Source organism: Microbacterium paraoxydans, from assembly GCF_018224615.1.
In the GTDB taxonomy this organism is placed as follows: Bacteria; Actinomycetota; Actinomycetes; order Actinomycetales; family Microbacteriaceae; genus Microbacterium; species Microbacterium paraoxydans_B.
On record NZ_JAGTUK010000001.1, the window covers coordinates 226,513 to 282,671 of the forward strand.

54 protein-coding genes (2 of these 54 only partly in view) are annotated in these 56,159 nt (G+C 71.6%); 28 read left to right on the plus strand and 26 right to left on the minus strand.

Annotated features, from left to right (window positions below):
* On the minus strand, positions 1-774 hold the 5' portion of the coding sequence (locus tag KE274_RS01075) for an anaerobic C4-dicarboxylate transporter family protein (protein ID WP_211540124.1). Its footprint begins 582 nt before the window's first position; the window shows 774 of its 1,356 coding nt (coding positions 1-774); the start codon lies at positions 772-774; its stop codon lies beyond the left edge, outside the window.
* A 13-nt stretch (positions 775-787) separates the two neighbouring features.
* Positions 788-1,528 carry a peptidase E gene (locus KE274_RS01080; protein WP_211540127.1) on the minus strand — a complete coding sequence of 247 codons (741 nt, stop codon included), beginning with the start codon at positions 1,526-1,528 and terminating at the stop codon, positions 788-790.
* 156 nt (positions 1,529-1,684) lie between these two features.
* Between KE274_RS01080 and KE274_RS01085 the strand changes: the two genes are divergently transcribed.
* Entirely contained in the window at positions 1,685-2,701 is a 1,017-nt protein-coding gene (locus KE274_RS01085; RefSeq protein ID WP_211540129.1) for a lactonase family protein, read from the plus strand.
* Here the strand turns inward: KE274_RS01085 and KE274_RS01090 are convergent.
* Positions 2,691-3,422 (minus strand): SGNH/GDSL hydrolase family protein, encoded by a 732-nt coding sequence (locus tag KE274_RS01090; RefSeq protein WP_211540131.1) that lies wholly within the window; start codon positions 3,420-3,422, stop codon positions 2,691-2,693. The genes KE274_RS01085 and KE274_RS01090 overlap by 11 nt on opposite strands.
* Before the next feature lie 54 nt (positions 3,423-3,476).
* Here KE274_RS01090 and KE274_RS01095 point away from each other — a divergent pair, with 54 nt between their 5' ends.
* A complete protein-coding gene (locus KE274_RS01095; protein WP_211540133.1) occupies positions 3,477-4,004 on the plus strand; it encodes a cytochrome C5 in 528 nt (175 codons plus the stop codon).
* A gap of 86 nt (positions 4,005-4,090) precedes the next feature.
* On the opposite strand, the gene KE274_RS01100 is transcribed toward KE274_RS01095, so the two are convergent.
* From KE274_RS01100 to KE274_RS01120, 5 genes are all read right to left on the minus strand, one after another.
* Positions 4,091-5,095 carry a magnesium and cobalt transport protein CorA gene (locus KE274_RS01100; RefSeq protein ID WP_136030501.1) on the minus strand — a complete coding sequence of 335 codons (1,005 nt, stop codon included), beginning with the start codon at positions 5,093-5,095 and terminating at the stop codon, positions 4,091-4,093.
* A gap of 324 nt (positions 5,096-5,419) precedes the next feature.
* Positions 5,420-6,214 carry an SDR family NAD(P)-dependent oxidoreductase gene (locus KE274_RS01105; RefSeq protein ID WP_211540135.1) on the minus strand — a complete coding sequence of 265 codons (795 nt, stop codon included), beginning with the start codon at positions 6,212-6,214 and terminating at the stop codon, positions 5,420-5,422.
* Between the two features lie 64 nt (positions 6,215-6,278).
* Positions 6,279-7,304, minus strand: coding sequence for a Gfo/Idh/MocA family protein (locus KE274_RS01110; RefSeq protein WP_211540142.1), 1,026 nt, complete (start codon positions 7,302-7,304; stop codon positions 6,279-6,281).
* A complete protein-coding gene (locus tag KE274_RS01115; protein ID WP_211540144.1) occupies positions 7,301-8,332 on the minus strand; it encodes a Gfo/Idh/MocA family protein in 1,032 nt (343 codons plus the stop codon). Before KE274_RS01115 ends, KE274_RS01110 begins: the two co-directional genes overlap by 4 nt.
* Positions 8,329-9,498 (minus strand): ROK family protein, encoded by a 1,170-nt coding sequence (locus tag KE274_RS01120; RefSeq protein WP_211540152.1) that lies wholly within the window; start codon positions 9,496-9,498, stop codon positions 8,329-8,331. The genes KE274_RS01115 and KE274_RS01120 overlap by 4 nt, the downstream gene beginning before the upstream one ends.
* Positions 9,499-9,686: 188 nt before the next feature.
* Between KE274_RS01120 and KE274_RS01125 the strand changes: the two genes are divergently transcribed.
* The 8 genes from KE274_RS01125 (at position 9,687) to KE274_RS01160 (ending at position 20,229) form a co-directional block, all read left to right on the plus strand.
* Positions 9,687-10,928 carry an ABC transporter substrate-binding protein gene (locus KE274_RS01125; RefSeq protein ID WP_211540154.1) on the plus strand — a complete coding sequence of 414 codons (1,242 nt, stop codon included), beginning with the start codon at positions 9,687-9,689 and terminating at the stop codon, positions 10,926-10,928.
* Positions 10,929-10,996: 68 nt separating this feature from the next.
* On the plus strand, positions 10,997-11,902 hold the full coding sequence (locus KE274_RS01130; protein WP_211540156.1) for a carbohydrate ABC transporter permease: 906 nt from the start codon (positions 10,997-10,999) through the stop codon (positions 11,900-11,902).
* Positions 11,899-12,804, plus strand: a complete 906-nt coding sequence (locus tag KE274_RS01135; protein WP_211540157.1) for a carbohydrate ABC transporter permease — start codon at positions 11,899-11,901, stop codon at positions 12,802-12,804. Before KE274_RS01130 ends, KE274_RS01135 begins: the two co-directional genes overlap by 4 nt.
* 20 nt (positions 12,805-12,824) lie before the next feature.
* Positions 12,825-13,859, plus strand: a complete 1,035-nt coding sequence (locus KE274_RS01140) for an NAD-dependent epimerase/dehydratase family protein (protein ID WP_211540159.1) — start codon at positions 12,825-12,827, stop codon at positions 13,857-13,859.
* The gene (locus KE274_RS01145) at positions 13,859-14,941 is read left to right on the plus strand and encodes a dihydrodipicolinate synthase family protein (protein WP_249185804.1); all 1,083 of its coding nucleotides are present in this window, start codon (positions 13,859-13,861) and stop codon (positions 14,939-14,941) included. The genes KE274_RS01140 and KE274_RS01145 overlap by 1 nt, the downstream gene beginning before the upstream one ends.
* The gene (locus KE274_RS01150) at positions 14,938-15,954 is read left to right on the plus strand and encodes a hydroxyacid dehydrogenase (RefSeq protein WP_211540161.1); all 1,017 of its coding nucleotides are present in this window, start codon (positions 14,938-14,940) and stop codon (positions 15,952-15,954) included. The genes KE274_RS01145 and KE274_RS01150 overlap by 4 nt, the downstream gene beginning before the upstream one ends.
* Positions 15,955-16,113: 159 nt before the next feature.
* The gene (locus tag KE274_RS01155) at positions 16,114-18,255 is read left to right on the plus strand and encodes a peptidase C14 (protein ID WP_211540168.1); all 2,142 of its coding nucleotides are present in this window, start codon (positions 16,114-16,116) and stop codon (positions 18,253-18,255) included.
* A gap of 213 nt (positions 18,256-18,468) precedes the next feature.
* On the plus strand, positions 18,469-20,229 hold the full coding sequence (locus KE274_RS01160; RefSeq protein ID WP_211540170.1) for a glycoside hydrolase family 26 protein: 1,761 nt from the start codon (positions 18,469-18,471) through the stop codon (positions 20,227-20,229).
* A gap of 109 nt (positions 20,230-20,338) precedes the next feature.
* On the opposite strand, the gene KE274_RS01165 is transcribed toward KE274_RS01160, so the two are convergent.
* Positions 20,339-21,184: an SDR family NAD(P)-dependent oxidoreductase gene (locus tag KE274_RS01165; RefSeq protein ID WP_211541661.1), complete on the minus strand. Its 846-nt coding sequence runs from the start codon at positions 21,182-21,184 to the stop codon at positions 20,339-20,341.
* 2 nt (positions 21,185-21,186) lie between these two features.
* Positions 21,187-21,867, minus strand: coding sequence for a GntR family transcriptional regulator (locus KE274_RS01170; protein WP_211540173.1), 681 nt, complete (start codon positions 21,865-21,867; stop codon positions 21,187-21,189).
* Between the two features lie 149 nt (positions 21,868-22,016).
* Here KE274_RS01170 and KE274_RS01175 point away from each other — a divergent pair, with 149 nt between their 5' ends.
* The 11 genes from KE274_RS01175 (at position 22,017) to dinB (ending at position 36,236) form a co-directional block, all read left to right on the plus strand.
* Positions 22,017-23,378 carry an MFS transporter gene (locus KE274_RS01175; protein WP_211540175.1) on the plus strand — a complete coding sequence of 454 codons (1,362 nt, stop codon included), beginning with the start codon at positions 22,017-22,019 and terminating at the stop codon, positions 23,376-23,378.
* Between the two features lie 145 nt (positions 23,379-23,523).
* The gene (locus KE274_RS01180; protein WP_211540182.1) at positions 23,524-25,059 is read left to right on the plus strand and encodes an ABC transporter substrate-binding protein; all 1,536 of its coding nucleotides are present in this window, start codon (positions 23,524-23,526) and stop codon (positions 25,057-25,059) included.
* Position 25,060: 1 nt separating this feature from the next.
* Positions 25,061-26,023: an ABC transporter permease gene (locus KE274_RS01185; RefSeq protein WP_211540184.1), complete on the plus strand. Its 963-nt coding sequence runs from the start codon at positions 25,061-25,063 to the stop codon at positions 26,021-26,023.
* Positions 26,016-26,864, plus strand: coding sequence for an ABC transporter permease (locus tag KE274_RS16405; RefSeq protein WP_211540186.1), 849 nt, complete (start codon positions 26,016-26,018; stop codon positions 26,862-26,864). The genes KE274_RS01185 and KE274_RS16405 overlap by 8 nt, the downstream gene beginning before the upstream one ends.
* Positions 26,861-28,591, plus strand: a complete 1,731-nt coding sequence (locus KE274_RS01195) for a dipeptide ABC transporter ATP-binding protein (RefSeq protein ID WP_211540188.1) — start codon at positions 26,861-26,863, stop codon at positions 28,589-28,591. The genes KE274_RS16405 and KE274_RS01195 overlap by 4 nt, the downstream gene beginning before the upstream one ends.
* A 41-nt stretch (positions 28,592-28,632) precedes the next feature.
* Positions 28,633-30,825: a DUF4148 domain-containing protein gene (locus tag KE274_RS01200; RefSeq protein ID WP_249185805.1), complete on the plus strand. Its 2,193-nt coding sequence runs from the start codon at positions 28,633-28,635 to the stop codon at positions 30,823-30,825.
* A 34-nt stretch (positions 30,826-30,859) separates the two neighbouring features.
* A complete protein-coding gene (locus tag KE274_RS01205) occupies positions 30,860-32,251 on the plus strand; it encodes a hypothetical protein (protein WP_211540190.1) in 1,392 nt (463 codons plus the stop codon).
* 49 nt (positions 32,252-32,300) lie between these two features.
* Positions 32,301-33,059, plus strand: coding sequence for an SDR family NAD(P)-dependent oxidoreductase (locus tag KE274_RS01210; protein WP_211540192.1), 759 nt, complete (start codon positions 32,301-32,303; stop codon positions 33,057-33,059).
* On the plus strand, positions 33,056-34,132 hold the full coding sequence (locus KE274_RS01215; protein ID WP_211540195.1) for an enolase C-terminal domain-like protein: 1,077 nt from the start codon (positions 33,056-33,058) through the stop codon (positions 34,130-34,132). The genes KE274_RS01210 and KE274_RS01215 overlap by 4 nt, the downstream gene beginning before the upstream one ends.
* A gap of 1 nt (position 34,133) precedes the next feature.
* Positions 34,134-34,937, plus strand: a complete 804-nt coding sequence (locus tag KE274_RS01220) for an SDR family NAD(P)-dependent oxidoreductase (protein ID WP_211540197.1) — start codon at positions 34,134-34,136, stop codon at positions 34,935-34,937.
* Between the two features lie 102 nt (positions 34,938-35,039).
* Positions 35,040-36,236 carry a DNA polymerase IV gene (gene dinB, locus KE274_RS01225; protein ID WP_211540205.1) on the plus strand — a complete coding sequence of 399 codons (1,197 nt, stop codon included), beginning with the start codon at positions 35,040-35,042 and terminating at the stop codon, positions 36,234-36,236.
* Positions 36,237-36,323: 87 nt separating this feature from the next.
* On the opposite strand, the gene KE274_RS01230 is transcribed toward dinB, so the two are convergent.
* The gene (locus KE274_RS01230) at positions 36,324-36,674 is read right to left on the minus strand and encodes a nuclear transport factor 2 family protein (RefSeq protein ID WP_211540207.1); all 351 of its coding nucleotides are present in this window, start codon (positions 36,672-36,674) and stop codon (positions 36,324-36,326) included.
* Positions 36,667-37,416 carry an SDR family NAD(P)-dependent oxidoreductase gene (locus KE274_RS01235; RefSeq protein ID WP_211540210.1) on the minus strand — a complete coding sequence of 250 codons (750 nt, stop codon included), beginning with the start codon at positions 37,414-37,416 and terminating at the stop codon, positions 36,667-36,669. The genes KE274_RS01230 and KE274_RS01235 overlap by 8 nt, the downstream gene beginning before the upstream one ends.
* A 75-nt stretch (positions 37,417-37,491) precedes the next feature.
* Between KE274_RS01235 and KE274_RS01240 the strand changes: the two genes are divergently transcribed.
* Entirely contained in the window at positions 37,492-38,466 is a 975-nt protein-coding gene (locus KE274_RS01240; RefSeq protein ID WP_211540212.1) for a C-terminal binding protein, read from the plus strand.
* Between the two features lie 13 nt (positions 38,467-38,479).
* Entirely contained in the window at positions 38,480-39,337 is an 858-nt protein-coding gene (locus KE274_RS01245; RefSeq protein ID WP_211540214.1) for a fumarylacetoacetate hydrolase family protein, read from the plus strand.
* A gap of 106 nt (positions 39,338-39,443) precedes the next feature.
* Here the strand turns inward: KE274_RS01245 and KE274_RS01250 are convergent, their stop codons facing one another.
* The gene (locus KE274_RS01250) at positions 39,444-40,310 is read right to left on the minus strand and encodes a hypothetical protein (protein ID WP_211540216.1); all 867 of its coding nucleotides are present in this window, start codon (positions 40,308-40,310) and stop codon (positions 39,444-39,446) included.
* Positions 40,311-40,451: 141 nt separating this feature from the next.
* Between KE274_RS01250 and KE274_RS01255 the strand changes: the two genes are divergently transcribed.
* The 3 genes from KE274_RS01255 to KE274_RS01265 are packed head-to-tail and all read left to right on the plus strand — an operon-like array spanning position 40,452 to position 41,882.
* Positions 40,452-41,306 (plus strand): Gfo/Idh/MocA family protein, encoded by an 855-nt coding sequence (locus KE274_RS01255; protein ID WP_211540218.1) that lies wholly within the window; start codon positions 40,452-40,454, stop codon positions 41,304-41,306.
* A 52-nt stretch (positions 41,307-41,358) separates the two neighbouring features.
* On the plus strand, positions 41,359-41,619 hold the full coding sequence (locus KE274_RS01260) for a type II toxin-antitoxin system prevent-host-death family antitoxin (RefSeq protein ID WP_211540220.1): 261 nt from the start codon (positions 41,359-41,361) through the stop codon (positions 41,617-41,619).
* Positions 41,616-41,882 carry a type II toxin-antitoxin system RelE family toxin gene (locus tag KE274_RS01265; protein ID WP_211540222.1) on the plus strand — a complete coding sequence of 89 codons (267 nt, stop codon included), beginning with the start codon at positions 41,616-41,618 and terminating at the stop codon, positions 41,880-41,882. The genes KE274_RS01260 and KE274_RS01265 overlap by 4 nt, the downstream gene beginning before the upstream one ends.
* 18 nt (positions 41,883-41,900) lie before the next feature.
* Here KE274_RS01265 and KE274_RS01270 read toward each other — a convergent pair whose 3' ends face one another.
* Positions 41,901-42,251, minus strand: coding sequence for a TraR/DksA family transcriptional regulator (locus KE274_RS01270; RefSeq protein WP_211540224.1), 351 nt, complete (start codon positions 42,249-42,251; stop codon positions 41,901-41,903).
* A 65-nt stretch (positions 42,252-42,316) separates the two neighbouring features.
* On the minus strand, positions 42,317-44,851 hold the full coding sequence (locus KE274_RS01275; RefSeq protein WP_211540226.1) for an MMPL family transporter: 2,535 nt from the start codon (positions 44,849-44,851) through the stop codon (positions 42,317-42,319).
* 67 nt (positions 44,852-44,918) lie between these two features.
* Here KE274_RS01275 and KE274_RS01280 point away from each other — a divergent pair, with 67 nt between their 5' ends.
* Entirely contained in the window at positions 44,919-45,491 is a 573-nt protein-coding gene (locus KE274_RS01280; protein ID WP_211540228.1) for a TetR/AcrR family transcriptional regulator, read from the plus strand.
* 7 nt (positions 45,492-45,498) lie between these two features.
* Here the strand turns inward: KE274_RS01280 and KE274_RS01285 are convergent, their stop codons facing one another.
* From KE274_RS01285 to KE274_RS01305, 5 genes are all read right to left on the minus strand, one after another.
* Positions 45,499-45,639 carry a hypothetical protein gene (locus KE274_RS01285; protein WP_168387183.1) on the minus strand — a complete coding sequence of 47 codons (141 nt, stop codon included), beginning with the start codon at positions 45,637-45,639 and terminating at the stop codon, positions 45,499-45,501.
* A complete protein-coding gene (gene purL / locus KE274_RS01290) occupies positions 45,636-47,966 on the minus strand; it encodes a phosphoribosylformylglycinamidine synthase subunit PurL (protein ID WP_211540230.1) in 2,331 nt (776 codons plus the stop codon). Before purL ends, KE274_RS01285 begins: the two co-directional genes overlap by 4 nt.
* A gap of 39 nt (positions 47,967-48,005) precedes the next feature.
* Entirely contained in the window at positions 48,006-48,398 is a 393-nt protein-coding gene (locus tag KE274_RS01295) for a type II toxin-antitoxin system RelE/ParE family toxin (protein WP_211540232.1), read from the minus strand.
* Complete coding sequence (locus tag KE274_RS01300) at positions 48,395-48,637, minus strand: ribbon-helix-helix domain-containing protein (RefSeq protein ID WP_211540234.1); 243 nt, start codon at positions 48,635-48,637, stop codon at positions 48,395-48,397. Before KE274_RS01300 ends, KE274_RS01295 begins: the two co-directional genes overlap by 4 nt.
* Positions 48,638-48,744: 107 nt before the next feature.
* Positions 48,745-49,716, minus strand: a complete 972-nt coding sequence (locus KE274_RS01305) for a helix-turn-helix transcriptional regulator (protein ID WP_211540236.1) — start codon at positions 49,714-49,716, stop codon at positions 48,745-48,747.
* Between the two features lie 103 nt (positions 49,717-49,819).
* On the opposite strand from KE274_RS01305, the gene KE274_RS01310 reads away from it, so the two are divergent.
* The gene (locus KE274_RS01310) at positions 49,820-50,269 is read left to right on the plus strand and encodes a VOC family protein (RefSeq protein WP_211540238.1); all 450 of its coding nucleotides are present in this window, start codon (positions 49,820-49,822) and stop codon (positions 50,267-50,269) included.
* A 6-nt stretch (positions 50,270-50,275) separates the two neighbouring features.
* Here the strand turns inward: KE274_RS01310 and KE274_RS01315 are convergent, their stop codons facing one another.
* The 6 genes in view from KE274_RS01315 to KE274_RS01340 are tightly spaced (at most 40 nt apart) and all read right to left on the minus strand, a layout consistent with a single transcriptional unit that may run on beyond the window.
* On the minus strand, positions 50,276-51,007 hold the full coding sequence (locus KE274_RS01315) for an SGNH/GDSL hydrolase family protein (protein WP_211540240.1): 732 nt from the start codon (positions 51,005-51,007) through the stop codon (positions 50,276-50,278).
* On the minus strand, positions 51,004-52,173 hold the full coding sequence (locus tag KE274_RS01320; RefSeq protein WP_249185809.1) for a DUF4185 domain-containing protein: 1,170 nt from the start codon (positions 52,171-52,173) through the stop codon (positions 51,004-51,006). The genes KE274_RS01315 and KE274_RS01320 overlap by 4 nt, the downstream gene beginning before the upstream one ends.
* 40 nt (positions 52,174-52,213) lie before the next feature.
* Complete coding sequence (locus KE274_RS01325) at positions 52,214-54,334, minus strand: hypothetical protein (protein WP_211540244.1); 2,121 nt, start codon at positions 54,332-54,334, stop codon at positions 52,214-52,216.
* 23 nt (positions 54,335-54,357) lie between these two features.
* Positions 54,358-55,170, minus strand: a complete 813-nt coding sequence (locus tag KE274_RS01330; protein ID WP_211540246.1) for a carbohydrate ABC transporter permease — start codon at positions 55,168-55,170, stop codon at positions 54,358-54,360.
* A complete protein-coding gene (locus KE274_RS01335) occupies positions 55,170-56,045 on the minus strand; it encodes a carbohydrate ABC transporter permease (RefSeq protein WP_211540248.1) in 876 nt (291 codons plus the stop codon). The genes KE274_RS01330 and KE274_RS01335 overlap by 1 nt, the downstream gene beginning before the upstream one ends.
* A gap of 8 nt (positions 56,046-56,053) precedes the next feature.
* Positions 56,054-56,159 carry the 3' portion of an ABC transporter substrate-binding protein gene (locus KE274_RS01340; protein ID WP_211540250.1) on the minus strand. 1,166 nt of this gene lie beyond the right edge of the window, so the window shows 106 of its 1,272 coding nt (coding positions 1,167-1,272); the start codon falls outside the window, past its right edge — the gene reads right to left on this strand; the stop codon is at positions 56,054-56,056.

The window sequence follows — 56,159 nt, forward strand, 5'->3', positions numbered from 1 at the left end:
GATCACGGGGCGCAGGTTCTCGAACAGGCCGAAGAACACGATCACCGCGACGCCCGCGAGGAACAGCGACGCCGACAGCACCGCGGTCGTGGGCAGCTTCTTCTCGTGCGCGTCGACGACCGGCGGCTTGATCTGCCCGTCCGCCAGGCGCTTCTGGTACTCCGGGTCGTCCTCCAGGTCCTTGCCGTGGCGCATCATGACGAGCGCGGCCACCAGGAGTCCCGCGATCGACGCCGGCCACATGATGAGCAGCAGCCCGCCCAGGTCGACGCCCTGCGGGGCGAGCAGCACCACCATCGATGCGGTCGCGGCCGACACGGGCGAGCACAGGATGCCCACCTGGGAGGCCACGGCCGAGACGGACAGCGCCCGCTCGGGACGGATCTTCTGCTGGTACGACACGTCGTAGATCACGGGCAGCAGCGGATAGAAGATGTTGCCCGTTCCCGCGCCGACCGTGAACAGGAACGACATCGCCGGGGCGAGGAAGACCACCGACTTGGGGCGTTTGCGGATGACCTTCGCCGCGACCGACACCATCCAGTCGATACCGCCGGCGGCCTGCATGGTGGAGGCGGCCGTGATCACGGTGATGACGATGAAGACCGCGTCGACGGGGGCGTTGCCCGGCGCCTCGCCGAACACGAACACGAGCACCGCGACGCCGACGAGGCCCCACACGCCGAGGCCGATCCCGCTGGTGCGGGTGCCCATGAAGATCGCCAGGACGACGACGATCAGCTGGGCGATGAGGAGGAAGACGTTGTCGTTCATGAGCGCGCTCCGTTCAGGAGGAGGGACCGGCGACGACGGGCGAGGTGCCGGTGAGCACCTGCACGGGCAGCTCCGTCTCGACGATCTTCCCGTCGACCGCCTCCACCCGCAGGGCCAGCGGTTTCTCGACCGGGCTCACGGCGGTCACGAACTCGGAGTTCTCGAAGTGCAGCGACTGGAGGTTGCCCACGGCGTAGCCGGTGGACAGCTCGCCGCTGAGCAGGGCGGCGTGGAACAGCGGCCGACGCTGGTCCTCGGCGTCGTAGTGCGGGCAGAAGCTGCCGTGCAGGAACCCGAGGCCCTCGGGCAGCACCTGGAGGGTGGGGCCGTAGCTGTCGGTCGTGCCGCCCTCGAACCAGCAGATGCCGCCGGCGCTGCCGCCCGTGAACACCACGTTCGAGTTCGGGTCCTCCCACATCTCGCGCATGATCTCGTCGAGCCCCTGCCGCTTCCACACGTCGAGCATGTTGGCGGTGTTGCCGCCGCCCACGTGGATCACGTCGAAGCCCTTCACGAACCCGGCGAGGTCGTCCACCGCGCGGTGGAACAGCGGCAGGTGGTGCGGTGCGCACCGATCGGAGTCGTAGGTGGAGTAGAAGCTGACGATGTAGGCGGTGTCGTCGCCCGTGGCGGTGCCGACGAAGAGCACGCGCGGTCTCTCCTTGCCGGTGAGCTTCAGGATGTAGTCGTGCGTCGGATCGTTCCGGCGCTCCATCATGGCCTTTCCGGCTCCGGTTGCGACAACGTGCGACATCGGTGACCCCCCGGTTCGACGACTGCTTTCTGGCGTCAACATACTGGTGTGCGACCGCGCGCGTCCAGCACCTCTCACCCGCTCGGCGTGAGGAGCGGCGCCGCCGCCGCACGCCATAGTGGAGGGGACGGATCGAGCAGCGGCGGAAGGGGCGGCATGACCGGATCGCGCGAGTTCGCGGTGTGCGCCATGGCGGAGCACCCCGCGGTGTGGACGCTGTCGTGGCACCCCGAGGCCGGGCGGTGGGACGCGCACCCGTCCGCGGTCGCGCTCGACCGGGCGTTCGCGCTGGCCGCCCACCCGTCCGGATCGCTCTATGTGGCCTCGCTCACCCCGCACGGCGCGGTGCACCGGCTGACGCGCGACCCCGGCGAGCCGCGGGAGTGGCGTCGCGCGGAGTCGCTGGCGCTGCCGGGCGTCGCGCTGCCGTGCCGCGTGCGCCTCGATCTGCGTGGCGGGCGGCTGCTGATCCCGGGCTATGGCAACGGTGCTCTCGCCGTGGTGCCGCTTCACCCCGACGGTCGCTTCGCCGCCCCCGTGCGCACGGCTGCGTTCACGGGCGGCGGCCCCGACCCCGAGCGGCAGGACGGGCCGCACGCGCACGACGCCCTCGCGCTCGCCGCGGGCCTCGGCGTGGTCGACCTCGGCGCCGACGTGCTGCGCCTCCTCGACGACACCTCGCTCGCGGAGCGGACGAGGCTGGCGTTCCCCGGCGGCACCGGTCCGCGGCACGCCGTCGACCTCGGCGGCGGGCGGCTCGCGGTGTCGGGCGAGCTCGCGTCCACGCTCGTGCTCGCCTCGCTCGAGCAGGGCCGGGTGCTCGACGTGCTGCCCGCGACCACGCACGGCCCCCGCGGGTCGAACGCTCCCAGTGCCGTGGTGCACGATGCCGCCCGCGATCTGGTGCATCTCGCGAACCGGGGTGCCGACACCGTGCTGACCGCCCGCGTGAAGGGCGACCGCCTGGTGCGCGTGGCCGAGACGCCCAGCGGCGGCGTGAGCCCGGAGCACCTCGTGCGCGCGGGCGATCACCTGCTCGCGGTGCACTCCGGCGACGGCGCGGTCGTGGCGCTGCCGCTCGACGACGGGGTGCCGACCGGTCGCGTGGCCGCGCGCACGCGCGTCCCCGGGGCGATGTGGATCGAGGAGCTGCCGCCGCTGCTCAGCCGTTGAGCCGCGCGGCGCCCACCTGCGCCTCCAGCAGCGGCAGCGTGCGGCTGCCCGCGGGGGTCAGGCCCAGGGTGCGGGCGAGCTCGAGCGCGAGCGCCGCGTGACCGGCGGCGTTCGGGTGGAACGGGTCGCCCATCAGCCCCCACGGCACGCCGCCGTTGCCCAGCTCGGCGTAGCGGGCGTGCTGGTCGACCAGGAGCACGTCCTCCTCCGCGGCGACGGCGCGCACGGCCTCCGCGAACTCGCCGATGCGCGACCGCTCCGGGGCGTTGAGCCCGTCGACCGACGGCGGCGTCTGCAGCACCACGACCGCACCGAGACCCCGGGCCCTCCGTACGAACTCCCGCAGCGACTCCGCGTACTCCGCGGCCGTGAGCACGGGGCGCTCGCCGCCCGTCGACACGTCGTTCGTGCCGATCATGAGCGTGACCACGTCGGGGTTCCAGGAGGCGACGCGGCGGTCCCAGTCGTCGAGGATGTCGACCACGCGGTTGCCGCTGATCGCCGAGTTGATGACGATGTCGCGCACGCGGGCGAGCTCGCCGCGGAGCAGCTCGTGCAGGTGCTCGGGGTAGCTGCGGCCGCCCTGCGTGTGCACCAGCCCGTGGGTGATCGAGTCGCCCGTGATCAGCCAGTTCAGCGGCGCCGGATCGGCCAGGGCGGCGGTGAGGCGCTGGAGGTCGGCGGCGGCGGAAGCGGGGGAGGGGGATTCGGCGTTCGGCACGGCTCCGAGCCTATCGGCCGACCACGGCGGTCCCGGATGCGGGAGACTGGACGGATGACCACGTCTGCGCTCGACCGTCTTCTCGCCCGCATCGCCGACTCCGGTCTGCTCGACGAACCGGTGGCCGAGAACGGCCTGGTGTACGGTCGCGCCGGGATCGACGCCGCGGGCGCCACGGTCTCGGTGAACGTCGATCCCGAGCTCGACGAGCACGACGAGGTCGACGAGGACGAACTGCTGGCCACGCTCGAGCGCGTGCTCTCGGTGAACGAGTCGCGGTGGCGGGCGATCGTCGACGAGGTCGCGTCCGACATCGACGACGCGGTCGACGACGAGCCGGTGATCGAGCAGATCGATCTGCGCGACGACCTGGAGGCCACCTCGGTCGTGGTGTTCGCCGATGCCGTGCTGCTCGCGTTCGTCGCCCCGAAGCAGTTCCCCGAGTCGCGCATCCTGGTGCAGCTCGATGAGGAGCTGGAGGTCGACGGTGTCGAGGTGCGCGAGCTCGACGGCTCCGAGACGGTGGAGTTCGACACCCTCGACGAGCTGCTCGACGAGATCAGCCGCGCCGACGAGGACTGAGGCTCAGCCGCGGTCTTTGAAGTACGCGAAGAAGTCTCGCTCACGTATGCGGGTGACGGCGAGTGACGCACCTCCGCCAGGGGCGGTCAGAGCCACTTCTTGTACTTGAACACCCCGTACAGGCCCACCGCGAACGCGGCCATCGCGCCGATCGCCATCGGATACCCGAATGCCCAGTGCAGCTCCGGCATCACGTCGAAGTTCATGCCGTACACCGTGCCGACGAGCGTGGGGGCGAAGATGATCGCCGCCCACGAGGAGATCTTCTTGATCTCGTCGTTCTGCGCCAGGCCCGCCTCGGTCTGCCGCCGCGCGACCAGGGCCGAGTGCACCGTGAGGGCGTTCTCCAGGATCGCCCGGAACGAGTCCACCCGCTCGTTCACGCGGATCGTGTGGTCGAGCACGTCGCGCAGCGACCGCTGCAGCTCCTCGTCGATGCGGTACTTCTCCGACCCCCGCCGCAGCCACTCCAGCATCCCGCTCAGCGGGTGCACCGCGCGCTGGAAGTTGATCACCTCGCGCGACAGCTCGTAGATGCGCCGCGACAGGGCGCTGTCGTCCGCACCGTCGCCGAACAGCTGGTCCTCGATCTCGTCGATGTCGTTGAGCAGACCGGCCACGATCGGCTCGTAGCCGTCCACCACCTCGTCGAGGATCGCATACAGCACCGCTTCGGGGCCCATCGCCAGCAGCTCGGGGTTCGCCTCCATGCGCGAGCGCACCGCCGCGAGGTTGGGCGACTCGGCGTGACGGATCGTCACCACGAAGTCGGGACCGACGAACAGGTGCAGCTCGCCGAACTCGATCGACTCCTCCTTGTCGCGGTAGCGGGCGGGACGCAGCACCGCGAACAGGGTGTCGCCGTAGCGCTCCACCTTCGAGCGCTGGTGACCGGACAGCGCATCCTCCACGGCGAGGGGATGCAGGTCGAACTCGCGCGCGACCGACTCGACCTCCGCCGGGCTGGGGCGGTACAGGCCGATCCACGCGATGCCGCCCGCCGCATCGAGCATGCGGTAGGTCTCGTCCAGGTTCCTCGGGGTCTCCACGCGACGTCCGTGGACGTACACGCCGTTGTCGATGAGCGCCATGATGCGGCTCCGTTCTCGCGGGCGCACGGCAGCGGCAGCTCCGTGCGCGGATTCGTCAGGGGGCGGGAGACGCCGCCGACGGCTGCGGAACAGGACGTGCGGACGCGGACCGGTGGGTCAACGCGTGAGCGCAGGGAGTCGCGACGCAGCGAAGGCGGCGTCGTTACTATCGTCGGACATCGCCATCACCGCCTTTCGCGCACTCGGGGGTCGCACGACCCGACGAGCCAGCATACTCCCCTCGCCTGGACGGGTCCTCCGTCTCGCTCCGCTCGCTCAGGAACCGGGGTGGTGCCTGAGCGAGCACCGGCGAGACGACGGGTCTCAGGGGACGATCGCGTCGATGTAGCCGCCGTCGACCCGCACCGCCGCGCCCGTCGTGGCCGAGGCGAGCGGCGACGCGAGGTACGCGACCATGTTCGCGATCTCCTCCGGTTCGATCAGCCGCTGCAGCAGCGACTGCGGGCGGTGCAGGCGCATGAACTCGCGCTGCGCCTCGTCCCACGGCAGCTCCTGGTCCACGAGGGAGTACACGAAGTCCTCCACGCCGCCCGTGTGCGTCGGGCCGGCGAGCACCGAGTTCACGGTCACGCCGGTGCCGGCCGCCTCCTTCGCGAATCCGCGCGACACCGCCAGCAGCGCGGTCTTCGACATGCCGTAGTGAATCATCTCCGCCGGGATCACGACCGCGGAGTCGCTCGCGATGTCGAGCACGCGACCCCAGCCGCGCGCCATCATGCCCGGCAGCGTGGCGCGGATGAGCCGCACGGCGGCCAGCACGTTCACGTCGAAGTACCGGCGCCACTCGTCGTCGGAGATGTCGAGCGCGGGGGTCGCGCCGAAGATGCCGAGGTTGTTCACCAGCACGTCCACGTCTCCCGTGGCGGCGAGCACGGTCGCGGCGCCGTCCTCCGTGGTGACGTCGCCCGCGGCGGGAACGAGCGAGCGCTCGGGATTCTCCTCCCGCAGCTCGGCGATCACCGCCGCGACCGTGTCCGCGTTGCGGCCGTTCACCGCCACGCGGGCTCCCGCGTCGGCGAGGGTCGTGGCGATCGCGCGGCCGATGCCCTGCGTGGAGCCGGTGACGAGGGCGGTCTTTCCGGTGAGATCGATGCGCATGGGGTTCTCCTCCGTGTCGGGTGCTGTCTGCTGCAACAGTCCCACGCCCCGATCCATGCCCGCGTCAGGAGAGGTGCACGACCTCGCCGTCGCGTGCGGCCGACGCCTGCGCGGCCTTCACGATCTCGACCGTGCGGATGCCCACTCCGGCGTCGGGCTGCGGCTGGCGTCCCTCGCGGACGGCCCGCACGAACTCCTCCAGCAGCAGGGCGTCGAGGTCGGCGCCCACCGGGGTCCAGGTCTCGCCGTGTGCGTCGTGCCCGGCGACACCCTTCGCGAACGGGCTCACGGTGACCGTGCCGCGCTCGGCGACCACCTGCAGCGTGAGGCCGCCCCACGTGGCAGAGCTCAGCGGCCAGCTCCAGGAGCAGTCGATCGTTGCCACCACGCCACTGGGGTACTGCACAGTGACCAGGCCGCCGGTCTCGACCGCGAGGTCGCGCTGCGCGTGCAGCACCCGGTTCGACACCGCGCGCACCGACGCGGCCCGCTCGCCCAGCAGCTCGTCGAGCAGGTCGGCGCAGTGCACCACGTGATCGACCAGGGCGCCGCCGCCGGCCAGTTCCGGATCGGTGAACCACGCCCTGTCCTGCGGCAGCTTGCCGTTGTTGATGCCGGTGACGCCCAGGATGCGCCCGAGCCGTCCGCTGCGGAGCTCGGCGATCGCGTCGCGCACCGCGGGCGCGAACCGCACCGGATACGCGACCATCAGGATCACGCCGGCCGCGGCGCACGCGTCGCGCATGGCGACCGCATCCTCGGTCGTAGTGGCCAGGGGCTTCTCGCACAGCACGTGCACGCCCTCCGCGGCCGCGCGCTCGACGAGGGCGCGGTGGCGGGAGTTCTCCGCCGCGATCACGACCGCGTCCGGCCGCCACGCGAACGCCTCGTCGTAGCTGTCGACGTAGGCGACGCCGAGCTCGGCGGCCAGCGCGGCACCGCGGGGGGCGTCGTCCGGGGCGGCGGCGCCGTCGGGGTCGGCGGTGAGGAGCTCGACGCCCGGCAGGTCACGCAGCGCGTGCACGTAGCTGAGGGCGTGCGTGTGCGCGAACGACAGCACCGCGATGCGCAGCGGGGCGGGAGCGGTCATCGGGCGACCTCCTCGGTCGGGGCGGTGGCCGCGTGGGCGGCGCCGGGGGTCTCGGCGAGCGACACGGCGGCGCCGCGCGCGATGGAGGCGTAGGCGGCTTCGGCCACGGCGACCGCGGCAATCCCGTCGGCCGGGGTCACGCGGGCGTCGCGACCCTCGCGGATGGCCGACACGAAGTCGGCGATCTCGGCGTAGTACGGGCTCTCCTCGGGCGACATCGGCGGCAGGTAGTCGGCGTCGCCCTCCGGCACGACGGCGTCGGTGCGCAGCGTGGCGTCCTCGGCGCTGTCGTAGCGCAGGCGGCCCTCCGAGCCCGCGACCTCGACGCTCGTGCGGAACGGCATGCCCGGCTGCACCCAGCTCGCGTGCAGGTGGCTGAGCACGCCGTTGCGGTGGGTGAGCACGACGTGCGCGGTGACCGGTGCGGGCACGCGGTCGTCCACGGTCGGCGGGTTCTGCACCGCGTAGACGCTGTCGACCGGTCCGGCGAACCAGAGCGCCTGGTCGATGTCGTGGATCATGAGGTCGCGGATCACGCCCCCGCCCGCCCGCTCGGAGAAGAACCACCCGGTCTGCGGTGCGGAGCCCGCGCGGCTGAACCGTTGCACGGCGAGCGTGCCGATGCGTCCCGCGTCGATGCCGGCCTTGATCTGCGCGTACTCGCCCATGTAGCGCACGACGTGTGCGGGGAACAGGCGGACACCCGCCCGGGCGGCGGCCGCGGTCACGTCGGCGGCGGCCTCCGCGGTGGCGGCGAGCGGCTTCTCGCAGATCACGTCGCGGCCGCGGGCGATGGCGCGCAGCGCGAAGTCGGCGTGCGTGCTGCTGGGGGTGACGATGTCGACCAGGTCCACCCGCTCGATCAGGGCGTCCACCCCGTCGACCACCTCGAAGCCGTACTCCGCGGCGATCTCCTCGGCCCCGTCGAGCGAGGTCACGTAGCCCCGCACGCCCAGTGCGCGCCAGGCGTCGGCGTGCACGCGGGAGATGCCGCCCGCGCCGATGAGTCCGACTGTCAACGTGCTCACTGCTTCTCCTCGGTGTCGTCGCCGGTGGCGGGCTCGTGCGGCAGGGGGGTGATGGGTGGGGCAGGCATGTCGTCGATGCCGGAGATCTCGGCGGGGTGGCGCTGGAATGCGTGCACGACCGCTCCGTGCGCGGCGGCCTCGGCGCCGAGGCGGGCCTCGGCGACGGGCACCTGGAAGGGGAGCCCGAGGTGTCCGGGCAGGGCGGCCCGCAGGGGGTCGAGCAGCTGCTCGTGCGCGGCCGACAGTCCACCGCCGATCACGACCATGGCCGGGTCGACCGTCATGATCAGGGTCGCGATGCCGTGTGCCAGCTCGTCGATGAAGGCGTCCAACTCGTCCTGTGCGGCCCGGTCGCCCTCCCGGGCGAGCGCGAACACCTCGGCCGCGGTGGGGGCCGTGCGCCAGGGGATCTGCCCGGTCTCGCTGTTGAGGCCGCGGAAGGCCAGGCGGCCGATGTCGCCCGCAGCGTTGTGGATGCCGCGGCGGGGCCGGCCGCCGAGGATGAGGCCCATCGCGATGCGGTTGCCGACCGACAGGTAGATCACGTCGTCGACGAGCTGCGCGACCCCGAGGTGGTGTTCCGCGACCGCGGCGAGGCGCACGCCGTTGTCCACTGCGACCGGGCAGCCGAACGCCTGCCGCAGCTGCGCCCCGATGTCGATCCCCGACCACTCCGGGATCACGACAGAGGTGGTCACGCGCCCGGCGTCGTCGACGAGGCCGGGCAGGGAGACGCCGACGGCGCGCACCTGCGAGGCGGCGATGCCCGCGGCGGCGAGCGTGCCGCGGGCGTGGGAGAGGACGGCGGCGAGCTTGGCGGCACCGTCGGGCTGCGCGGAGACGCCGGGGAAGGTGCGCTGGGCGATCACGACCCCGGCGAGGTCGGACAGCACGACCCGCACGCTCGCGACCCCGATGTCGATGCCGACCACGGTCCCGGCGGCGGCGTGGAACGCGTAGCGGCGGGCGGGCCGTCCGGCGCCTCCGGCGTTCTGTGCGGGGGCGTCGACCAGCAGCCCGGAGTCGCTCAACACGGTCACCGCGTTCTCGACCGAGGTGCGCGAGACCTCCAGCGAGCGCGAGAGATCGCTCACGGTGGCGGGGCCGGTGTCGCGCAGCTGGAGGGCGCAGCGCGCCACGATCGACAGCGGACTCGTCACGCCCATGTGCGGTGCCTCCTTCGTCCCCGTCGTTGGTGCGATCAAATTAGCACACCCGGTTCTCACATCGTGTTTTGGCGTTGATGATCGAGAAACACGCTGGAAACATGCGTCTGCGAACTTGTACTTGACGAATTATCCCAGCCCAATGTCATAATGAACCGTACTCAGCACGGTTTACGCAAAGGAGCACCATGCGCGTCAGCAAGATCACCGGCGTCGTCGCGGGAGTCGCGGCCGCCACCCTGTTGGCCGGATGTTCGGCCGGCGGAGGCACCACCGCAGAGGGCGAGCAGGACATCACGGTCTGGCTCTACCCGGTCATCGCCGACGAGGCGGTGCACAAGGACTTCTGGGACTCGACCATCGAGGCGTTCGAGGAGGAGAACGAGAACGTCAACGTGACGTACGAGATCTTCCCGTGGGCGAACCGCGACGAAGCCCTCCAGACCGCGATCGCCGCGGGCAAGGGCCCCGACGTCGTCTACCTCATCCCCGATCAGCTCGCGGCGTACCAGAAGTCGATCGCCCCGCTGAACGACCTGCTGAGCGAGGAGCGCCAGGGCGACCTGCTGCCCAACGTGAAGGAGTCGGTCACGATCGGCGGCGACATCCTCGGCGCCCCCATCCTCACCAGCGCGCAGCCCCTCATCTGCAACGCGGCCGCGTTCGAGGCCGCGGGCGTGACCGAATACCCGGAGACGTGGGACGACGTCGCCGAGATGGCCCCCGCGTTCGTCGAGAAGGGTATGTACGCCCTCAACTACCCCGCCTCCGCCGAGAACACCCTCAACCTCACCTACTACCCGCTGCTGTGGCAGGCGGGCGGCGAGGTCTACACCGAGGACGGCGAGGTCGGCTTCGACAGCAAGGCCGGCGAGAAGGCGCTCACGTTCCTGACCGACCTGGCCGAGGAGGGCGCGCTCGACCCCGAGGCGCTCACCACCAACGTGCCGCTCGAGCAGACCGCGATCGCCCAGGGCAAGGTCGCCTGCACCTGGAACAACGCCGTCACCGAGGTGGCGCCGTTCTGGGGCGAGGAGAACGTGAAGGTGCTCGCACCGCTCACCGACAAGGAGTCCGTCGCCTACGGCACGGTCGGCTCGCTCTCGGTGCTCAAGGGTTCGAAGGCCAAGGACGCCGCCGCGGCGTTCGCCGAGTACGCCACCGGCGCCGACGTGGTCGAGCCGTACCTGAAGGCCGCCGGCTTCTTCTCCGCGCTCAGCACCACCGAGCCGCTGTACGCCGACGACCCGCTGCTCGGCGAGGTCGAGAAGTACGTGCCCGACACCACCGTGGGCCAGCTCGACGCCAGCTCGCGTGCCCTGATGGGCGTGCTGTCGCCCGAGATCCAGGCCGCCCTGCTCGGCCAGAAGTCGCCCGCCGACGCCCTGAAGGACGCCGCGGCCGCCGCAGCCCCGCTGCTGCAGAAGTGAGGCGACGGGGGCGTGCGGTCACCCGCCGCACGCCCCCTCCTCCCCGCCCCCGACGTGAGGAAACGACAATGACGACGGCCACCACGGCACCCACACCCGCAGGGCGCGTCGCCCGGGTGCTCGCCCGGCGGGAAGCGCGCATCGCGTTCCTGTTCGTGCTGCCCGCCTTCCTGCTGTTCATCGCCTTCCGCTTCGGCCCCAGCATCGCGGGCGTGGCGCTGAGCTTCTTCGACTACGACATCTCCGGCGAGATCGCGTGGCGCGGTCTCGACCACTTCCAGCGGCTGATCGCCGACCCGCTGTTCTGGCGGGCACTGGGCACCACCGTCATCTACACCGTGCTGGCCGTGCCGATCGCGCTCGTGCTGTCGACCGTGATGGCCCTCGGCGTGCGGCGGGCGTTCCGCGGCGCGCGGTTCTTCCGCTCCATCTTCTTCCTGCCCGTGATCACCTCGCTGGTGCTCGCCGGCTCGATCTTCGTGTGGATCTTCTCCGCCAACGGCCCGTGGTCGGCGCTGATGACCCCGCTCGGCCTCGGCGGCTCGTGGCTCGGCAGCACCGTGCTGGTGATCCCCGCGATCGTCGTGGTGGGCGTGTGGTCGCGGTTCGGCTACGGGATGATGATCCTCATCGCCGCGCTGCAGGACGTGCCGCGCGAGCTCGAGGAGGCCGCGCTGGTGGACGGCGCGAACGCCTGGCAGCGGTTCCGGTGGATCATCCTCCCCCACCTGCGGCCCACGTTCTTCTTCCTCGCGGTGATCGAGACGACCGCCGCCTTCCAGGTGTTCGACGTGATCTACGTGATGACTCAGGGCGGACCCGCGAACGCCAGCTACTCGCTCGTCTACCTGCTGTACGACCAGGGCTTCCGCTACTTCGACTACGGCTACGCGGCCGCCGTCGGTGTGGCCCTGTTCATCATGACCCTCGTGGTCGCCCTCATCCAGCGCCTCGTGATCGGAAAGCAGAAATGACCGCCCTCCTGCAGCCGCCGACGCAGACCGCCCCGCCCGCCCCGGCGCCCGCGCCCCGCAAGCGCCGTTCGTTCCGCGCGCTGGAGCCCACCGGGTGGGGTGTGGTCGTGCGGTGGGTCTGGCTGAGCATCGCGGGCATTCTCAGCTTCTTCCCGTTCTACGCGATGGTCGTGCTGAGCCTGAAGCCCGGCATGGTCGTGGAGCTTCCCGGCTCGCTGCTGCCGTGGACCGACATCTCGTTCGACTCCTACGCGCAGGTGCTCGGCGGGCAGAACATCCTCGGCTGGCTGTTCAACACGCTCGTCTACTCGCTCGTGTCGGTCGTGGCCGTGCTGTTCCTGTCCGCCCTCGCCGGGTACGCGTTCGCCAAGAAGCGCTTCCGCGGCAAGGAGGTCATGTTCTGGTCGTTCCTGGCGATGGTGATGGTGCCGTTCCACGTCACCCTGATTCCCACGTTCATCCTGATGGCGAACCTCGGCGGCATCGACACCTACTGGGGCCTCATCCTGCCGACGCTCGCGAACGCGCAGGCCGTGTTCCTGATGCGGCAGTTCATCCAGGGCCTGCCGGACGAGCTGTTCGAGGCGGCCCGCATCGACGGTGCCGGCGAGTTCCGCATCTTCCTGCGGATCGTGCTGCCGCTGTGCAAGCCGATCCTCGCGACCCTCGGCATCTTCGTGTTCCTGTGGCACTGGAACGACTTCCTGTGGCCGCTCATCATCGCCAAGTCCAACTCGATGTTCACGCTCACCGTGGGCATCTCCTCGCTGCAGCAGCAGAACGTGCCGCTCAGCACCATGCTCGCCGGCTCCGTGGTGGCGCTGCTGCCCATCTTCCTCGCGTACCTCATCGCCCAGCGGTACGTGCAGGAGGGCGTGACCGGCACCGGGATCAAGGGCTGAGAAGAAGGGAAGAGCACCACATGACTCAGCACAGCTTCGCCTCCGAGGCCGAGCTCGAAGAGACCCTGGCCACCCCGAGCGACGCGCTCGTGGCCGACCTGGCGCGCGGATCGGGCGACCTCGTGATCCTCGGCGCCGGGGGCAAGATGGGCCCGACGCTCGCGATGCTCGCGCGCCGCGGGATGGACGCCGCCGGCCGGAAGGACGACGCCGTGTACGCGGTGTCGCGCTTCGGCGACGCGGCGATCCGGGAACGGCTGGAGGCCGCCGGAGTGACCGTCGTGCCGTTCGACCTGATCGAGAACGACGACTTCTCCACGCTGCCCGACGCCCCCAACGTGGTGTTCATGGTCGGCGCGAAGTTCGGTGCCGCGACCAACGCCTCGTGGGCGTGGGAGGTCAACGCCGCGCTGCCCGACCGCGTGGCCCGCCGCTACCGCGACAGCGCGATCGCCGTGCTCTCCACCGGCAACGTGTACCCGTTCGTGCCCGCCTCGTCGGGCGGCGCATCGGAGGACGTGACCCCGGCGCCGATCGGCGAGTACGCCCAGTCGTGCCTCGGGCGCGAGCGCGTGTTCGAGTTCGGGGCGCAGGAGCGCGGCACGCGGGTCGCAATCATCCGCCTCAACTACGCGGTCGACCTGCGCTACGGCGTGCTGGCCGACATCGGCACGGCCGTGCACGCGGGCGAGCCCGTGTCCGTCGCGACCGCCAACGTCAACGTCATCTGGCAGGGCTACGCGAACGAGGTCGTGCTGCGCAGCCTCGGGCACGCGTCCACCGCGCCGTTCACGATCAACCTCACCGGACCGGAACTGCTGAGCGTGGAGTCGGTCGCCCGCGGCTTCGGCGCCCTGTTCGACCGCGAGGTCACGATCGTCGAGGAACCGCAGCCGACCGCGCTGCTCAGCGACGCCCGCCGGTGCATGGCCCTGTTCGGCTACCCGTCCGTGTCGGCCGAGGAGCTGATCCGGATGCAGGCCGCGTGGATCGACGCCGGACTGCCCATGATCGCCAAGCCCACCAAGTGGGCCGTGCGGGACGGGAAGTTCTGATGCCGTCGTCCGCCGACACCGCGACCGTCCCCGCACTGCGCCCCGAGGCTGCGGCCACGCTCGCCCGCGGTGCCGTGATCCCCGCGCACCCGCTCGCGCTGACCGCCGACCGCACGCTCGACGAGCGCCGGCAGCGGGCCCTCACGCGCTACTACCTCGACGCGGGCGCCGGTGGCATCGCGGTCGGGGTGCACACGACCCAGTTCGAGATCCGCGACCCGGAGCACGCCCTGTTCGAGCCCGTGCTCGCGCTCGCCGCGGAGGAGCTGGACGCCCGCGCGGGTGCCGATGTCGTGCGCATCGCCGGTGTGGCGGGCGGCACGGCGCAGGCGGTGGCGGAGGCCGAGCTCGCGCGCGGGCTCGGCTACGACGCCGTGCTGGTGAGTCCCCGCGTCGCGGGCGCCGACGAGCGTGCCCTGCTCGAACGCGCCCGCGCCGTCGGCGAGGTGCTGCCCGTTGTGGGCTTCTACCTGCAGTCCGCGATCGGCGGACCCGTGCTGGGGCGCGACTTCTGGCGCGAGTTCGCGTCGATCCCGTCGGTGGTGGCGGTGAAGGCCGCCCCGTTCGACCGCTACCGCACGCTGGAGCTGGTGCGCGGGGTGGCGGCGTCCGGCCGCGCCGACGACATCGCCCTGTACACGGGCAACGACGACGCGATCGTCGCCGACCTGCTGTCGGAGTTCCACGTCGACTCCCCGTCTGGCCCGCGCACGCTGCGGTTCGTCGGCGGGCTGCTCGGTCAGTGGGCGGTGGGAACGCGGGCGGCGGTGGCGCTGCTGGAGCGCGCAAGGCAGGCGATGGACGGCGACGCCGAGGCGTACCGCGAGCTCGGACTGCTCGCCTCCGACATGGTCGATGTGAACCAGGCGGTGTTCGACCCCGGCAACGACTTCCACGGCGTGATCGCGGGCGTGCACGAGCTGCTCCGCCAGCAGGGTCTGCTGGAGGGCACGTGGTGCCTGGACCCGACCGAGGGGCTCTCGCCGGGGCAGGCGGAGGAGATCGCCAGGGTGCGCCGCGCGTACCCCGCCCTCAACGACGACGCGTTCATCGCCGCGCACCTCGAGGACTGGCTGCGATGAGCGCCGCGGGGCCCGCGGTCGTGGTCGCGGCGGTGCCGGAGGCGCTGTCGGCGGAGTTCTTCTCCGCCGCCGACCTTGACCGCGTGCACCGGGCCGCGGCCGCCGCCGGCGGGAGGTTCGTGCGGGCGGAGTCGCTCGACGACCTCGACCCCGCGGAGCTGCGCGAGGCCAGGGTCGTGATCACGAGCTGGGGTGCCCCGCCGTTCGACCCCGCCCTGCTCGCCCGGCTCCCGGCGCTGGAGCTCGTGGCGCACACGGGGGCGTCGGTCAAGGCGTTCGTGACGGACGACCTGTTCGACCGCGGGGTGGCGGTGACCCAGGCGGGCGACGCGATGGCCCGCCCGGTCGCGGAGGTGTCGCTGGCGTTCACGCTCGCGCTGCTGCACCGGCTGCCCGAGCTGTCCCACGGGCTGCGCGCCGGCGGGTGGTACGACGCCGACGCCGTGGGCACGCAGCACGAGATCCTCGGGGCGCCGATCGCGGTGATCGGGGCGTCGCGCACGGGTCGCGCGTACCTGCCGCTGATCGCGGCGCTGGGCGCGGAGCCGCTGCTGGTGGACCCGACGCTCGACCCGGCGGAGGCCGCTGCGCTCGGCGCGGAGCTGCTGCCGCTCGACGAGGCCCTGCGCCGCGCCCGCATCGTGGCGGTGCACGCGCCGACCCTGCCCGAGACGCATCACCTGATCGGCCGCAGGGAGCTGGCGCTCCTGCCCGACGGCGCGGGGCTGGTCAACACGGCGCGCTCGTGGCTGGTCGACGAGGCGGCCCTGATCGACGAGGTCCGTGCGGGGCGCCTGAGCGCCGCGGTGGACGTGTTCGACGAGGAGCCGTTCGACGCCGGCCACCCGTTCCGCACGCTGCCCGGTGTGCTCGCGACGCCGCACCGCGCCGCGGGTACGCACGAGGGGCGACGGCGCCAGGGGCGGATCGTGGCGGACGAGGTCGAGGCGTTCCTCGGCGGTCGGCCGCTCGCGCACACGATCGATCGCGCACGGCTGGCGTCGATGGCATGACCGCGGCGTCCGCGGCCGGAGCGACCCGGTCCACGCGGACGCGGGGAAGCGCCCGGGTGGGAGCCCGGGGTGCTGGGGTCGGGGGACTCGAGGGAGGACGCGGATCGGCCGCACGGCCGGACGCCTGACCGCGGCGACGTCGCCGCAAGGAGGTTGAGCATGACCCAGCAGGAGATGACGGACACCGCCGCGCTGCGCAGCAGGCGCATGCTGCTCGCGGGGTTCGGCGCCGCGGCGCTCGGCGGTGTCGCGGCGGCTGCCGCCCCGAGTTCCGCGCAGGCCGCGGGGCCCGTGACGCAGCAGGACTCGTCCGGCACGAAGACCGTGGCGAACGGCGGCACGGCCGCGACGCTCGCGGCGCGCAAGGGCAAGGACGGCGACCTGGTGCGCACGAGCGGCTACGCGGCCCCGGGCGACGGTGGTGGCGGGCTCTACCGCTTCGTGAAGAAGGACGGCCCGGCGGCCAACGGCGGCACCGTGCTGGCCGGGCCTAAGGGCGGCGTGTGGGTGCGGGTGCACGAGGGCGTGGTGGACTTCCGCGCGTTCGGCATCTTCGACGCCACGGTGCCCGCCGACGATGCGCTCGACGCGATGGTGGGCGACCCGGCGATCCACCGTGTCGAGGCGCACAGCGACCTGAACTTCGTGCGCAGGCACCGCTTCTCCCGGTCGAACATCGCGTTCGACTTCGGCAACCACCTGATGACCACGCAGGGCATCGAGAACGCCGGGAAGGACGACCCGTTCGCGGCGGTCATGTTCTTCCGCGGCGAGGTGACCGAGGCGGTGCAGGAGGCGAAGCTCGGCGAGAACGTGCCGGATCTCGCCGACGTCTTCCCGGTGGCCGATTCCTCGTTCTTCGCGGTGGGCGAGTGGTATGCGGCCGAGGTGAACGCCCTGTCGGGCCGGTGGGAGCGCGAGCTGCAGCGGCTGGTGCAGGTGACCCAGATCGTCGACGGCACGCACATCCGCGTGAACTACAAGAACGGCTGGCCGCTCGGCAAGGACCGCACCATGACGTGGCGGCACGTGAAGCCGGTGCAGGACGTGCGGGTGTCGAACCTGAAGTTCCTCGGCGGCGGGACCGACGAGTACACCGGGTCGCACCCGCTCGCGTTCGAGTACGCGGTGCGCTGCGATGTGGATCACATCGACGGCACGGCGACGTTCTGGCCGCTGATCCAGCGCCGGTGGAACACGTACTTCTCCACCGAGAGCTGCACGCTGAAGAACCCGACCTCGGTCACGTGGGGCGGCGCGGGCTACCTCACGCAGCAGATCTACTGCCTGTACGGCTACGTCGCCAACTGCCACACGGCGAACGCGCGGCACCTCAACGACTTCACCGCCAGCGCCTACTGCCTGGTGGAGAACTGCCACGGCGACGGCGACGACCAGGGGCCGTTCGTGACGCACGGCCAGTACGAGCACGACCTCACCTACACCGGGAACTCGGGGCTGATGACGTTCGCGAACTCGGGTGCCGCGTGGGGTTCCGCCGCGAAGCGCATCACGGTGCGCAAGCACGTGTGCTCGTGGTTCGTGGCGCGCGTGCGCATCACCGACCTGACGCTGGAGGACGTGCAGGTGATCGGGAAGCCGTCGCTGTCGGGCTCCGGCATGCTGTGGATCAATGCGGACGGCGCGCAGCTGCGCGGCTGCACGGCGTCGGACACCCTGATCATCACGCAGGCGTCGGACAACTCGGCCAGGCCGACCGTGATCGCCGACTCGCACTTCACGTTCGTGGCGCCGGGCGACCTCACGAACGCGACCGTGACGACCCCGGTGACGTTCGTCGACACCGTGCTCACCAACGTCGGCGGCGTGAAGATCGGTGGCGCCGGCGCGGTCACGTTCCGTGGTTCGACGCTCACCGCGGCGGAGGACTCGGCTCCGCTCGCCTCGTCGTCCGAGCGGCTCCGCTTCGAGGGCGCGACCCTGCGCAACGTGCGCGTCGCGGCGGCGAGCGGCGAGCGGCAGGCGATCGAGTTCGCCGGTGCGGACGTCTCCGCGAAGGGCGGCACGGGGATCGCGCGCACGGGGAAGGGCGAGCTGCACGTGACCCTGAGCGACAGCACCTTCCGCGGCGACACGACGCACGTCTCCGTCACCTCGGGCGCGACGCACTACCGCGCGGTGGGCAACCGCTTCGAGGGCGGCACGCTCGAGCTCGGGGCCGACGCGTTCGGTGGCGAGTCGACGCTGCTGCACACCGGGAACGTGGAGGCGGGCGTGACGCGGGCGGCGTTCCCCGAGGCGGGCGACCGCGTCGTCGACACGGCCAACGTGCGGGTGTGACCTCGGGACGCGGGAGGGCGGGCGGCCGTCCTCCCGCGTCCCGGTCCCGCCTAGCGCTCCGGCATATGGGTAGTACGTAACATTTCGTCGCTTAGGGTGGACACCGCTATCTGTTCGCAGGATGCCACGAGGGGGAGCTCGGCCCGCATCCGAACCAGAAGAACCCGGTGACGTCCCGAGAGATCCGGGCGGTCTTCCTGACCCTTCGAAAAGATGAAATCACTACGCAATTCGATCCACCCTGTCCGCCATACCCTGTTCGCCTCTCTCGCCGCCGTCGCGGTGCTCGGCTCCGCCGCCATCGCGGCACCCACCCCGGCGTCGGCCTCCGACTCCGCCTCGAACGCGATCGCCTCGGTGATCGAGCGGGGCTCCGAGTGGTCGTACTACCGCTCCACCACCGCTCCGCCCGCCGACTGGCAGACCGACTCGTCGTCGTGGTCGACGGGGAAGGCCCCGTTCGGTGCAGGCACCCGCGTGGGCCGGGTCACCACCAAGATCCCGTCGTCGACCGATCGACCGCTCTCGACCTTCTTCACGAAGAGCTTCACGCTCACGTCCGACCTCCCCGAGTGGTCCTGGCTCAACACCTGGGCCGACGACGGCATCGTCGTGTGGGTCAACGGCACCGAGGTCGGGCGCAAGAACGCGCCGAAGGGGGACATCACCGCGAAGAGCTACGCGACCGCAGCCCCCTCGTCGAGGTCGGCCCGCTCCAACCCGGTGTCGTTCTCCATCCCGGTGAGCCTGCTCCACGAGGGCGAGAACACCATCGCCGTGCAGGTGCTCGCCAACTACCGCGCGACGCCCAACGTGAGTTTCGACGCGCACCTGGTCCGGGAGGACACGGCGTCGGGTCAGGCCCCCGCACCGGCGCCCGCCCCTGCGCCGACTCCTGCACCCGCTCCCGCCCCCTCGCCGGCTCCTGCCCCGGAGTCCGGGGAGGACGACCCGGCCGAGCCCGCTGAGCCCGCCGAGCCCGTCGAGCCCGCTCCCGCTCCGGCTCCCGCGACCGACCAGAGCGGTTCGGCGACCAGCGACCCGGACGCCTGCGGCGCTCAGGCCATGCTCGCCCCGGCGTGCGGCGCCCTGTGGGGCGTGTACGCCACCACCGGCGGGTCGTCCCTGGTGACCTCGGTCACCGATCTGGAGGCCAAGGTCGGTCGCAAGTTCGACATGACCATGCGGTACCACGACTTCTCGAACCACGTGCACCAGGGGCAGTTCCCCGACGCGGAGGAGCAGGAGCTCGGCAAGGACCGCACGCTGCTGTTCTCGTGGCAGGCCCGCGTCTCCGACACCGACACCATGATCGCGTGGTCGCGCATCACGCGGGGCGACATGGACACCTTCATCGACGCGGCCGCCGATCGCATCAAGGCGTACGGCAAGCAGGTCATGATCGCGTTCGACCCGGAGTTCGACAACGGGCCCAACGAGCAGAAGGGCACGATGGCCGACTACGCCAGCGCGTACCGTCACATCCACGACCGCTTCGCGGCCAAGGGCGTCACCAACGTCGCGTGGGCGTGGGTGTCGACCGGCTACCTCGGCGACGGCAACGACGACCGCATCATGCAGGGCTACCCCGGCGATTCCTACGTGGACTGGGTGGGCTATGACCCGTACAACTTCTACACGTGCAACGGCACCGGGTGGACGACGTTCGCCGACAAGATCGACCAGAAGTACCACTTCTTCACGGAGGGCAGCCTGGGCACGAAGCCGCAGATCCTGTCGGAGTACGGCACGTCGTACAACACGTCCGACCCGGGGCTCGCGCAGGACTGGCACCGCGAGATCCCCGACGCGCTGAAGGAGTACCCGAACCTGAAGGCGCTCGTGCGGTTCAACTCGCCGGGTGCGCTGGGCACGGGCGAGAAGTGCACGCTGCAGATCGAGAACGGCCCCGGCATGCTCGAGTCGTTCAAGGACGCGGGACTCGACCCGTTCGTGAACACGCGCGGGAACTGACCGGCGCGGGCGCGTCCCCGCCACAGCTGCGCCCCCTCGGGTGCCGGTGCCTCACACGCCGGTGCGCGAGGGGGCGCTCCTCGTGTGCGGGGTGCCGGGGGGCTGGGGCTCAGGCCGCGGGGAGTCCGACGAGCTCTGCGCTCCGCTGCCACAGCGCCTCGGCGAGCACGGGGTCATTCGCCTGTGGGTTCACGCGCGTGGTGAGGGCTCGCTCGTCGTAGTAGGCGCCGGAGATCCACGTGTCGCCCGGGGTTCCCTCGATGAACCACCGCAGCGTCGCGCCTCCGCGGTCGGTTCCGATCAGCAGCACGTGCCGCAGCGGTGAGCGGTACACGAGCCGCATGATGCTCGACGAGTCCGCCGCGAAGTTCGTCCGCACGGTACCGGGGTGGAACGCCACGGCGCTGAGCCCCTCCGCGTGGAACCTCTCGTGCAGGCTCTTCGTGAACAGGATGTTGGCGAGCTTCGCGTCGCCGTAGGCCTTGTTGGGGCTGAAGCGGCGGTGGTTGTCGAGGTCGTCGAGGTCGAGGTGCCCGAAGAGCCGGTGGCCCACGCTCGACGTGTTGATCACCGCACCGCGCGCCCGCAGCAGGTGCGGCAGCAGCAGGTTCGTGAGCAGGAACGGCGCCAGGTGGTTGACCTGGAGTGTTTTCTCGAAGCCGTCGACCGTGGGGGTGCGGTCGCCGAAGATGCCCCCGGCGTTGTTGGCGAGGACGTCGATGCCGGCGTCTCCCACGTTCGCGGTGAGGCGGCTCGCGAGGGTGCGCACGTCGTCGAGCCGCGCGAAGTCGGCCACGTGGTGCTCGGCGCCCGTCTCCTCCGCGACCGCCCGGGTCTTCTCGGGCGAGCGCCCCACGAGGATCAGCCGGTGACCGGTTTCGGCGAGCTGGCGTGCCGCAGCGGCGCCGATGCCGTCCGAGGCGCCGGTCAGGACGATCGTGCGCCGCTCCGTCACGGTCACTCGGCCTCGGCCTCGGCCTCGACCTCGGCCTGGACGGTCGGCGTGATGCGCTGCACCGCGCGCGTGACGTGCTCGGCGATCACGGCGCGGGCGCGGTCCGGGTCGCCGCTCGCCACGGCATCGATGATCTGCTGGTGGCTGCGCACGTGCTCCTCCTGCTCGGCGGGGTCGAGCGCGGCGTTCGCGGCCTGGATGAACCCGGCGATGCGTCCGCGCAGCTGCGCGCTGAGCTCGTCGAGGAACCGGTGCTCGGCCAGGTCGGCGAGCGTCTCGTGGAATAGCCGGTCCTGGCGGAGCACCTCGGCGATGTCGCCGGGGGCCGCATCGGACATCGCCTGGATGATTGCGCCCAGCCGCTCGGCCGACTCGTCGTTCCAGCGCTCCTGCACGCGGATGGCCATGAACTGCTCGAGCACGATGCGCAGGCTCGAGATCTCCTCCAGGTCCTGCGCGGTGAGCTGCGCCACGCGGGCGCCGCGGCGGGGCTCACGCGTGATCAGGCGCTCCTCGGCCAGGCGGGTCAGGGCCTCCCGCACCGGGATGTGGCTCACGCCCAGGCGCTCGGCGAGCTTGCGCTCCACCAGCCGTTCGCCCGGGGCGAGCTCACCCGAGTGAATGGCCGCCCGCAGTTCGTCGGCGACCTGTTCGGCGATGTTCTGGTCCGACACGCTGCGCATCCGGGGCCCTTCGTCGTCTCGCGCGGCCCGGTGCTCGTCGCGGAGGGCCTCTTCGCTTGCTCGATGCTATGGCATTCACGAAAGGACTGGACAGAACGACGCAGGTGCTAGATGCTATAGCAAAACCCAGCGATGACGAAGGAGTTGTCATGTCCGGCAGAGACACCGCCGCGCGTGAGCGCGCCGCAGACGCCGCGGTCGGGGCCGCGGCGATGAAGAAGGCGATCTGGAGGCTCGGCCCGTTCCTCGGACTGCTGTACCTCGTCGCCTACATCGACCGCAACAACGCCGGCTTCGCCAAGCTGGAGATGACGGCCGCGCTGAACATCACCGAGGCCGCGTTCGGCTTCGCCGCGGGCATCTTCTTCATCGGCTACCTGCTGTTCGAGGTGCCGAGCAACCTGCTGCTGGAGAGATTCGGGGCCCGCAAGTGGATCGCCCGCATCATGATCTCGTGGGGCATCGTCGCCGCGCTCACCGCGTTCGTGCAGGACGCCACGCAGTTCGCGATCGCACGCTTCATCCTCGGCATCGCGGAGGCGGGCTTCTTCCCCGGCGTGCTGCTCTACCTCACCCTGTGGTTCCCGCGGCAATACCGCACGCAGGTGCTCGCGGTGTTCGTGCTGTCGAACCCGATCGCCAACGCGGTCGCGGCCCCGCTGTCGGGCTGGATGCTCGAACTCCACGGCCTGTGGGGACTCGACGGCTGGCAGCTCGTGTTCCTGCTGCAGGGCGTGCCCGCGGTGCTGCTCGCGTTCGTCGTGTTCTTCTGGCTGCCCGACCGCCCGCAGGACGCGCGCTGGCTCACCCCCACCGAGCAGCGCTGGATCTCCGACACCCTCGCGGCCGAGACCCAGGCCACGGAGCAACGGCACGGCCGTCTCCGCCTGGGCGAGGTGTTCCGCAACGGGCGGCTGTGGACGCTGATCGTGCTGTTCTTCGGCGTGGTGTTCGGCGCCTACGGACTGGGCATGTGGCTGCCGACCATCGTGAAGAGCATGGGCGACTTCTCCAACGCCACGACCGGCTGGCTGGTCGCGTTGCCCAACCTGTGCGCGGCGCTGGTGATGCTGCCGTGGGAGCGCGCGGCGCGCAAGCAGGGCAACATCCCGCTCCAGATCGGCATCACCCTGAGCATCACGGCCCTGTCGCTCATCGCGGCGGTGGCGGCACAGGGCACGCCGGTGCTCGCGCTCGTGGCGCTGTGCATCGGCATGTCCGCGCTGTTCTCGACGACGCCGCTGTTCTGGAGCCTGCCGCCCATGGTGCTCACGGGCACGGCCGCGGCCGCGGGGCTGGCGTTCATCAACTCGGTGGGCAACCTCGCGGGCTTCGCCGGACCCTACGCGATCGGCTGGATCAGCCAGACCACGGGGTCGGCGGTGTGGGGCCTCTTGCTGATCTCCGGGCTCACGCTGCTCGGGGCGGCGATCGCGTTCGTGCTCAGCCGTCGCGCCGACTTCACGACGGCCCCCGCGCTGACGCCCGAGTCGGCGCCCGCCTCGCGGTGACCGCCGCGGATCGGCGGGCGTAACGAGAACGTAACCCCGCCGGTCCGCTTCGCTCTAGACGCTCACCTCATTTTGCTACATGCTATAGCGCAATACCCTTACCCGAAGCATCACCCGAAGCACCACCCGACACCTGGAGGCACCCATGTCGCGTCGTCGCGTCCTTCTCGGCGGAGCAGCGTTGCTCACCGCCGCCCTCATCACCGCCGGCTGCAGTTCCACATCCGCGTCCGACGGCTCACCGCAGGACGGTGGCACGCTCACCGTCGCCGCAGCGCAGGGCATCCCGCAGCTCAACCCCGCCATCCGCACGTTCGCGTGGGAGGAGGTGCTGTTCCCGCTGCTGTGGAACGGCCTGACCACCACCGACGAGTCCGGCGAGATCGTGGGCGACCTCGCCGAGAGCTGGGAGACCTCGGACGACCAGAAGACCTGGACGTTCACGCTCCGCGACGGCGTCACGTTCTCCAACGGCGACCCGTTCACCGCGGAAGACGCCGTCGCCTCGTTCGAGTACTACCTCGACCCCGACACGGCCACGCAGGAGAAGAACAAGATCGACATGGTGACCGACGTCACCGCGCCCGACGACAAGACCGTGGTCATCACGCTGTCCGAGCCGATCGCCACGTTCGACGCCGGCATCGTGTGGGTCAAGATGCTCGACGTCGACGCGCTCGACACGATCGACAAGGAGCCCATCGGCACGGGGCCCTACGTCGTCGAGAGCTTCACGCCCGACGACAGCCTCACGCTCGTGCCCAACCCCGAGTACTTCGGCGAAGCGCCCGCGCTCGACGAGATCCGCATCGTGAAGGCCGCCGAGTCCACCGCCGCCGTGACCGGGCTGCGCTCGGGCGACATCGACGTGCTGTGGTCGGTGCCGCAGGGCGACGTGGCGAGCCTCGAGGGCGGCGGCGACATCGCCCTGGTCAAGCCCGAGAACCCGAGCCAGTGGCCCTCGTGGGAGGTCGACACCACCTCGCCGCCGTTCAACGACGTGCGCGCCCGGCAGGCCCTCGCGTACGCGATCGACCGCGAGGCCATCCTCGACGCCGCCTACTACGGCCAGGGCACGGTCTCGCCGACCAACAACGCCCTCGGCGAGGTGAACCCCTGGTACGGCGGCGACCTCACCGACTACTCCTACGACCTGGACAAGGCCAAGGAGCTGTTCGCCGCGGCCGGCGTGACCGAGGGCAGCACGCTCACCTGGTGGGGCGTCGCGGGACAGTACCCGGAGTGGAACACGAGCGGCGAGATCCTGCAGGCCAGCCTGAAGGAGATCGGCATCACGCTGAAGATCGACAACAACGACGTCGGCACCTGGGTCGACTCGTTCTACCCCGCGGGCAAGAGCTTCCCCGGCTACATCGTGCCGAACTTCCAGTCCACCCCGCCCGAGCCCGCCTACTCGCTGAACTTCTACCTGGAGGGCCGCTGCGAGTGCAACTGGGTCGACCCCGAGTTCCAGTCCGCGTTCGCCGCTGCGGTCGCCGAGCCCGACCAGGCCGCGCGCGCCGAGAAGTGGGGCACCGTGCAGACCATCATCAACCAGCAGGTGCCGCTGATCGTGCCGCTGCAGTCCACCGTGGTCACCGCGACCAGCACGAAGGTGGACGGCGTGTGGGTCGAGGGCGGCGGTCAGCTGCACCTCGAGGACGCGCAGCTGAAGGGCTGACGTGCTCCTCTCCGTCCTGCGCCGGGTGGCGATCAGCATCGCGATGCTGATCGCCACCTCGCTCCTCGTGTTCGTGGTGCTCCGGCTGCTGCCGGGCGATCCCGTCATCACGCGCCTCGGCTCCACCCCCGGCGTGGATGCGGAGATGCTCCAGCGGCTCCGTGAGGAAGCCGGGCTCGACGCCCCCGTGATCGAGCAGTACCTGCGGTGGATCGGCGGCGTCGTCACCGGCGACTTCGGGCAGTCGTACTTCAACCAGTTCTCGGTGACCGAGCTGATCGCCCAGCGCCTTCCGGCCACGCTCGAGCTCACGCTGATCGGCATCCTGCTGGCCGTGCTCGTCGCGACCCCGGCCGCCGTGATCGCCTCGCTGCGCCCGCTCGGCGTGGTCGACCGGGTGCTGACCGCGATCTCCACCGCGGGCATGGCGCTGCCCCAGTTCCTGATCGGCATCGTGCTGATCGTGGTGTTCGCGGTGCAGCTGAAGTGGCTTCCCGCCCGCGGGTACACCCCGTTCGCGGAGGATCCGGCCGACAACCTCGTGCGCATGATCCTGCCCGCCCTCACCCTCGCGTTCGCCGCCGCGCCGCTGCTGATGCGGTTCCTGCGGGCGTCGATGGTGGAGGTGCTCGACGCGCCCTACATCCGCACCGCCAAGGGCAAGGGGCAGTCCGCCGGCGGGGTCGTGCTCGGGCACGCGCTGCGCAACGCCCTCATCCCGGGGCTCACCATGCTCGGCCTCATCGTCGGGTACACGCTCGGCGGCGTCGTGATCGTGGAGTACGTGTTCGGCGTGCCGGGGCTCGGCTCGCTCGCGATCGACGCCGTGTTCAAGCGCGACTACGCGGTGCTGCAGTCGGTGGTGCTGCTGATCTCCGCCCTGTTCATCCTCACGACGCTCGTGGTCGACCTGCTCTACGGCGTGCTCGACCCGCGTCTGCGTGCAAGGAGCAGCCGTGGCTGACACCCTCACCCTCGCCCTGCGGCCGACCAGGCCGCGCCGCCGCGTCGCGGTCGCCTCGTGGATCCCGTTCGGACTCCTGGCGCTCATCGTGCTGGCGTGCGTGCTCGCCCCCGTGCTCGCGCCGTTCGACCCCGCGGCCCAGTCGCCCGACCGGTTCGCGGCCCCGTCGGCCGTGCACCTGTTCGGCACCGACGAGCTCGGCCGCGATCTGTTCAGCCGCGTGCTCTACGGCGGCCAGCTCACCGTGTTCATCGCCGGCGGCGCGACCCTGGTCGCGATGGTGCTCGGCATCGCGTGGGGCATGGCCGCCGCGTTCGGCCGCGGCTGGATCGACGAGATCCTGATGCGCCTCGCCGACACGGTCATGGCGATCCCGCAGATCCTGTTCGCGCTCGTCTTCATCTCGGCGTTCGGCGCCGACCCCGTGAAGCTCGCCGTCATCATCGGGGTGCTCCTCACCCCCACCACGGCGCGGCTCGTGCGCTCCTCGGTGCTGAGCGAACTCCAGGAGGACTACTTCACCGCCGCGGTGGCGTTCGGTTCCCCGCGCCGCCGGCTGCTGTTCGCCGAGGTGCTGCCCAACGCGCGCGGCCCCATCGTGGTGCAGGCGGCCATCAACGCCGCCAACGCGATCCTGCTGGAGGCGTCGATGAGCTTCGTCGGTCTCGGCATCGCACCGCCCGAAGCCACCTGGGGCACGCTCGTGCAGCAGGGCTACCAGAAGATGTACCAGTCGATCGGGTACGTGCTGTTCCCCGCGCTGTTCATCTTCGTCACCATCTGGCTGCTCAACGTGCTCGCCGACCAGTTCGGCGGCGATCGGAAGGGGAAGGGCCGATGACCGATGTCACGCCCGTCCTGCGGGTGCAGGACCTCACCGTCTCCTACGGCGACGTGACGCCCGTGAAGGGGATCAGCTTCGCGGTGCGCCCCGGTGAGCGGATCGGCCTGGTCGGCGAGTCCGGCTCCGGCAAGTCGCTCACGGCGCTGTCGATCATGCGGCTCAACGACGGGGCCGCCCTCGGCGGCAGCATCCGGCTGCGCGACCGGGAGCTGCTCCCCCTGAGTCCCCGCGAGATGACCCGGGTGCGCGGCGGCGAGATCGCGATGGTCTACCAGGACCCGATGTCGTCGCTGAACCCGGTCCGCACGATCGGGCACCAGCTGGTCGAGGCGATCCGGCTGCACGACCGCGTGTCGAAGGCCGCAGCCAGGGTGCGCGCGGTCGAGCTGCTGACCGAGGTGGGGGTACCGCTGCCCGAGGAGCGCCTGAGCCAGTACCCGCACGAGTTCTCCGGAGGCATGCGGCAGCGCGTGATGATCGCGATGGCCATGTCGTCGCGGCCGGCCGTGCTCATCGCGGACGAACCCACCACGGCGCTCGACGTCACGACCCAGTCGCGCATCATCGACCTGCTCGACCGTCTCGCCGAGGATCACGGCACCGCGGTCGTGCTCATCACGCACGACCTGGGCGTCGCGGCCGGCTTCTGCGAGCGCATCCACGTGATGCGGCACGGTCGCGTGGTCGAGGAGGGGCCGGTGGACCGGATCTACGCCGCCCCGGAGCACCCGTACACGCAGGCGCTGCTGGGCGCGGTGGTCGACCTGACGGTGGACGTGCACCGACCGATCCGCACCGCCGCCGAGGTGCTCGAACGCGGCACGGAACCGCTCGTCGAGGCGGGGTCGATCAGCGCGGTCGACCGGGCGCGGGAGTCGGGCGACGTGCTGGTGGACGTGCAGGGCGTGTCGAAGGTGTTCACGCTCGGCTCGGGCCGGCGCGTGACAGCGGTGGACGACGTGTCGTTCCAGATCCGTCGCGGCGAGACCGTGGGGCTCGTGGGCGAGTCGGGGTCGGGCAAGTCGACCGTGTCGAAGGCGGTGCTGGCGCTCGGCGGGATCGACGGCGGCGCGGTCGTGTTCGACGGACAGCGCCCGCACGACCTGCGTGGCGAGGAGCTGCGGCGGCTGCGGAGGCGCATGCAGATGGTGTTCCAGGACCCGTTCTCCGCGCTCAACCGTCGGCAGACCGTGGCGCAGATCATCGAGGCGCCGCTGCTCGCGCACGGCATCGGCACCAGGGCGACCCGGGCGGAGAAGGTGCGCGAGGCCATGCACCGCGTGCGGCTGGACGAGGAGTTCGCGCACCGGCTGCCCCGGTCGATGTCGGGCGGCCAGTGCCAGCGCGTATCGATCGCCCGGTCGCTGGTGCTCGAGCCGGAGTTCCTCGTGCTGGACGAGTCGGTGTCGGCGCTCGACGTGTCGATCCAGGCGCAGGTGCTCAACCTGCTGCGCGAACTGCAGACCGAGCTGGGGCTGACGTACCTCTTCATCAGTCACGACCTCGCCGTGATCAGGTACATGTCGTCGACGGTCGCGGTGATGCAGCGAGGGCGCATCGTGGAGATCGGTGCCCGCGACGCGCTGTTCGCGAACCCCCAGCACGAGTACACGCGCAGCCTGATGGCGGCGATCCCCGTGGCCGATCCGGCGCGGGAGCGGCAGCGGCGGGCGGAGGCGGCGGCGCTGCTCGCGGCCGAGCCGGTCGCCGCGTCACCGGCGTGACGTTGTCGCGCCCGAACCACTGAGTCAACGAAGGAGCCGTCATGTCGGACACACCACTCACCGCCGCGGACGAGGGCGTGCGCTCGACGGGGCGCCGCGCCCTGATGACCGGGCTCGGCGCGGTCGCGCTGGGGGCGGCGGGCTCGGTCGTCGGCGCGTCGTCCGCGCAGGCCGCGCCCGTCGCCACCGGGGCGAAGGACGTCACGCGCGTGGAGACGGTCGCGGAGCTGATCCGGCTGCGGGCGCGCGACGGCGAGCTCGCGGTCGTGGCGGGGTATCACGCGCCGGGCGACGCAGGGCTGCTGGTGTACGTGGGGTCGGAAGACGGCACGGTCGCGGCCAACGGGGGCACCGTCATCGCGGGCAAGCGCGACACCCGGTGGCTGCTGCAGCACGACGGCACGGTCGACTTCCGCGCCTTCGGCATCACCGGGCCCGAGGTTCCGGCGGACGACGCGCTCGACGCCCTGGTGAACGACCCCCGGGTCCAGCGGATCCAGGGCAGCTCCGACCTGCTGTTCCAGCGACGGCACCGCTTCACCCGTTCGCACGTCGAGCTCGACTTCGGCGGGCACCTGATCACCACGGACGGCATCGAGCCGAACACGGCGGACAACCCCTTCGGTGCGGTGATGTTCTTCACCGGCACCTCGCTCGACGTCGTGGTGGAGCACGCGCTCGCAGAGCCCTGGCCCGAGCTGACCGATGCGGTGGCCGTGCCGGACGCCTCCGTGTTCCCCGTCGACTCGTGGTGGGCGGTGCAGTGCGACGAGGTCGCGGGCGGCGGGCGCGACGAGCGCGAGCTGCAGCGGTTCGTGCGGGTGACGCAGCAGCTCGACGGCAGCCACATCCGCATCGACTACCTCAACGGCTGGGCGCTGGATGCCGGGCGTCGGCTCACGTGGCGGCGGATGGAGCCCGTCGCCGGCGTCCGCATCCGGAACCTCCGCTTCCTCGGCGCCGGGCCGTTCGAGGGGCCGACCGACGGCTCCTTCCCCGATCCGCGCGAGCGCACGGGGTCCCACCCGATCGCGTTCGAGTACGCGATCCACTGCGACGTCGCCGACGTGCACGCCAGCCGCACGTGGTGGCCCGTGATCATGCGGCGCTGGAACACCCACTTCACGACGGAGCGCTGCTCGGTCGAGAACCCGCCCACCGTGTTCTACGGCGGCGCGGGGTATCTGACGCAGCAGATCTACAGCCTGTACGGGCGAGTGGCCGACTGCTCCTCGTCCAACGCGCGACACCTCAACGACCTCACCGCGAGCGCCTACTGCCTCGTGGAGAACTGCCACGGCGACGGCGACGACCAGGGCGGCAACCCCTTCACCACGCACGGCCAGTACGAGCACGACCTGACCTTCATCGGGAACTCCGGCCTCATGGACATCGCCAACTCGGGGGCGCAGTGGGGCACCGCCGCGAAGCGCATCACGGTGCGCGACCACGTGTGCTCGTGGTTCGTCGCCGGCACGAAGATCAGCGACCTGACGCTCGAGAACGTCCGGGTGATCGGCCGCTCCACGTTCGACCCCCAGGCCACCATGACGATCAACGCCGACGGCGCACAGGTGCGCGGGTGCACCGCGGGACTGCTGGCGATCGGTCAGCGCTCCACCCGGTCGTCGCGCCCCACCACGATCGAGGACAGCACGTTCTCGCTGCCGAAGGATCAGGTGCTGGTGCAGACCCCGGTGACCGCGACCGTGAGCTTCGTGCGCTGCACCATCGCGGGCATCGACGGGACGAAGGCGCGCGGGGCCGGCGCGGTCGAGTTCGTCGACTGCCACCTGAGCGGCCCGGCCACCGGTGCCCCGATGGAGATCGGCGCCGCGCGGGTCACGATCCGCGGCGGAACCGTGCGCGACATCGCCCTGACCGCCACCGCCGTGCGCGACCAGCTGGTCGCGGTCGAGGGCGTCGAGCTGGCCACGGAGCGTGACGGCGGCGCCCTGCTCTCGCGTGCTGCGGGCGGCGGCGTGGTGACCTGGCGGGTCAGCGGCGTGACCTCGACGGCGGGGAAGGGCGCCGCGCACCTCGACATCGGCACGGGCGTCAACCACGCGCGTGTCACCGGGAGCCAGTTCGCCGGCGGCGCGCTGCGCCTGGCCGAGGGCTTCCCGGAGCCGTCGACGCTGCTGTACAGCGACTCCGTCGCCCGCGGCGTGGACGCGGCGGTGCCCGAGTCCGGGGACCGCGTGCTGATCGCCGACGTGCTGACGACCGCCTGAACGACGGCATCATGGAGACCAGGGAGGACCTCGCTTGAACGACACGGCAGCGGCCACGCACCTCGGAGACCGCATCCGCATCCCCCGCACCCGCGCGCGCCTCGGCGTCGCCCGGCGCGACATCACGCCGCCCGTGGGCATCCGCGCGAAGAACTGGGGCCCCGCCGACTGGGAGCGGTCGGAGGGCGCGCACCGGCCGTTCGAGCTGACCGCGCTCGCGGTGATCGCGGCGGACGAGCGGCCGCGCGTGCTGCTGGCCGTGGACGGCACGTGGTGGCGGCGCGTGGCCGACGAGCAGGCCGTGCGCGGCGCGATCCTCGACGGCCTCGGACTCGACCCCGACCAGTTGATGCTGTCGCTCTCGCACACCCACGCGGGCGCGGTGCTGTGCGCGGCCGACGCCCACCTGCCCGGCGGTGAGCTGATCCCCGGGTACCTCGACGCGCTCGCGGCGGCGGGGGTCGCGGCCGGGCGGGAGGCGCTCGACGGCGCCCGGCCCGGGCTGATCGAGTGGACGACGGGCACGTGCACGCTCGCCGCCGACCGGGAGCTCGACCTCGACGGCCGCGCCCTCGTGGGCTACAACCCGCAGGGGGTCGCCGACGACACCGTGACCATCGGCCGCATCAGCATCGACGGCACCGTGCGGGCCACCCTGGTGAACTACGCGTGCCACCCCACGACGCTCGCGTGGCAGCACCGCGGGGTGTCGCCAGACTACGTGGGCGCCATGCGAGAGCTCGTCGAGGGGGCCACGGGGTCGCCGTGCCTGTTCGTGCAGGGGGCATCGGGCGAGCTGGCCCCGCGCGAGCAGTACACGGGCGACGTGACGGTGGCCGACCGGCACGGACGCTCGCTCGGGCACGCGGTGCTCGCGGCGCTCGACGCCCTGCCGCTGCCCGGCGAGGAGCTGACGCTGGAGGGCGTGGTCGAATCGGGCGCGCCGCTCGCGATCTGGGCGGGACGCGGAGCCGAGGGCGGCGAAGCGGCCGGGGGCGTCGTGGCCGCCGTGGAGCTGCCGCTGCGCGACCTGCCGACCCTCGACGAGCTGGCGGAGGAGTGGAAGGACATCGACGCGCGGTCGCGGGAGGAGCGGCTCGGCCGGGCGCGCAACCTCCGCGACGGCTACATCGACGGGCCGACCGTGACGCATCCGGTGTGGGCGTGGCGGCTCGGTGACGCCGTGATCGTCGGACACCCCGGCGAGGCGTATTCGCGGTTGCAGACCACACTGCGGTCGCGGTTCCCCGCGACGCCCATCGTGGTGATGAACCTCACGAACGGCCCGGGGTTCGTGTACCTCCCGACGCGCGAGGCGTACGACCGCGGCGCGTATCAGGCTTGGCAGACGCCGCTCGCGCCCGGCGCGCTGGAGCTGCTGGAGGAGCACGCGGCGGCTCTCGTGGCGCGGCTGCTCGACGCCTGACGCGGACCGCTACACTTGCTATAGCAAATCCCCGATGCAGAGGAGAGACATGAGCCAGCGCCCCGTCGCCATCGTCACCGGAGGCTCCGCCGGCATCGGCTGGGAGATCGGACAGCGGCTGTCCGCGGACGGCTACGTCGTCGTCGCGACCGACCGCGTGCCCGGGCTCACCGCGGGCGACAACCCCGCCGGCATCCTGTGGCGAGAGCTCGACGTGACCGACCACGCCGCAGTCGACCGCGTGTTCGGCGAGGTCGAGGCGGAGCTCGGGCCGATCGAGGTGCTGGTCAACAACGCGGGCATCCAGCGGCACCGCGGCATCGAAGACCTCACGTGGGACGAGTGGTCCGCCGTGGTGGACGTGAACCTGCACGGGGTGTTCTCCGCGCTCCAGGCCGCCGGGCGCCGCATGCTCGACCGCGGCGACGGTCGCATCGTCAACATCTCCTCCATCTCCTCGCGCGGGTCCGCGGGGCGCGCGCCGTATGCCACGACCAAGGCCGCCGTGATCGGCCTCACGGCCACGGCCGGAGCGGAGTGGGCGTCGCGCGGCGTGCGCGTGAACGCCGTGGCTCCCGGCTACGTCGACACCGGGGTGTTCCGCCAGGGCGTCGAGCAGGGCACGCTGAGCCTCGACACGATCCTGTCGCGCATCCCCGCGAAGCGCCTGGCCGATGCGAGCGAGATCGCCGCGGCCGTGAGCTTCCTGGTGTCCGACCAGTCGCGCTACATGAACGGTCAGACGCTGTACGTCGACGGCGGGTTCATGGTGGACTACGGCGTGCCCCTCGCGAAGAAGCCCGAATGAGCGCGATCGCCCGCATCGACACCGCCACGGTGGTGCTGCCGCTGCCCGCGCCGCTGCAGCTCGGCGCCATGACCGTGACCCGCCGCGAGTACACCGCCGTGCGGGTGACCGCGGGCGACGGCACGACGGGCGTGGCGTACTGCCTGTCGCGCGAGGCGCCGATGGCGGAGATCGTGGAGCGGCTCGTCGCCCCGCACGCGGTCGGCGTGGACGCGGACGACCCCGCCGCCGCGTGGGACCGGATGCTGCGGGGGAGCGCGATCGTCGGACGGGTCGGGCTCGTGCGGCGGGCGATCGGCCTGGTCGACATCGCGCTGTGGGACATCGCGGCGCGTCGGGCCGGGGTGCCGCTGTGGCGTCTGCTCGGCACGGGCGACGCCCCGCGCGATGCGATGCTCGTGGCGGCGTATCCCTCTCCCGGGCGCATGCCGCGGGCGGTCGCGGACGAGGTGCTGGCGCAGGCTCCCGGGTGGTCGCAGGTGAAGATCTCCCGCATTCCCGATCCGGCATACATGCGCGAGCTGCTGGCGATCCTGAACGCCGAGCTGCCCGCCGAGACGCGACTCGTGGTGGACGTGGGCTTCGGGTGGCCCGACGCCGACACGGCTCTCGCGGAGCTGGCGCAGTGGGGGAACCCGCGGCTCGGGTGGCTGGAGGATCCGCTGCTGCCCGAAGATGCGGAGGGCGTCGCGCGGATCCGTCGCGGCTCCGGGCTCCCCGTCGCGGTGGGCGACGAGGTCACCGATCCCGCGGTGCTGCAGGCGCTCGTGGAGGTCGGCGGCGTGGAGGCGCTGCGGCTCGACGTGGTCGCGATCGGCGGCATCACGCCCGCCCGGGAGCTGATCGCGTGGGCGGCCGAGCGCGGCGTGCCCGTGTCGGGCCACGTGTACCCGGAGGTCACGGCGCACCTCGGCATCCAGGTGGAGACCTTCGCGCGCGGCGTGAACCCCTACGATCCCGCGCCCTCCTTCGTGACGGGCGGCCCGCAATTCGATGGCACCGTGACCCCGAGCGACGTGCCGGGCCTCGGGTTCGGCCTCGACCCCGCCGTGTTCCGATTCGAGAGGGACTGACATGACCGATTCCCCGCGCAGCGTCGTGGTCACCGGAAGCGCGAAGGGCATCGGCCGCGCGGTCGCCGAGCGCCTCACGGCCGACGGATGGGTCGTCGTCGGGCTCGAGCGCACGCCCGGCTCGCGCACCGTCGAGGAGGGGGCGGCCGCGGAGGTGGTGCTCGGCGACGCGTCCGACCGCGCGGCGCACGAGCGCGCGGCGACGGCGGCCAGGGCGCGCGCACCCCTGGCCGGGTGGGTGAACAACGCCGGGATCACGAAGCGCACACCGCTGCACGACCTCGACGAGTCGGTGGTGCGCGACATCCTCGACATCAACGGCTTCGGCTACCTGTGGGGCTGCTCGGCCGCCGTGTCCGCGTTCCTCGACCAGGGCGTGGCGGGGGCGATCGTGAACATCGGCTCGATCCACGGGCGCTCGAGCTTCGTCGACCACGCCGCGTACGAGTTCACGAAGGGCGGCATCGATGCGCTCACCCGGAGCGTGGCGGTGACGTATGGCGGTCTGGGCATACGCGCGAACACGGTCGCTCCCGGTGGCGTGCGCACGCCGCACCTGGAGGCGCAGATCGCCCGCGCGGCCGATCCGGCGGCGGAGGAGCGGGCGCTCGCGGAGGGGCCGCCGATGGGGCGCATCGCCCGGGCCGAGGAGGTCGCCGCGGTCACCGCATTCCTGCTGTCGGACGAGGCGCCGTACCTGTCGGGCCAGTCGATCGCGGTCGACGGCGCGTGGACGGCCTCCTTCGGCGACATCACGCTCGACCCCGCCCTGCGCGCCCGCTTCGACGCCGGCGCCGGTTCGTAGAGCGCGTCCCCTCGGTTCCTGAGCGAGCGAAGCGAGACGAAGGACGCCGCCCGCCCGATGTCCGCGGTCCGTGCGACGATCCGCTCGTCGACGGGAGAACGGATGCGTGGGGAAGCCACCGTGCTGCACGCCGACCTCGATGCGTTCTATGCGTCGGTCGAGCAGCGCGACGCTCCGGAGCTCCGCGGCCGGCCGGTGATCGTGGGCGGCGGGGTCGTGCTGGCAGCGAGCTACGAGGCCAAGGCGCGCGGGGTGCGCACGGCCATGGGCGGACGGCAGGCGCGCGAACTGTGCCCCGATGCGGTCGTGGTGCCGCCGCGCATGGAGGCGTACTCGGCCGCGAGCAAGGAGGTGTTCGCGATCTTCCGCGACACGACGCCGCTGGTCGAGGGGCTGTCGATCGACGAGGCGTTCCTGGAGGTCGGGGGTCTGCGGCGCATCGCGGGCACGCCGGAGGAGATCGCGGTGCGGCTGCGGGCGCGCGTGCGACGCGAGGTCGGGCTGGCGATCTCGGTCGGGGTCGCGCGTACCAAGTTCCTGGCCAAGGTCGCGAGCGCCGTGAGCAAGCCGGACGGGCTGCTGGTGGTCGAACCCGAGCGGGAGGAGCAGTTCCTGCTGCCGCTCCCGGTCGAGCGGCTGTGGGGCGTGGGCGCGGTGACGGCCGAGAAGCTGCACCGCTACGGCGTGCGCACGGTGGGGCAGCTCGCCGAGCTCGAGGCCGCGACGGCGGAGCGCATGCTGGGCAAGGCCACGGGCGCGCACGTGCACGCTCTGGCCCGACTGCGGGATCCGCGGCCGGTCGACACCACGCGGCGCCGCGGATCGATCGGCTCGCAGCGGGCGCTCGGCAGCCGGCCGCGGTCGCCCGAGGAGCTCGACCTCATCCTCACGCAGCTCCTCGACCGGCTCGCGCGGCGACTTCGCGACGGCGACCGCGTGTGCCGCACGGTGGTGCTGCGGCTGCGGTTCGGCGACTTCACGAAGGCGACGCGCTCCCGCACGCTCGGCGCGCCGACCGACCGCACCGCCCTCCTGCTCACGGTGGCGCGTGCCCTCCTCGCCGCGGCGCAGTCCGACATCGCCGCGCGCGGCATCACGCTGATCGGCCTGTCCCTCACCCAGCTCGACCGTGCCGACCGGGTGCAACCGGAGCTGCCGATCGACTGGGGGGACGAGGCGCGGCTCGACTCCGTGCTCGACACGCTGCGGGACCGCTACGGCGCGACCTCGGTCTCCCGTGCGGCGCAGCTCGGCCGCGACCCCGGGTGGTCGACGCCGATCCTCCCGGAGCACGAGTGAGGTACGGGCGGGATCGCGCGTGGCGTCGTCGTGCGCATCGCCCGTCGCGCGGACGGCCGTCGCCGACGGTGGCTCCGGCCCCGCGGCTCAGGCCTTGAGCATCGAGGCGCGGGAGATGCGGCCGTCCACGACGTCGAAGGTCGCGATGGTCTCGGTCGCGACGCCCGCGTTGATGACCTGCTCCTGCGCGACGACCCATCGCGTGCCGAACAGCACGCTGCTGTCGATCACGCAGGAGAGCTCGGGGTTCTGCAGCCGCGGCTCGTAGAACGCCCGGATCGCGGCCGCCCCGACGATCGGCTCCGGGGTGACCCCGGTGATGACGGCGTCGTCGGCGTAGGTGGCGACGAACGCGTCGAGGTCGTGCGCGTTGAACGCGTCGAGCTGCGCCTGCACGGTGTCGTGCGCGGAGCGGGCGAGGGTGGTGTGGTCAGTCAATTCGAACTCCTCCGTTGACGTCGTAGGTGGCGCCGGTGATGAAGCGGGCGCGCTCGGAGGCGAGCGACGCGATGATCCAGGCGACGTCGGCGGGCTCGCCGAACGCTCCGAGCGGGATGCCGGCTTCGAGCTTCGCGCGCCCTTCGCCCTGCAGCTGGTCGGTGATGGCGCTCGTGACGGGGCCGGGGGTGACGGCGTTGACGCGGATGCGCTCGGCCGCGAGATGCCGGGCGAAGCTGCGCGTGATGGCGAGCAGTGCGCCCTTGCTCGCGGCGTAGTGGATGCCGGTCTGCAGCGCGCCGACCTGTCCGGCGATCGAGGCGATGTTGATCACCGAGCGGTCGCCCTCCGCGGCCCGCAGCAGCGGGAGCGCGGCGCGGGTGAGCAGGAACGTGCCGCGCGCGTTGGTCTCCATCACGAGGTCCCACTCGTCGATGTCGATCTCGGGGTAGGGCGTGTACGGGCAGACGCCACCGTTGTTGATGAGCACGTGCAGCTCGCCCCAGGTGACGGTGATGCGGTCGGTGACGGCGTCGATGGAGGCGGGGTCGCGCAGGTCGAGCTGCGACACGAGCACCTCGGCGGCTCCGGCCGCGCGGCACTCCTCGGCGACGCGTTCGGCCTCGGCCTCCCGCCCGGCGTAGGTGATCCAGAGGGCGTACCCCTCGCGGGCGAGTTCGAGAGCGGCGGCGGTTCCGATGCCGGAACTCGCACCGGTCACAAGGGCGCGGCGAACAGTCATGCCTAAACGCTATAGCAACATCGGCCCGATGTCAGCGCTGTACTTCTATTTGCTAGATGCTATAGCATCGCTCCCATGACTGCGCCGTTCATCCTCGTCACCGACTGCGACCTCCCGGGGACCGTCATCGAAGACACCCTGCGCGGCGCCGGGCTCCGTGCCGAGCGTGCCGCCTCCGGCAGCCCCGACGACATCGCCGCGCGCGGCGCCGAGGCCGAGGGGCTCGTCGTGCAGTGGGCCCGCATCGACGGCGAGCTCATGGACCGCATGCCGAACCTGCGCATCATCAGCCGCGTGGGCATCGGCTACGACATGATCGACGTCGAGGCCGCGACCGCCCGGGGCATCGCCGTCGCCAACACCCCCAGCTACTGCATCGAAGAGGTCGCCGCGCACACCGTGGCCATGGTCATGACGCAGGCGCGGGGCCTGCCCGCCTACGACCGCGCCGTGCGCTCCGGCACGTGGAAGGCCGTGGACGCCCGCCCCCTCGCCGTGCGTCCGTCCACCACCACGGTATCGGTCCTGGGCTTCGGCCGCATCGGCTCGCTCGTCGCCCGCGGGCTGCGCGGCCTCGGGTTCCGCGTACTCGTCGCCGACCCGTACGCCCCCGCCGATGCCGTGCGCCAGGCCGGCTGCGAGCCCGTCGACCTGCCCGACGCGATCGCCGCCGCCGACATCCTCACGCTGCACGTGCCGCTCACCGAGGCCACCCGGCACCTGATCGACCGGGCCGCCCTCGCGACCATGAAACCCGGCGCCGTGATCGTCAACACGTGCCGCGGTCCGCTGATCGACGAGGACGCGCTCGCCGCGTCCCTCCGCGACGGCCACCTGGGCGGCGCGGCGCTCGACGTCTTCGCTGGCGAGCCGCTCGCCGCGGACTCCCCGCTCCGTGACCTCGACGGGGTACTGCTCACTCCGCACGCCGCGTGGTACTCCCCCGAGGCGCTCGCCGACCTGCCCGTGCACGCGGCCGAGAACATCGTCCGCTCGTTCGCGGGCGAGTCGGTGCCGATCGTGAACCCGACCTTCGCCGCCGCGCGCTGACCGGAAGGACCCCATGGAACTGCTGCGCCTCGGCCCCCGCGGCCACGAACGCCCGTACGTGCGCGACGACGCGGGCGTGATCCGCGACCTCTCCGCCCTCACCCGCGACATCGACGGGGCGTTCCTCGCGGCCGACGGCATCGCCCGCGTGCGTGAAGCCCTGCACCGCGGGGAGCTGCCGCCCGCCGACGTCGACGGCCTCCGCGTGGGCGCGCCCGTCGCCCGCCCGACCGCCGTGCTCTGCATCGGGCAGAACTACGCCGCGCACGCCGCCGAGTCGGGGTCGGAGCCGCCCGCGCACCCGGTGCTGTTCTTCAAGCACCCGAACACCGTGGTCGGTCCGCACGACGTGGTGCTGCTGCCGCCCGGCGCCGAGAAGGTCGACTGGGAGGTGGAGCTCGCCGTCGTGATCGGCAAGCCCGCCCGCTACCTGCCGTCACCCGAGGCCGCGCGCGACGTGATCGCCGGATACACCATCTCGAACGACGTGTCGGAGCGCGCGTTCCAGCTCGACGTGTCGGGCGGGCAGTGGTCGAAGGGCAAGTGCTCCGAGACGTTCAACCCGCTCGGCCCCGCGCTGGTCCCCGCCGACGAGGTCGACCCGCAGGCGCTGCGGCTGCGGTCGTTCGTGAACGGCGAACCGCGGCAGGACTCCTCCACGGCCGACATGATCTTCCCGGTGCTCCAGCTGGTGCACGAGCTCAGTCACTATCTCGTGCTCGAACCGGGCGACGTGATCAACACCGGGACCCCGCAGGGTGTCGCGCTCTCCGGCCGCTTCCCGTACCTGCAGGACGGCGATGAGATGACGATCGAGATCGAGGGTCTCGGTCGTCAGTATCAGCGGACGGAGCGGGTGCACCTGCCCTGATCCCGAACCCGGCGGCCTGTGTCCGCGGCACGGCTCCTTTCGCTGAGTGCGCCGTGTCGCGGGCAGAGGTCGTCGGAGACGGAGGGGCGGGTGCGGGCCGGGGTGGTCAGGCGTTCTCGCGCGGGGTGGTGCGCGGCGGTGTGCGGGGCAGCGGGTCGGTGACGGGGATCCGCTCCGGCTCCGGCGTCGCGCTGGCCTCCGGCGTCGCGGTGGCTTGCGGGGTCGCGGCGGCGGGGGCGGAGGGGAGCTCCCTGGCGACCTGCTTCTCCAGCACCGTCACGGCTTCGTCCGACAGCAGGATGAGGCCGTCGAGCTCCTCGCGCACCCGCTTGTAGGCCACGTTGCGCTCGGCCTGTGTCGCCGACTCGTCGACCGCGACCTTCAGCAGCTGCTGCGCGCGGTCGAGGCGCTTGCGTTCCGCGTCCGTGAAGGTGGAGTCGCGCAGCCGGCGGGCGTCCTTCTCCGCGATCTCGAACGCGACCGCGTAGTCGCCCACGGCCTGCAGGTACTCCGCGACCTGCTGCTCCGAGAGCTGCGCGTCGGCCGACGCCGGGCGCAGGGCGTCCGCCGTCTTCTTCGCCCGCAGGAACGCCGCGGTGAGGGGCTGGCGGCCGTCGCTCATGGCGGGGAAGGCGATGAGCTTCGCCACGTCGAGTTCGTAGTCGAGCCACCGCGCGGTGATCTCGTCGTGCTCCGCGAACAGCCGGGCGAGCAGATCGTCGGTCGAGACCGGGGCCGACGTGTCGACGACCGACGGTCCGCGGCGCTTGGCCTCGCGGCTCAGGGCGCGGGCCTCGATCTCGGCGGTCTTGAGCTGCGCCTTCATGCGCAGGGTCTCCAGGCGACGCTCGTGCCGGCGCTTCGAGCTGCGCTCCCACGCCTTCGCCACACCCCCGGCCATGCCCATGAGAGGGAAGACGAGCCACCAGTAGTTGCCCGCGAAGGTCCAGAAGCCCTGGATGAACTCGTCCATGATGGGTTCAGCCTACTGCGCGCCTTCGCCCGGCCGGGGGGGCTCCGGCGAGCGGCCTCGGCGGCTACGGTGGACGCATGCCGGGCCGGAGCGGGGCCAGCCTGCCTCCGCGCACGCCCCGGCCGTGTCGAGGAGGAGAGCATGGAGACGAGCACCGTCGCGATCGTCGGGATCGAGAGCACGCACGCCACCGAGATCGTCCGGCACCTCAACGTGCACGGTGCGGTCGAGATCCCCGTCCGGGTCGCGGCGCTCGTCGCCGGCGAGGTCGAGCGCACGCGGGAGCTCGCGGAGCTGGGCGCGATCACCCGCATCGCGGCCGAGCCGGGTGAGCTGCTCGGGGCGGTCGACGGCGTGATCGTCACCTCGCGCGACGGGTCGCACCACCGGGCCGAGGCCGTCCCGTTCCTCGAGGCGGGCATCCCGGTGTGGGTGGACAAGCCCCTCGCGACCACCGTGGCGGATGCCGACGCGATCCTGGAGGCCGCCCGTCGCGGCGGCACGCGGGTCACGTCGTCCTCAGCGCTGCGCTGGCTCGACGACACCGCGGAGATCGCGGCGACGCTGCCCACGGTCGGCGAGCTCCGTTCGCTCACGGTGTCGGGCCCCGCCGACGCGGAGAGCACGCACGGCGGACTGTTCTTCTACGGCATCCACCACGCCGACCTCGCCCAGAGCCTCGTGCCCGGGGTCGCGGAGGGTGTGGAGATCGAGCGGGACGAGGGTCGCGTCGTCGCCCGCTACCGGGTGGGCGGCGTGCCGGTGACGCTGGAGTTCGTGCGACCGGAGGGCGACGCGGCCGTGCCGTTCCGCGTGACCGCGGTGGGCTCCGTCGGGACCGTCGAGCGTGACATCGCGGTCGGCCCCGGCTACCTCGACCCCGCGACCGACGCGTTCGTGCGGATGCTGCGCACGGGCGAGTCCCCGGTACCGGAGGCGCAGCAGCGAGAGGCGATCGCGGTGCTGGAGCAGATCACGAGCGCGCTCGCCCGCTGAGCCGAGTTGTGTACATAATCTCCCTCTTGTCACAAAAGCCTATACTGGGGGTATGACCCTCCTCAGCCGCAGCATCTCCTCGAAGGATCTCCGCGACGGGCTGTCCGATGTGCTCGGCGGGGTCGCGTACGGCTCGGAGCGCATCGGGGTGACCCGCCACGGCAAGCTCACGGCCGTCGTCATCAGTGTCGCGGATCTCGAGTTGCTGGAGGAGCTGGAGGCCGCGCGCGACGCCGCGGAATTCACGGCGGCGAAGGCGGCGGACGACGGCGAACGCGTCTCGCTCGACCATCTTCGCGCTGAGCTGTCGTGACGGCGTATCGCGTCGAGTTCACCGCGCCGGCGGCCAAGGAGATCCGCAAACTCGATCCGCCCGTGCGGCGGCGGATCCTGGCGGGCATCGAAGCGCTGGAGCGAGACCCGCGACCGAGCGGGATCCGCAAGCTCACCGGGTTCGACAACGCGTGGCGTATTCGGATCGGCGACTACCGGGTCCTCTACGAGGTGGTCGACGAGGTCGTGCTGGTGACGGTCTTCCGTGTCGCCCATCGACGCGCGGTCTACGACGACGTGTGAGCCGACCGCGTCCGGCGTTCAGCGGCCGAGCAGCTCGGCGCAGGCGACGCAGTACTCCGCGAAGGGGCGCACCTCGAGCCGTCCGGCGGGGATGGGCCGCCCGCAGTTCGCGCACACGCCGTAGGTGCCCGCGTCGAGCCGGGCCAGGGCGTCGTCCACCTGCTGCAGTTCCGCGGCGGCGGCTTCCGCGAGCCCGGTGAGCCGTGACCATTCCGACGACAGCGTCACGCCCTCGGGGTCGTGCTCGTCGTCGTCGTTCGAGCCCTCCCGATCGTGCGTGAGCTCGTCGAGCGTGGCTGCCGTCGCCCGCACGCGCTGCTGCGCCTCGGCACGCAGCCGCTCCAGCAGCACCCGCGGATCCTCACTCATCCGCCCACTCTAGGCGCGCCCTCCGACACCGGGGCCGGATCGGCCCGACGCGGCGCACACGCCTCTTACGCTCGCGCGTGCGGGGGCTCCATCTCCGGCGCGGCGTCGACGTGCACGGCCGGGTGGTCGCGTTCGAGCGCGGCGCCCTCCATGTCGACGTTCGGCAGCACGCGGTCGAGCCACCGCGGCAGCCACCACGCCGACCGACCGAGCAGGTGCATGAGCGCGGGCATCAGCAGCATCCGCACCACGAACGCGTCGAGCAGCACGCCGAACGCGAGCCCGAAGCCGATCGAGCGGATGATGGTCGACTCGGAGAAGATGAACCCGCCGAACACCGACACCATGATGAGCGCGGCGGCGATCACGACCGAGCGGCCGGCCCGGAAGCCGCGGGCCACGGCATCCCTGGCCGAGGCGCCGTGCACGTAGGCCTCGCGCATGCCGGAGGCGAGGAACAGCTGGTAGTCCATCGCGAGGCCGAACAGGATGCCCACGAGGATCACCGGCAGGAAGCTCAGGATCGGGCCGGTGCTGTGCAGGCCGATCAGGTCGGCGCCCCAGCCCCACTGGAACACCGCCACGATCAGGCCGTAGGTCGCGAACAGTGACAGCACGAACCCGCCGGTCGCGATGAGCGGCACGAGCAGGGAGCGGAACACCACGATCATGATGAGCAGCGACAGCCCGACCACCACCACGAGGTACAGCGGGAGCACGCCGGCCAGGGCCTCGGAGATGTCGATGTTGGTCGCCGCCTGCCCCGCGACGCCGAGCGTGATGCCGCCGTCGAGCTCGGGCAGCGCACGGATGCTCTGCACGAGCTTCTCGGTCGACGCGCTGTTCGGCCCCTCCTCCGGCAGCACCTGGAACGCGAGCAGGGTGTTGTCGTCGGAGGTGGCGACGGGGGCGATCGCCGCGACGTCGTCGAGGTCGGCGATCTTCTGCGCGACCTCGACCTGGGTGGCGAGCAGGTCGTCGTCGCTCACGGCCTCGTCGAGCGTCGCGGTGACCAGGAGCGGGCCGTTGGCGCCCTCGCCGAACTGCTCGTCCACGGTGTGGAAGGCGCGATAGCTCGTCGAATCCGCGGGTTCGCTCGATCCGTCTGGCAGGCCGAGACGCATCGACATCGACGGGATCGCGATGATCAGCAGCGCCGTGACGCTCACGACCGCGGTGACCACGGCGCGCAGGGTCGACATGCGCTTCACGGGCGTGCCCGCGGCGTGCGGCTGGCCGATGGTGGCGCGGGCCTTGCGGCCGAGCAGTCGGGTGCCGACGAGTCCGAGGATCGCCGGGGCCAGGGTGATCGCCACCAGCACGGCCACGGCCACGCACACGGCGCCGACCGTGCCCATGAGCCCGAGGAACGGCACCCCGGTCACGTTGAGCGCGAGCAGCGCCACGATCACGGTCGTCCCGGCGAACACGACCGCGGTGCCGGAGGTGCCGGTCGCGAGTCCGATCGACTCGCGCACGGGGGAGCCGGCGAGCAGCTGCTTGCGGTGCCGGTTGACGATGAAGAGCGAGTAGTCGATGCCGACCGCGAGCCCGAGCATCACGCCGAGCACGGGCGTGACGGAGGCCATGTCGACCACGCCGGAGAACGCGAGGGATGCCGTCACGCCCACCCCGACGCCCAGCACGGCGGTGACGATCGGCAGGGCCGCTCCGATCAGCGAGCCGAGCATGACGATCAGCACGACCGCGGCGAATGCGAGCCCGATCGCCTCGCCCACACCGAAGATCTCCGGGACGCCCTGGGCGATGTCGGTGCCGAAGTCGACCGTGACGCCGTCGATCGGGGTGTCCTCGAAGTGGGCGATCGCGCCCTGCTTGACCTCTTCCGAGAGCTCCAGGCGCGGGTCGGTGAAGGAGATGTTGACGATCGCGGTGGAGCCGTCCTCCGACACCACGCCGATGCCGTCGGCGAGGTCGAGCAGCGTGGAGCCCTGCGCGAGCTGCTCGGCGTTCGCGTCGAGCTCGGTGCGGTTGGCGTCGATCGTCGCCTGCTGTGCCGACAGGTCGGCGAGCTGTGCGTTGAGGGCCGCGAGCTGCGCGTCGAGTGCGGCGAGCTGTTCCGCCGGAGCCCCCGCGGCCGCGGCCTGCGCGCGGGCCGCGGTGAGCTGGTCGAGTCCGGACTGGAGCTGCGTGCGTCCCGCGTCGAGCTGGGCCTGGCCCGCGTCGAGCTGGGCGCGGCCGCTGTCGAGCTGGGCCTGGCCGTCGGAGAGCTTCGTCGCCTGCTCGGCCTGCTGCTGCTGCGCCTCGAACGGATCGACCACCGAGGCGACGCCGTCGAGGTCTTCCGCGCTCGCGGCGAGATCGGAGATCTCCTTCTTCTGCTCGTCCGTGAACGGCTCGCCGTCGTCGGTGCGGTAGACCACGGTGCCGGTGCCGCCGGCGGTGTCGGGCAGCTTCTTCGCGAGCTGGTCAGTCACCGCGCCGGAGGCGGTGCCGGGGATGTCGAAGCTGTTGCTCAGCGTGCCGCCGAACGCGAGGAACGCGCCGACGCCGATGCCGAGGATCACGATCCAGGAGATGATCACCGTCCACGCCCGGCGTGCGGCGAACGAACCCAGACGGAACAGCAGTGAAGCCACGTGATCTCCTTCAGACGGATAGAGCATACGGCACGTCTCGTCTAGGGTCTGTGGGTATCCTGAACGCATGGCGAACGAGCACCGCAGCGGCCCCGTGCGCAGCACCGCGGCCCGCGACGCGATCCTCGCCGCGACCGCCCGGCTCTTCCACAACCAGGGCTACGACCGGCTCACGATCGAGGGCATCGCCAAAGAGGCGGGCGTCGGCAAGCAGACCATCTACCGGTGGTGGCCCTCGCGCGGCGCGCTCATCGGCGAGTGCCTGGCGGAGGGCCTGCTCGTGCCGGTCGACTTCGTCGTGCCGGACACCGGCGACCTCTCCGCCGACGTCGAGACCTGGCTGCGCAGCGTGCTCGCGATCCTGGAGGAGCCGCAGGGCGGCGTGCTGCTGCGGTCGCTCGTCGCCGCCGCCACCGAAGACGCCTCGGTCGGCGCCCACCTCGGCGAGAGCCTCGGGGTGGAGAAGTACCTCAGCGAACGGCTCCGCGGCGGCATCCGCGACGGTCAGCTCCCGGAAGACGCGCCGGTCGAGCAGCTCGGCCGTGCGATCCTCGGCGCGATCATCGTGGAGTCCCTCGGCCGCGAGACCCACGACCCCACGTCCGTGGTCGCGCTGACGCGCTACCTTTTCGCCCGCTGACGCGGCCTCAGCCGAGCAGGATCGTCAGCACGGTCGCGCCACCGCCGCCGAGGATCAGCGCCACGATGACCGTCCACGCCACGATGCGGATGCGCCGGTTGCGCTTCTCGCCGAGGTCGCCGTAGTCCTCGCTGAGGTTGTCGCTCATGCGCCCACCGGCTCCGTGACGGTCGGACCGAAGTACGACGGCAGGGTGGCCTGCGAGCGCTCGCGCAGCTCGGCCGCAGAGACCGTGAACACGTCCTGCACCTCGAGCTGCGGCTCGCTGTCGGTCACGCCGATGCGCATCACCGGGTAGCCGCGGCCCTCGCACAGCCCGCGGAACTTCACGTCGTCCTCGCGCGGCACGGTCACGATCACGCGGCCGGTCGACTCGGAGAACAGCGCGGTCGCGGCGTCGACGCCGTCGCGCTCCATCAGCTCGGTCAGCCACACGCGGGCACCCACACCGAAGCGCATCACGCCCTCCGCGAGCGCCTGCGCCAGGCCGCCCTCGGACAGGTCGTGCGCCGAGGAGACCAGCCACTCGTCACGCGCCGCGGCCAGCAGCCCGGCGAGGCGCTTCTCGCCCGCCAGGTCGACCTTCGGGGGACGACCGCCGAGGTGCTGGTGCACCACGTCGGCCCAGGCGGAACCCGACAGCTCGGTGGCGGTGGTGCCGAGGAGGTAGATGTTCTGGCCCTCGTCCTGCCAGCCGGAGGGAATGCGGCGGGACACGTCGTCGATGATGCCCAGCACGCCGACCAGCGGGGTCGGGTGGATGGGCACGTCGCCGGTCTGGTTGTAGAACGAGACGTTGCCGCCCGTCACCGGCGTGCCCAGCTCGTAGCAGCCGTCCGCGAGACCGTCGACCGTCTGGCCGAACTGCCACATGACCTCGGGGTTCTCCGGCGAGCCGAAGTTGAGGCAGTCGGTGATGGCGGTGGGCACGGCCCCCGTCACGGCGACGTTGCGGTACGCCTCCGCGAGCGCGAGCTGCGCACCCGCGTACGGGTCGAGCTGGCAGTAGCGGCCGTTCGCGTCGGTCGCGATCGAGAAGCCCAGGCCCGACTCCTCGTCCACGCGGATCATGCCGGCGTCGTCGGGGAAGCTGAGGGCGGTGTTGCCGAGCACGTAGTAGTCGTACTGGTTGGTGATCCAGCGGGTGTCGGCCAGGTTGGGCGAGGCGACGAGGGAGAGGAACTGCTCGCGCAGGGTCTCCGGGTCGTTCGCGCGGGGCAGGTTCTCCGCGGCGTCGGCCTGCAGCGCGTCGATCCAGGTCGGGTACGCGACCGGGCGGTCGTACACCGGGCCGTCGACCGCGACCGTGGACGGGTCGACGTCGACGATGCGCTCGCCCTGCCAGTCGATGATGAGGCGGCCGTCACCCGTGACCTCGCCCAGCACGGAGGTCTCGACCTCCCACTTGTTCACGACGGCCAGGAACGCGTCGAGCTTCTCGGGCGCGACGATCGCCATCATGCGCTCCTGCGACTCCGACATGAGGATCTCCTCGGCCGTGAGCGTGGGGTCGCGCAGCAGCACGTTGTCGAGCGAGACGTGCATGCCGCTGTTGCCGTTGGCCGCGAGCTCGCTCGTCGCGCAGGAGATGCCCGCGGCACCCAGGTCCTGGATCGCCTCGACGAGCTCGCCGCGGTACAGCTCCAGGCAGCACTCGATGAGCACCTTCTCGGCGAACGGGTCGCCCACCTGCACGGCGGGGCGCTTGGTCGGGCTCGTGGAGTCGAAGGAGTCGGACGCCAGGATGCTCGCGCCGCCGATGCCGTCGCCACCCGTGCGGGCGCCGAACAGCACCACCTTGTTGCCCACGCCGGTCGCGTTGGCCAGCTTGAGGTCTTCGTGGCGCAGCACGCCCACCGCGAGCGCGTTCACGAGCGGGTTGGCCTGGTAGACGCTGTCGAACACGGTCTCGCCGCCGATGTTCGGCAGGCCCAGGCAGTTGCCGTAGAAGCTGATGCCGCTCGTGACGCCGTGCACCACGCGTGCGGTGTCGGGGTGGTCGATCGCGCCGAAGCGCAGCGCGTCCATCACGGCCACCGGGCGGGCGCCCATCGAGATGATGTCGCGGACGATGCCGCCGACCCCGGTCGCGGCGCCCTGGAACGGCTCGATGAACGACGGGTGGTTGTGCGACTCGGCCTTGAACGTGACCGCCCAGCCCTCGCCCACGTCGATCACGCCCGCGTTCTGCCCCATGCCGACCATGAGACGTTCCTTCATCTCGTCGGACACCTTCTGGCCGAACCGGCGCAGGTAGTTCTTGCTCGACTTGTACGAGCAGTGCTCCGACCACATGACCGAGTACATCGCCAGCTCGCCCGAGGTGGGGCGGCGGCCGAGGATCTCCCTGATGCGCGCGTACTCGTCGTCCTTGAGCCCGAGCGCGCCGTAGGGCTGCTCCTTCTCGGGCGTCGCGATCGCGTTCTCGACGGAGTCGGGGACGTGCTGGGGGGAAGGTGCAGAGGGGGTGGTCACGCGCACTCCAAGGGAAGGGGCCGGCGGGGCTCTCTCAGTCTACCGGCGCGGGTGGGGGTGCCTCTCCGGCCGGCGCGGGGCGCCCCGGGTTCCGGGCGGGGGTGTGGCGCGCTCGCTCTCGGTGAGGACGGCAGCGATGTCTCTTTTCGTGTGGAGGACGCGATGCACTCGGACCGCATCCGCATCATCGGTGTAGATGACGAGGTACGGGTGCTTCCGAAGGGGGAAGGCGCGGAGGTCGGGGATCTCGGTCAAGAGCTCGAAGCGCGCTGACCCCAGCGAGGGATACGCCGCGATCCGACTCACCGCATGCTGGAGATCGTCGATGAACGCGAGCGCGATCGTCGGCCCGGCTTCACCGAGATAGCGGGTGACGGCGCCGTCGACATCCTCATCCGCCCGGGTGGTGGTGACGACCCGCCGGGGAGTCACGCGTCGGCGGCGTCGGCGCGGACGCGGTCTCGGAGGCGATCGAAGTACGCCTGGTCCAGATCGGAACCCGGCCCGGAGGTCATGCCGTCGAAGACCAGGGCTCGCAGCTGCGCGCGCGCCTGCTCATGGCGGATCAGCTCGCGCATGAACTCGCTGTTGTTGCTATAACCGCGCTCGGCCACCTGAGCCTCGACGAAGTCCTTCAGCGCGTCGGGAAGAGAGATGTTCATCGTGGCCATGCCCCCACGGTAGTCCTGATGGCAAAGTTTGTCATGGTCCTAGTGAACGTCACCGATGAGCCCAAAACCCATGATGAGGAGGCGGAGGGGCAGGGACTGGGGAGAGGTCACGCGGGTTGCGCGGTTCCGGAGGAGGAGCCGCCCGCCGCGGCGAAGCGCCCCGCGAGCCCGACCGCGGCCTCACGCAGCTCCGCCGGCTCCACCACCGTGAAGTCGGCATCGAACCGGGCGACCGCGGCGAGCACCCCGACCCACGACCACGACCCCACCGTCACCCGGCTCCGCCCGTCCGGCAGCTCCTCCGCCTCACCCTCGCCCACCCACGGCGCGACCGCCCGCGCGGGCAGGTCGAGCACGACCGTGCCGACGCACGGCCACCGGTCCTCCGTGGCCGAGCCCTTGGCGCGCGCCGCGAGGTAGGTCTGCGCGTCTGCCGCGGGGAGGTCGCGCGGGGTGAACGACGGTCCGGCGGGAACGCGCGGGCGCATCCGGTCGAGGCGGAACGTGCGCCAGTCGTCCGCGTCGAGGTCCCACGCCAGCAGGTACCACCGTCCCTCGCGCGCCACCACCGCGTGCGGTTCCGTGCGCCGCGGCGGGCGGTCGTCCACGGCCCCGTAGGCGAACCGCAGCACCTGCCGGTCGCGCACGGCTGCGCTCGCCGCCTCCAGCACCGCCGGATCGACGCGCACGTCGGTCGCGGTGCCCGTGAAGCGGATGCCGTCCACCCGGTGCCGCAGGCGCGACGGCATCACCTGGCGCACCGTGGTGAGCGCGCGCTCCGCTCCCTCCGCGATGTCGATTCCGCTCGCGGCCGCGCTCTGCAGGGCCACCGCGACCGCCACCGCCTGCGCGTCGTCGAACAGCAGCGGCGGCAGCTCCGATCCCGCATCGAGGCGGTAGCCGCCGTAGGGGCCCTTGCTGGCGGTGATCCGGTAGCCCAGCTCGCGCAGCCGGTCGACGTCACGGCGCACCGTGCGCGGGGTCACGTCGAGGCGCTCGGCCAGCACGTACCCGGGCCAGTCGCGCGTGGTCTGCAGCAGCGACAGCAGCGCGAGCAGGCGTGAGGAGCTTCCGGTCATGGTTCCAGTGTGCCCCGAGAAGAGGACCGAAATCGTCCGCTACCCCTGTGATCGTGGAACCACGGCGGGCCGAACGGCGGACCGCGCACAGCACGGAGGAATCATGACCATCACCACCACCACCCACCTCAACTTCCGCGGCACCGCCCGCCAGGCGCTCGACTTCTACCGGTCGGTGTTCGGCGGCGACGTCACGGTCGCCACCTACGGCCAGTTCGGGCTGCCGGAGGGTGCGCCGGGGCACGACAAGGTCGTGTTCGGGCAGCTCGAGGGCCCGGTGCGGCTCATGGCCTACGACATCCCCGGACAGGACGACGCCGACCCCGCAGCCACGGCGGGCACCACCACGCGCGAGAACGGGGCGACGCTCACCGACCGCACCTTCTTCCAGTCCCTGCGCGCCGACTCGCTCGACGAGCTGCAGCGCTCCTGGGACGGCCTCGCCGACGGGGCGACCGTGATCGAACCGCTCGCGGCATCCGCGTGGTCGCCCGGGTTCGGCATGCTCACCGACCGGTTCGGGGTGACCTGGGTGCTCGACGTCCGCGCCTGAGGGGCGTCACGCGGCGGGCGGCCACTGCGGGTGCCTGGCCACGGCCACGCGCGCCCGCAGATCCGCCAGCACCCGGGAGTCGGGGGCGTCGAGGCCCAGCGCCTCGGCGATCCCGAGCGCCAGCAGCGCGTGCCCTGCGGCGCCCGGGTGGAACGCGTCGTCGAACAGCCCCCACGCCACGTCCTCGTTGCCCGGGCCCGTGTCGACCGAGAACGCGGTGAACGCGGCGTGCTGATCCACCAGGATCACGCCGTCGCGCGCGGCCACCTCGCGGATCGCGCGTGCGAACTCCCCCAGACGGGCGCGGTCGGGCGCATGCGCCAGGTCGGCTGGCGGCGGCGTCTGCAGCACCGGTACCGCGCCGAGCTCACGCACCTGCCGCACGAACTCCGCGACGACGGTGGCGAAGTCGTCCACCTCGATCACCGGATCGAGCCACCGCGTGGTGCAGTCGTTCGTGCCGATCAGCAGCGTCACCACGTCGGGGTGCCAGCGGGCCACGCGGCCGTCGAGGTCGCCCAGCACCAGATCGGCGCGCCAGCCCGTGATCGCGGTGTTGATGACGGTGTCGTGCACGCGGCCGAGGTCGCCGCGGATCAGCTCGTGCAGGTGGTCGACGTAGTTGCGGGCCCCGCGGGTGTGGAGGAGGCCGTGCGTGATCGAGTCACCCGTGCACACCCAGGTGACCGGCGCTCCGGAGGCCAGGAGCCCCCGGAGCGCCGCGCGGTCGTCGGTCATCCGGTGACCCGGAGCTGCACGTCGATGAACCGCGGGCGGTAGATCGAGGCGTCGTCGTACACGTCGCCCACGTTGTCGAACGTGTTGACGTTGTACGACACCAGGAGGCGGTTGCCCTGGCGCAGGTTCGGGTGCTCGTGGGCGTTGTAGGTGAACACGTCGGGGTCGCCGTAGCTGCCCAGCGCCCCGGTCTCCGGCGTGCGGTACAGCTCGACCGGATCGGTGAACGGACCCGTGGGAGAGCACGACGTGCGGGCCACGATGCGGGTGCTGAACAGCTCCGAGGTGTCCTGCGTGATCAGGAGGTAGCCGTCGCGGAACGGCGCGACGCTGAACTCGTTCGCCACGTACGGCACCACGGGCACCGCGTCGGTCTCCGCCGCCGACCACCCGGTGCCGTTCCAGTAGGTCCAGGCGCCCTTGACGCCGTCGCGGTCCTGCGCGCGGGCGACGTAGGCCGAGCGCACGCCACCCGGGTCGGCGATGCCGTAGATGTACGTGGTGCCGCGCTCCTCCAGCGTCCACGAGCCCCAGTTGATCCCGGTCGCGGAGGGCAGGTCGGTGATGCCCTCCAGCTGCAGCGTCTGACCGTCCAGCGTGGCCAGGCGGTTGGCCGTCCACGCGAAGTCCCACTGTCCGGTGCCGGTGCGGGCGAACTGCAGCAGCGGCACCTGCACGGTGCCGTCGCGGCCGGGCGTGGGGTCGCCGATCCAGTACCACTTGCCGTCGGGCTCCGGCGGGATGATGCCCGCGGGGTCGTCGGGGGTGCCGCCGGTGATCGTGGTCATGGTGCCGCGGCGGTCCTGCACCACGACGGAGTTGTTCACGAACGGCGAGTCGGTGGGTCGTGACCCGTCGGGGTTCACGGTGCCGAGGAACGTGTCGGAGAAGAACCAACCGGTCTTCCCCTTGCCGAGCGGCAGCGAGTAGGTGCTGTCGCCGCCGGTCCACCCGCCGCCCGTGTTGCCGTAGGTCGTGAACTGCGCCGTGAGGTCCTGGTTCACGCTCGCGGTGGCGGTGAGCGTCTTGTCCACCAGCGAGCACTGGCCCGGACCGCCGCCGTGTCCGCCGCCTGCGGGAACGGCCGCGGTGGCGGGGGCGGCCAGCAGTACGCCGGCGCAGAGGGATGCCGCGGCGAGGGTCGCCGCGATCGTGCGTCTTCTCATGTCGATCACTCCTTCGTGTTCGGGTCGTGCTTCGGTCGGGTCAGCGGCCGGGCGTCGCGGTGATGCCTCCGGCCGCGTCGATGTCGTAGGAGCGCGTGCCCACGCGGAGACCGCGCAGGACGGCGTGCGGATCGAGCGCCGCGACGCAGCCCGCCGCGCGCACGGTGCCGTCGGTCGCGACCGTGACGCCGAACAGTGCCTCGATCACCAGTTCGATCCACGCGCCCGACGACGAGCACGCCCAGTCGATGATGTACGGCAGTTGCGGCGGGGCCTTGCGTGCGCCGCCGTTGATGCCGGGCACGGCCTCCTCCACGAAGTGCGCCTGCCCCATCGGCCCCTGGTTGGCGGTGCGCGAGAGTCCCTCCACCCAGGTCGTGAGCACCTCGGGGGCGCCGAGGGCTGCGAGTGCGCGTCCGGCGTCGGCGGGCCACGCGGGGTAGGCGCCGTTCCACTGATGGTCGGGGCGGGGGCTGTAGCTGGCGTCCGGGTCCCACGGTGAGAGCGCCCGCATCCAGTTGTCGGTCTGCAGCTCGCGCTGGAAGAACGCGACCATCTCGTCGCGGACGCCGGGGGCCAGGTCGTCGGCGATCGTGGTGCCGACGATGCTGAAGTCGTAGCAGTGCCGCACGGGCAGGAGCGTGCCGTCGGGCTGCCCCGCCGCGAAGATGCCCTGCCCCGGCAGGTAGCGTTCGATCACGGAGGGCAGCAGCGCGTCGGCCTCCGCGCGGAGCCCGGCCGCGGCGGTCTCCTCGCCCTGCAGTGCCGCGAGCTCGGCGGCCGTGCGCATGCTCCACACGTTCGCGGCGTTGAGGCTCGCGACCTCGTGCGTGTAGGAGCTGACGCACTCCAGCAGGTTGTCGATCTCGCCGTAGTCGGCCAGGGCGGTGTCTCGGCGTAACTCCTTCCACGCGGTCGCCCACTGGCGCACCGACGCGGCCACTGTGTCGTCGCCGACGATCTCGTCGAGGAAGGCCGCGTCGCCGGTGAAGCGCACGTAGTCGTGCACCAGGCGGGTCATGGCGTAGTCGTTCACGGAGTACCAGCGCCCGACCGGTCCCCCGGTGAGCGACGACGTGCCGAAGTGCGAGTGGATGTCGAGCGAGATCCAGTGCCGCACCTGCGCCCGCATCTCGTCCGGGTCGAGCAGTGCGTGGCTGACGGAGCTCAGGCTGTAGTCCCAGATGAACGTGGTGGTGCCCCAGTAGTTCGGCATCAGCGTGTCGTACGACCGCCCGAGCACGTTGCCGGCGAAGTCGCGGCGGAACCAGATCACCCCGAGCACCGCCCACCAGTACAGGCGCCGCAGCGGCGCGGACGCGGTGTCGAGCAGGGGAAGGGCTCCGGAGAACTCGGTGTCGCCGGGGTCGAATGCGGCCCGCAGCTGCCGGTTCCAGTACTCCTCCGCGGCGACCAGGGCACCGGGCACGTCGGCGGCCACGAGCTCCCACGTGCGGGTGGCGTCGTCGCGGGAGAGGCCGAGCGCCTGCACGAAGCCCGTGCGCGCTGTGCCTCCGGCAGGAACGGTGAGCACGGCGGACAGTTCGCCGCCACGACCGTTGCCACCGATGCCGGTGTCGAACGCGTCGGGCAGGTCGGCCACGCCGCTGAGGGCCGCGGTGCCCCCGGTGAGGCCCTGCACGCTCCACGCCGCCTCGTCGGACGCCGCGAACACGAGCCGCTCCCCGTCGACCGTGGCGGTGTCGCGCTCGGAGGGGGACTCGGCGTCGAGCCATGCGTCTTCCGACCGGGTCACGCGCGCCGCGGCCGAGAGCCCGAGGCGCACCTCCCGCGCGGTGGCTCCGGCGTTGTGCACCGCGATGTCGATCGCCACGGCGGTGCGCCCCGGCACGCACACGGTCGTCGTCTCGATCTCGAGGTCGCCGACGCTGGCGCGGCGCACGACCCGGTCGGGCCGCCACTCGTGCGTGACCGGAACGCCGTACGACGCGAACAGGCGTCCGTCGACGAACAGCACGGCGGTCTGGGTGAGGCCCTGCGACACGGGCGGGAACTGCACGGCGGTGAGCGCGGTGAGGTCGTGGTCCACGCGCACCGTGCCGAGCATGTTCGTCAGGCCCGTCGGCGCGATCAGGTCGTCGTAGTGGTGCGTGACCGCATCGGCGGCGAGATCCTCGACGGTGGGGATGAGCGGGTTCATGATGCCTTTCGGGGCGGGTGGGGTCAGTACTGCCCGAGCGCGAGGCCCTTGGCGAAGAACCGCTGGGTGCACAGGAACAGCACCACGGTGGGGAGCGAGACCAGCACGGCCGCGGCGAGCACGACCGACATCTGCGCGCCGCCGTAGGTGCTCTGCATGCCGGACAGCGTGGTGATGATGGGGCGGATGTCGTCGGACTGGCTGAGCGTGAGACCCAGCAGCAGGTCGTTCCACACGAACGTGGCCTGGAGGATGAAGATCGCCACCAGGGCGCTCGACGCCATCGGCAGGTACATTCGCGTGAAGATGCGCCACGTGGTGGCGCCGTCGAGCACCGCGGCCTCGAACACGTTGTGCGCGACCCCGGTGAAGAAGTTGCGCATCACGAACGCCGAGAACGGGATCGAGATCACGGTGTAGATCATGATCATGCCGACGCGGGTGTCGAACAGGCCGGTGCGCGAGTAGGCGTCGAACAGGGGCAGCAGCACCATCTGCAGCGGGAACACGGTGCCGCCGAAGATCACGACGAACCAGAGGAACCCGCGCGTGAGGCGCAGCGCCACGATCGCGAAGCCCGCCGCGGCGCCGATCAGCACGGCGATGGTGGGCGACACGATCGAGTAGATGAGGGTGCTGACGATGCTGTCGCCGATGCCCGACAGCTCCAGCGCCTGGCCGAAGTTCTCGAACAGGTGGAAGTCGGTGGGGATCCACGACTCCTTCGAGGTGAAGGTGGTGGGGTCCTTCATGGCGTTCACGACGAGCAGGTAGGCGGGCAGCAGCCACACGATCCCGAGGACGACGAGCACGGCGGTGCGGATGATCTTCGACATCACATCTCCTTCTTCGGGGAGAGCTGCTGGCGCAGGTAGAGCACGGACGCGACGAGCGTGATCACGGTGAGGAACACGGCGATCGCGGAGCCGAGGCCGTAGTCGCTGTTCACGAACGTCTCCTTGTACATCGTGAGAGCGAGGGTCTCCGACACGGTGCCGGGGCCGCCCTTGGTCATGCCCCACACGATGTCGAACGTCTTGAGGCTCGCGACGATGGACAGCCCGACGACCACGGCCGTCAGGGGCCGCAGCATGGGCCACAGGATGCTCGTGAACAGCCGCACGCCGCCCGCGCCGTCGATGCGCGCGGCCTCCAGCGGCTCCTTGGGGATGGCCTGCAGTCCGATCGTGAACAGCAGAGCGTTGACGCCGACGCCCTGCCAGGACGAGGCGATGATCATCACCACGGTGTTCAGCGGGGCGTCGAGGAGCCAGCGCGGGGGGTCGGTGATGCCGAACGCCGCGAGCGCCTGGTCGAGCGCACCGCCCGAGGAGAGGATGAACGACCACACCACGCCGACGCCGATGCCGGACAGGGCGTAGGGGATGAGGAAGGGCAGGCGCAGCCAGATGCCTCCGCCGAGGTTCCAGGTGAGCAGCGCGATCGCCAGGCCGATGCCGACCGGGATGAGGAGCGTGCCGATCACCCAGAGCACGGTGTTCAGGGCGGAGCCCACGAAGTCGGCGTCGGTGAACATCTCGACGTAGTTGTCGAGCCCGATCCAGTCGGGGCTGCCGAGACCGTTGTAGTCCGTGAAGCTCAGGAACACCGTCCACAGCAGCGGAAGGTAGAGCAGGACCGCCACCAGGATCACGCCCGGGGCGATGAAGCCCCGGGCGGACCACTGGTACGGCGTCTTCTGGTGCGCCATCCGCCCGCTTACTCCTGCTCTGCCCAGTACTTGTCGGCGGTGGCCTGGATCTTCTCCAGGAACGGCATCGGGTCGCCCGGGTTGGCGTTGAAGGCGCCGAACTGCTCGATCGCG

What these genes read in the sequence shown, in the direction of transcription:
- KE274_RS01270 (WP_211540224.1), bottom strand. Translation starts at nt 42,251, where the DNA reads ATGAGTGAGGATCCGCGGGTGCTGCTGGAGCGGCTGCGTGCCGAGGCG.
- KE274_RS01210 (WP_211540192.1), top strand. Translation starts at nt 32,301, where the DNA reads ATGAGCCAGCGCCCCGTCGCCATCGTCACCGGAGGCTCCGCCGGCATC.
- KE274_RS01255 (WP_211540218.1), top strand. Translation starts at nt 40,452, where the DNA reads ATGGAGACGAGCACCGTCGCGATCGTCGGGATCGAGAGCACGCACGCC.
- KE274_RS01130 (WP_211540156.1), top strand. Translation starts at nt 10,997, where the DNA reads ATGACGACGGCCACCACGGCACCCACACCCGCAGGGCGCGTCGCCCGG.
- KE274_RS01320 (WP_249185809.1), bottom strand. Translation starts at nt 52,173, where the DNA reads ATGAGAAGACGCACGATCGCGGCGACCCTCGCCGCGGCATCCCTCTGC.
- KE274_RS01315 (WP_211540240.1), bottom strand. Translation starts at nt 51,007, where the DNA reads ATGACCGACGACCGCGCGGCGCTCCGGGGGCTCCTGGCCTCCGGAGCG.
- KE274_RS01155 (WP_211540168.1), top strand. Translation starts at nt 16,114, where the DNA reads ATGACCCAGCAGGAGATGACGGACACCGCCGCGCTGCGCAGCAGGCGC.
- KE274_RS01305 (WP_211540236.1), bottom strand. Translation starts at nt 49,716, where the DNA reads ATGACCGGAAGCTCCTCACGCCTGCTCGCGCTGCTGTCGCTGCTGCAG.
- KE274_RS01170 (WP_211540173.1), bottom strand. Translation starts at nt 21,867, where the DNA reads ATGCGCAGCGTGTCGGACCAGAACATCGCCGAACAGGTCGCCGACGAA.
- KE274_RS01220 (WP_211540197.1), top strand. Translation starts at nt 34,134, where the DNA reads ATGACCGATTCCCCGCGCAGCGTCGTGGTCACCGGAAGCGCGAAGGGC.
- KE274_RS01110 (WP_211540142.1), bottom strand. Translation starts at nt 7,304, where the DNA reads ATGACCGCTCCCGCCCCGCTGCGCATCGCGGTGCTGTCGTTCGCGCAC.
- KE274_RS01200 (WP_249185805.1), top strand. Translation starts at nt 28,633, where the DNA reads ATGTCGGACACACCACTCACCGCCGCGGACGAGGGCGTGCGCTCGACG.
- KE274_RS01175 (WP_211540175.1), top strand. Translation starts at nt 22,017, where the DNA reads ATGTCCGGCAGAGACACCGCCGCGCGTGAGCGCGCCGCAGACGCCGCG.
- KE274_RS01285 (WP_168387183.1), bottom strand. Translation starts at nt 45,639, where the DNA reads ATGAGCGACAACCTCAGCGAGGACTACGGCGACCTCGGCGAGAAGCGC.
- KE274_RS01240 (WP_211540212.1), top strand. Translation starts at nt 37,492, where the DNA reads ATGACTGCGCCGTTCATCCTCGTCACCGACTGCGACCTCCCGGGGACC.
- KE274_RS01260 (WP_211540220.1), top strand. Translation starts at nt 41,359, where the DNA reads ATGACCCTCCTCAGCCGCAGCATCTCCTCGAAGGATCTCCGCGACGGG.
- dinB (WP_211540205.1), top strand. Translation starts at nt 35,040, where the DNA reads ATGCGTGGGGAAGCCACCGTGCTGCACGCCGACCTCGATGCGTTCTAT.
- KE274_RS01195 (WP_211540188.1), top strand. Translation starts at nt 26,861, where the DNA reads ATGACCGATGTCACGCCCGTCCTGCGGGTGCAGGACCTCACCGTCTCC.
- KE274_RS01325 (WP_211540244.1), bottom strand. Translation starts at nt 54,334, where the DNA reads ATGAACCCGCTCATCCCCACCGTCGAGGATCTCGCCGCCGATGCGGTC.
- KE274_RS01235 (WP_211540210.1), bottom strand. Translation starts at nt 37,416, where the DNA reads ATGACTGTTCGCCGCGCCCTTGTGACCGGTGCGAGTTCCGGCATCGGA.
- KE274_RS01250 (WP_211540216.1), bottom strand. Translation starts at nt 40,310, where the DNA reads ATGGACGAGTTCATCCAGGGCTTCTGGACCTTCGCGGGCAACTACTGG.
- KE274_RS01085 (WP_211540129.1), top strand. Translation starts at nt 1,685, where the DNA reads ATGACCGGATCGCGCGAGTTCGCGGTGTGCGCCATGGCGGAGCACCCC.
- KE274_RS01280 (WP_211540228.1), top strand. Translation starts at nt 44,919, where the DNA reads ATGGCGAACGAGCACCGCAGCGGCCCCGTGCGCAGCACCGCGGCCCGC.
- KE274_RS01150 (WP_211540161.1), top strand. Translation starts at nt 14,938, where the DNA reads ATGAGCGCCGCGGGGCCCGCGGTCGTGGTCGCGGCGGTGCCGGAGGCG.
- KE274_RS01140 (WP_211540159.1), top strand. Translation starts at nt 12,825, where the DNA reads ATGACTCAGCACAGCTTCGCCTCCGAGGCCGAGCTCGAAGAGACCCTG.
- KE274_RS01135 (WP_211540157.1), top strand. Translation starts at nt 11,899, where the DNA reads ATGACCGCCCTCCTGCAGCCGCCGACGCAGACCGCCCCGCCCGCCCCG.
- KE274_RS01105 (WP_211540135.1), bottom strand. Translation starts at nt 6,214, where the DNA reads ATGCGCATCGATCTCACCGGAAAGACCGCCCTCGTCACCGGCTCCACG.
- KE274_RS01300 (WP_211540234.1), bottom strand. Translation starts at nt 48,637, where the DNA reads ATGGCCACGATGAACATCTCTCTTCCCGACGCGCTGAAGGACTTCGTC.
- KE274_RS01330 (WP_211540246.1), bottom strand. Translation starts at nt 55,170, where the DNA reads ATGTCGAAGATCATCCGCACCGCCGTGCTCGTCGTCCTCGGGATCGTG.
- KE274_RS01095 (WP_211540133.1), top strand. Translation starts at nt 3,477, where the DNA reads ATGACCACGTCTGCGCTCGACCGTCTTCTCGCCCGCATCGCCGACTCC.
- KE274_RS01245 (WP_211540214.1), top strand. Translation starts at nt 38,480, where the DNA reads ATGGAACTGCTGCGCCTCGGCCCCCGCGGCCACGAACGCCCGTACGTG.
- KE274_RS01120 (WP_211540152.1), bottom strand. Translation starts at nt 9,498, where the DNA reads ATGGGCGTGACGAGTCCGCTGTCGATCGTGGCGCGCTGCGCCCTCCAG.
- KE274_RS01215 (WP_211540195.1), top strand. Translation starts at nt 33,056, where the DNA reads ATGAGCGCGATCGCCCGCATCGACACCGCCACGGTGGTGCTGCCGCTG.
- KE274_RS01100 (WP_136030501.1), bottom strand. Translation starts at nt 5,095, where the DNA reads ATGGCGCTCATCGACAACGGCGTGTACGTCCACGGACGTCGCGTGGAG.
- KE274_RS01310 (WP_211540238.1), top strand. Translation starts at nt 49,820, where the DNA reads ATGACCATCACCACCACCACCCACCTCAACTTCCGCGGCACCGCCCGC.
- KE274_RS01080 (WP_211540127.1), bottom strand. Translation starts at nt 1,528, where the DNA reads ATGTCGCACGTTGTCGCAACCGGAGCCGGAAAGGCCATGATGGAGCGC.
- KE274_RS01125 (WP_211540154.1), top strand. Translation starts at nt 9,687, where the DNA reads ATGCGCGTCAGCAAGATCACCGGCGTCGTCGCGGGAGTCGCGGCCGCC.
- KE274_RS01180 (WP_211540182.1), top strand. Translation starts at nt 23,524, where the DNA reads ATGTCGCGTCGTCGCGTCCTTCTCGGCGGAGCAGCGTTGCTCACCGCC.
- KE274_RS01160 (WP_211540170.1), top strand. Translation starts at nt 18,469, where the DNA reads ATGAAATCACTACGCAATTCGATCCACCCTGTCCGCCATACCCTGTTC.
- KE274_RS01335 (WP_211540248.1), bottom strand. Translation starts at nt 56,045, where the DNA reads ATGGCGCACCAGAAGACGCCGTACCAGTGGTCCGCCCGGGGCTTCATC.
- KE274_RS01145 (WP_249185804.1), top strand. Translation starts at nt 13,859, where the DNA reads ATGCCGTCGTCCGCCGACACCGCGACCGTCCCCGCACTGCGCCCCGAG.